Origin of the sequence: Sporosarcina sp. FSL K6-2383 (genome assembly GCF_038618305.1) — a bacterium.
Taxonomy (GTDB): Bacteria; Bacillota; Bacilli; order Bacillales_A; family Planococcaceae; genus Sporosarcina.
Genome location: NZ_CP152017.1, coordinates 2,383,351 through 2,441,021, shown reverse-complemented (window position 1 = coordinate 2,441,021; position 57,671 = coordinate 2,383,351). Strand labels below are relative to the sequence as shown.

57 protein-coding genes and 1 riboswitch (2 of these 58 only partly in view) are annotated in these 57,671 nt (G+C 40.1%); of the genes, 48 read left to right on the top strand and 9 right to left on the bottom strand.

What is annotated here, in order from left to right; translation table 11 throughout:
• Window positions 1–1,123, top strand: partial view of a penicillin-binding protein 2 gene (locus MKZ10_RS12060; protein ID WP_342505195.1) — the 3' portion only. The gene continues 1,040 nt to the left of window position 1, outside the view; only the last 1,123 of its 2,163 coding nucleotides appear in the window; the start codon falls outside the window, past its left edge; it ends in the stop codon at window positions 1,121–1,123.
• Between the two features lie 34 nt (window positions 1,124–1,157).
• On the opposite strand, the gene MKZ10_RS12055 is transcribed toward MKZ10_RS12060, so the two are convergent.
• Together MKZ10_RS12055 and MKZ10_RS12050 are read right to left on the bottom strand one after the other, a co-directional pair.
• The gene (locus MKZ10_RS12055) at window positions 1,158–1,604 is read right to left on the bottom strand and encodes a hypothetical protein (protein WP_342505194.1); all 447 of its coding nucleotides are present in this window, start codon (window positions 1,602–1,604) and stop codon (window positions 1,158–1,160) included.
• Complete coding sequence (locus MKZ10_RS12050) at window positions 1,601–1,975, bottom strand: hypothetical protein (RefSeq protein WP_342505193.1); 375 nt, start codon at window positions 1,973–1,975, stop codon at window positions 1,601–1,603. Before MKZ10_RS12050 ends, MKZ10_RS12055 begins: the two co-directional genes overlap by 4 nt.
• 169 nt (window positions 1,976–2,144) lie before the next feature.
• Between MKZ10_RS12050 and rpmG the strand changes: the two genes are divergently transcribed.
• The 5 genes from rpmG (at window position 2,145) to MKZ10_RS12025 (ending at window position 6,384) form a co-directional block, all read left to right on the top strand.
• Window positions 2,145–2,294 carry a 50S ribosomal protein L33 gene (gene rpmG, locus MKZ10_RS12045; RefSeq protein WP_067403526.1) on the top strand — a complete coding sequence of 50 codons (150 nt, stop codon included), beginning with the start codon at window positions 2,145–2,147 and terminating at the stop codon, window positions 2,292–2,294.
• Window positions 2,295–2,403: 109 nt separating this feature from the next.
• Complete coding sequence (locus tag MKZ10_RS12040; protein ID WP_342505192.1) at window positions 2,404–2,979, top strand: 5-formyltetrahydrofolate cyclo-ligase; 576 nt, start codon at window positions 2,404–2,406, stop codon at window positions 2,977–2,979.
• A gap of 2 nt (window positions 2,980–2,981) precedes the next feature.
• On the top strand, window positions 2,982–3,176 hold the full coding sequence (locus MKZ10_RS12035) for a YqgQ family protein (RefSeq protein WP_342505191.1): 195 nt from the start codon (window positions 2,982–2,984) through the stop codon (window positions 3,174–3,176).
• A 128-nt stretch (window positions 3,177–3,304) separates the two neighbouring features.
• The gene (locus tag MKZ10_RS12030) at window positions 3,305–5,209 is read left to right on the top strand and encodes an LTA synthase family protein (RefSeq protein WP_342505190.1); all 1,905 of its coding nucleotides are present in this window, start codon (window positions 3,305–3,307) and stop codon (window positions 5,207–5,209) included.
• 74 nt (window positions 5,210–5,283) lie between these two features.
• On the top strand, window positions 5,284–6,384 hold the full coding sequence (locus MKZ10_RS12025; protein WP_342505189.1) for a hypothetical protein: 1,101 nt from the start codon (window positions 5,284–5,286) through the stop codon (window positions 6,382–6,384).
• A gap of 46 nt (window positions 6,385–6,430) precedes the next feature.
• Here MKZ10_RS12025 and MKZ10_RS12020 read toward each other — a convergent pair whose 3' ends face one another.
• On the bottom strand, window positions 6,431–6,607 hold the full coding sequence (locus MKZ10_RS12020; RefSeq protein ID WP_342505188.1) for a DUF2759 domain-containing protein: 177 nt from the start codon (window positions 6,605–6,607) through the stop codon (window positions 6,431–6,433).
• A 207-nt stretch (window positions 6,608–6,814) separates the two neighbouring features.
• On the opposite strand from MKZ10_RS12020, the gene MKZ10_RS12015 reads away from it, so the two are divergent.
• Window positions 6,815–7,453: an MBL fold metallo-hydrolase gene (locus tag MKZ10_RS12015; RefSeq protein WP_342505187.1), complete on the top strand. Its 639-nt coding sequence runs from the start codon at window positions 6,815–6,817 to the stop codon at window positions 7,451–7,453.
• A 107-nt stretch (window positions 7,454–7,560) separates the two neighbouring features.
• On the opposite strand, the gene MKZ10_RS12010 is transcribed toward MKZ10_RS12015, so the two are convergent.
• Complete coding sequence (locus tag MKZ10_RS12010; RefSeq protein ID WP_203246917.1) at window positions 7,561–7,800, bottom strand: DUF2626 family protein; 240 nt, start codon at window positions 7,798–7,800, stop codon at window positions 7,561–7,563.
• A gap of 300 nt (window positions 7,801–8,100) precedes the next feature.
• Between MKZ10_RS12010 and comGA the strand changes: the two genes are divergently transcribed.
• From comGA to hemG, 13 genes are all read left to right on the top strand, one after another.
• Window positions 8,101–9,108 carry a competence type IV pilus ATPase ComGA gene (gene comGA / locus MKZ10_RS12005; protein ID WP_342505186.1) on the top strand — a complete coding sequence of 336 codons (1,008 nt, stop codon included), beginning with the start codon at window positions 8,101–8,103 and terminating at the stop codon, window positions 9,106–9,108.
• Window positions 9,101–10,156 carry a competence type IV pilus assembly protein ComGB gene (comGB, locus tag MKZ10_RS12000; protein WP_342505185.1) on the top strand — a complete coding sequence of 352 codons (1,056 nt, stop codon included), beginning with the start codon at window positions 9,101–9,103 and terminating at the stop codon, window positions 10,154–10,156. The genes comGA and comGB overlap by 8 nt, the downstream gene beginning before the upstream one ends.
• 13 nt (window positions 10,157–10,169) lie before the next feature.
• Window positions 10,170–10,496, top strand: coding sequence for a competence type IV pilus major pilin ComGC (gene comGC, locus MKZ10_RS11995; protein ID WP_342505184.1), 327 nt, complete (start codon window positions 10,170–10,172; stop codon window positions 10,494–10,496).
• On the top strand, window positions 10,477–10,941 hold the full coding sequence (locus MKZ10_RS11990; protein ID WP_342505183.1) for a type II secretion system protein: 465 nt from the start codon (window positions 10,477–10,479) through the stop codon (window positions 10,939–10,941). The genes comGC and MKZ10_RS11990 overlap by 20 nt, the downstream gene beginning before the upstream one ends.
• Window positions 10,934–11,233, top strand: coding sequence for a hypothetical protein (locus MKZ10_RS11985; protein ID WP_342505182.1), 300 nt, complete (start codon window positions 10,934–10,936; stop codon window positions 11,231–11,233). The genes MKZ10_RS11990 and MKZ10_RS11985 overlap by 8 nt, the downstream gene beginning before the upstream one ends.
• Window positions 11,230–11,664 (top strand): competence type IV pilus minor pilin ComGF, encoded by a 435-nt coding sequence (gene comGF, locus MKZ10_RS11980; protein ID WP_342505181.1) that lies wholly within the window; start codon window positions 11,230–11,232, stop codon window positions 11,662–11,664. Before MKZ10_RS11985 ends, comGF begins: the two co-directional genes overlap by 4 nt.
• Window positions 11,648–11,827, top strand: a complete 180-nt coding sequence (locus MKZ10_RS11975) for a hypothetical protein (RefSeq protein WP_342505180.1) — start codon at window positions 11,648–11,650, stop codon at window positions 11,825–11,827. The genes comGF and MKZ10_RS11975 overlap by 17 nt, the downstream gene beginning before the upstream one ends.
• A gap of 30 nt (window positions 11,828–11,857) precedes the next feature.
• Entirely contained in the window at window positions 11,858–12,373 is a 516-nt protein-coding gene (locus MKZ10_RS11970; protein ID WP_342505179.1) for a shikimate kinase, read from the top strand.
• Window positions 12,374–12,613: 240 nt separating this feature from the next.
• A riboswitch (glycine riboswitch) is annotated at window positions 12,614–12,705 on the top strand.
• A 210-nt stretch (window positions 12,706–12,915) separates the two neighbouring features.
• Complete coding sequence (gene gcvT, locus MKZ10_RS11965) at window positions 12,916–14,013, top strand: glycine cleavage system aminomethyltransferase GcvT (protein WP_342505178.1); 1,098 nt, start codon at window positions 12,916–12,918, stop codon at window positions 14,011–14,013.
• Window positions 14,014–14,038: 25 nt separating this feature from the next.
• Entirely contained in the window at window positions 14,039–15,385 is a 1,347-nt protein-coding gene (gene gcvPA, locus MKZ10_RS11960) for an aminomethyl-transferring glycine dehydrogenase subunit GcvPA (RefSeq protein WP_342505177.1), read from the top strand.
• Window positions 15,378–16,835, top strand: coding sequence for an aminomethyl-transferring glycine dehydrogenase subunit GcvPB (gene gcvPB, locus MKZ10_RS11955; protein ID WP_342505176.1), 1,458 nt, complete (start codon window positions 15,378–15,380; stop codon window positions 16,833–16,835). Before gcvPA ends, gcvPB begins: the two co-directional genes overlap by 8 nt.
• A gap of 174 nt (window positions 16,836–17,009) precedes the next feature.
• A complete protein-coding gene (locus MKZ10_RS11950) occupies window positions 17,010–18,089 on the top strand; it encodes a TIGR04053 family radical SAM/SPASM domain-containing protein (protein WP_342505175.1) in 1,080 nt (359 codons plus the stop codon).
• 29 nt (window positions 18,090–18,118) lie between these two features.
• On the top strand, window positions 18,119–19,546 hold the full coding sequence (gene hemG / locus MKZ10_RS11945) for a protoporphyrinogen oxidase (RefSeq protein WP_342505174.1): 1,428 nt from the start codon (window positions 18,119–18,121) through the stop codon (window positions 19,544–19,546).
• A gap of 56 nt (window positions 19,547–19,602) precedes the next feature.
• Here the strand turns inward: hemG and MKZ10_RS11940 are convergent, their stop codons facing one another.
• The gene (locus tag MKZ10_RS11940; RefSeq protein WP_342510181.1) at window positions 19,603–19,932 is read right to left on the bottom strand and encodes a rhodanese-like domain-containing protein; all 330 of its coding nucleotides are present in this window, start codon (window positions 19,930–19,932) and stop codon (window positions 19,603–19,605) included.
• Window positions 19,933–20,081: 149 nt separating this feature from the next.
• Between MKZ10_RS11940 and MKZ10_RS11935 the strand changes: the two genes are divergently transcribed.
• Together MKZ10_RS11935 and MKZ10_RS11930 are read left to right on the top strand one after the other, a co-directional pair.
• Window positions 20,082–20,918, top strand: a complete 837-nt coding sequence (locus MKZ10_RS11935) for a biotin/lipoate A/B protein ligase family protein (protein ID WP_342505173.1) — start codon at window positions 20,082–20,084, stop codon at window positions 20,916–20,918.
• Window positions 20,919–21,098: 180 nt separating this feature from the next.
• Window positions 21,099–23,660 (top strand): vitamin B12-dependent ribonucleotide reductase, encoded by a 2,562-nt coding sequence (locus MKZ10_RS11930; protein WP_342505172.1) that lies wholly within the window; start codon window positions 21,099–21,101, stop codon window positions 23,658–23,660.
• 45 nt (window positions 23,661–23,705) lie between these two features.
• Here the strand turns inward: MKZ10_RS11930 and MKZ10_RS11925 are convergent, their stop codons facing one another.
• On the bottom strand, window positions 23,706–24,689 hold the full coding sequence (locus MKZ10_RS11925) for a DUF1385 domain-containing protein (RefSeq protein ID WP_342510179.1): 984 nt from the start codon (window positions 24,687–24,689) through the stop codon (window positions 23,706–23,708).
• Between the two features lie 131 nt (window positions 24,690–24,820).
• On the opposite strand from MKZ10_RS11925, the gene MKZ10_RS11920 reads away from it, so the two are divergent.
• The 7 genes from MKZ10_RS11920 (at window position 24,821) to MKZ10_RS11890 (ending at window position 30,563) form a co-directional block, all read left to right on the top strand.
• Window positions 24,821–25,249: a hypothetical protein gene (locus MKZ10_RS11920; RefSeq protein WP_342505171.1), complete on the top strand. Its 429-nt coding sequence runs from the start codon at window positions 24,821–24,823 to the stop codon at window positions 25,247–25,249.
• A gap of 61 nt (window positions 25,250–25,310) precedes the next feature.
• The gene (aroQ, locus tag MKZ10_RS11915) at window positions 25,311–25,751 is read left to right on the top strand and encodes a type II 3-dehydroquinate dehydratase (RefSeq protein ID WP_342505170.1); all 441 of its coding nucleotides are present in this window, start codon (window positions 25,311–25,313) and stop codon (window positions 25,749–25,751) included.
• A 1-nt stretch (window position 25,752) separates the two neighbouring features.
• Window positions 25,753–26,814 (top strand): Xaa-Pro peptidase family protein, encoded by a 1,062-nt coding sequence (locus MKZ10_RS11910; protein ID WP_342505169.1) that lies wholly within the window; start codon window positions 25,753–25,755, stop codon window positions 26,812–26,814.
• A gap of 23 nt (window positions 26,815–26,837) precedes the next feature.
• Complete coding sequence (gene efp, locus MKZ10_RS11905; RefSeq protein WP_342505168.1) at window positions 26,838–27,395, top strand: elongation factor P; 558 nt, start codon at window positions 26,838–26,840, stop codon at window positions 27,393–27,395.
• 275 nt (window positions 27,396–27,670) lie between these two features.
• Window positions 27,671–28,387: a FadR/GntR family transcriptional regulator gene (locus MKZ10_RS11900; RefSeq protein WP_342505167.1), complete on the top strand. Its 717-nt coding sequence runs from the start codon at window positions 27,671–27,673 to the stop codon at window positions 28,385–28,387.
• Between the two features lie 13 nt (window positions 28,388–28,400).
• Window positions 28,401–29,612 carry a CoA transferase gene (locus MKZ10_RS11895; RefSeq protein ID WP_342505166.1) on the top strand — a complete coding sequence of 404 codons (1,212 nt, stop codon included), beginning with the start codon at window positions 28,401–28,403 and terminating at the stop codon, window positions 29,610–29,612.
• Window positions 29,613–30,563, top strand: a complete 951-nt coding sequence (locus tag MKZ10_RS11890; protein WP_342505165.1) for a hydroxymethylglutaryl-CoA lyase — start codon at window positions 29,613–29,615, stop codon at window positions 30,561–30,563. It begins immediately after the preceding gene.
• 39 nt (window positions 30,564–30,602) lie between these two features.
• On the opposite strand, the gene MKZ10_RS11885 is transcribed toward MKZ10_RS11890, so the two are convergent.
• Window positions 30,603–31,103 carry a shikimate kinase gene (locus MKZ10_RS11885; RefSeq protein ID WP_342510177.1) on the bottom strand — a complete coding sequence of 167 codons (501 nt, stop codon included), beginning with the start codon at window positions 31,101–31,103 and terminating at the stop codon, window positions 30,603–30,605.
• Window positions 31,104–31,625: 522 nt separating this feature from the next.
• Between MKZ10_RS11885 and MKZ10_RS11880 the strand changes: the two genes are divergently transcribed.
• The 11 genes from MKZ10_RS11880 (at window position 31,626) to MKZ10_RS11830 (ending at window position 46,899) form a co-directional block, all read left to right on the top strand.
• Window positions 31,626–33,068: an aldehyde dehydrogenase family protein gene (locus tag MKZ10_RS11880; RefSeq protein ID WP_342505164.1), complete on the top strand. Its 1,443-nt coding sequence runs from the start codon at window positions 31,626–31,628 to the stop codon at window positions 33,066–33,068.
• A gap of 81 nt (window positions 33,069–33,149) precedes the next feature.
• Window positions 33,150–34,910: a thiamine pyrophosphate-binding protein gene (locus MKZ10_RS11875; RefSeq protein ID WP_342505163.1), complete on the top strand. Its 1,761-nt coding sequence runs from the start codon at window positions 33,150–33,152 to the stop codon at window positions 34,908–34,910.
• A 35-nt stretch (window positions 34,911–34,945) separates the two neighbouring features.
• Window positions 34,946–35,797 carry a sugar phosphate isomerase/epimerase gene (locus MKZ10_RS11870; RefSeq protein WP_342505162.1) on the top strand — a complete coding sequence of 284 codons (852 nt, stop codon included), beginning with the start codon at window positions 34,946–34,948 and terminating at the stop codon, window positions 35,795–35,797.
• Between the two features lie 749 nt (window positions 35,798–36,546).
• Window positions 36,547–37,044 carry a TRAP transporter small permease gene (locus MKZ10_RS11865; RefSeq protein ID WP_342505161.1) on the top strand — a complete coding sequence of 166 codons (498 nt, stop codon included), beginning with the start codon at window positions 36,547–36,549 and terminating at the stop codon, window positions 37,042–37,044.
• A complete protein-coding gene (locus MKZ10_RS11860) occupies window positions 37,044–38,321 on the top strand; it encodes a TRAP transporter large permease (protein WP_342505160.1) in 1,278 nt (425 codons plus the stop codon). Before MKZ10_RS11865 ends, MKZ10_RS11860 begins: the two co-directional genes overlap by 1 nt.
• A 94-nt stretch (window positions 38,322–38,415) precedes the next feature.
• A complete protein-coding gene (locus MKZ10_RS11855; RefSeq protein ID WP_342505159.1) occupies window positions 38,416–39,492 on the top strand; it encodes a TRAP transporter substrate-binding protein in 1,077 nt (358 codons plus the stop codon).
• A gap of 298 nt (window positions 39,493–39,790) precedes the next feature.
• Window positions 39,791–40,792, top strand: a complete 1,002-nt coding sequence (locus tag MKZ10_RS11850) for an alcohol dehydrogenase catalytic domain-containing protein (protein WP_342505158.1) — start codon at window positions 39,791–39,793, stop codon at window positions 40,790–40,792.
• 83 nt (window positions 40,793–40,875) lie between these two features.
• Window positions 40,876–42,057 carry a Gfo/Idh/MocA family oxidoreductase gene (locus MKZ10_RS11845; protein ID WP_342505157.1) on the top strand — a complete coding sequence of 394 codons (1,182 nt, stop codon included), beginning with the start codon at window positions 40,876–40,878 and terminating at the stop codon, window positions 42,055–42,057.
• Window positions 42,058–42,268: 211 nt separating this feature from the next.
• Window positions 42,269–43,699 carry an aldehyde dehydrogenase family protein gene (locus MKZ10_RS11840; protein WP_342505156.1) on the top strand — a complete coding sequence of 477 codons (1,431 nt, stop codon included), beginning with the start codon at window positions 42,269–42,271 and terminating at the stop codon, window positions 43,697–43,699.
• Window positions 43,700–44,140: 441 nt separating this feature from the next.
• Window positions 44,141–45,136: an alcohol dehydrogenase catalytic domain-containing protein gene (locus tag MKZ10_RS11835; protein WP_342505155.1), complete on the top strand. Its 996-nt coding sequence runs from the start codon at window positions 44,141–44,143 to the stop codon at window positions 45,134–45,136.
• Between the two features lie 2 nt (window positions 45,137–45,138).
• A complete protein-coding gene (locus tag MKZ10_RS11830) occupies window positions 45,139–46,899 on the top strand; it encodes a thiamine pyrophosphate-binding protein (protein ID WP_342505154.1) in 1,761 nt (586 codons plus the stop codon).
• Between the two features lie 71 nt (window positions 46,900–46,970).
• Here the strand turns inward: MKZ10_RS11830 and MKZ10_RS11825 are convergent, their stop codons facing one another.
• A complete protein-coding gene (locus MKZ10_RS11825) occupies window positions 46,971–48,317 on the bottom strand; it encodes a hypothetical protein (protein ID WP_342505153.1) in 1,347 nt (448 codons plus the stop codon).
• Between the two features lie 173 nt (window positions 48,318–48,490).
• On the bottom strand, window positions 48,491–49,507 hold the full coding sequence (locus tag MKZ10_RS11820; protein WP_342510175.1) for a substrate-binding domain-containing protein: 1,017 nt from the start codon (window positions 49,505–49,507) through the stop codon (window positions 48,491–48,493).
• A gap of 415 nt (window positions 49,508–49,922) precedes the next feature.
• Between MKZ10_RS11820 and MKZ10_RS11815 the strand changes: the two genes are divergently transcribed.
• From MKZ10_RS11815 to MKZ10_RS11780, 8 genes are all read left to right on the top strand, one after another.
• Window positions 49,923–50,870 (top strand): hydroxymethylglutaryl-CoA lyase, encoded by a 948-nt coding sequence (locus tag MKZ10_RS11815; RefSeq protein ID WP_342505152.1) that lies wholly within the window; start codon window positions 49,923–49,925, stop codon window positions 50,868–50,870.
• 42 nt (window positions 50,871–50,912) lie between these two features.
• Complete coding sequence (locus tag MKZ10_RS11810; RefSeq protein ID WP_342505151.1) at window positions 50,913–51,842, top strand: aldo/keto reductase; 930 nt, start codon at window positions 50,913–50,915, stop codon at window positions 51,840–51,842.
• A gap of 314 nt (window positions 51,843–52,156) precedes the next feature.
• Complete coding sequence (gene aroQ, locus MKZ10_RS11805; RefSeq protein ID WP_342505150.1) at window positions 52,157–52,594, top strand: type II 3-dehydroquinate dehydratase; 438 nt, start codon at window positions 52,157–52,159, stop codon at window positions 52,592–52,594.
• Window positions 52,595–52,991: 397 nt separating this feature from the next.
• Window positions 52,992–53,753, top strand: coding sequence for an IclR family transcriptional regulator (locus MKZ10_RS11800; protein WP_342505149.1), 762 nt, complete (start codon window positions 52,992–52,994; stop codon window positions 53,751–53,753).
• Window positions 53,754–53,822: 69 nt separating this feature from the next.
• Window positions 53,823–54,749, top strand: coding sequence for a LysR family transcriptional regulator (locus MKZ10_RS11795; RefSeq protein WP_342505148.1), 927 nt, complete (start codon window positions 53,823–53,825; stop codon window positions 54,747–54,749).
• A gap of 305 nt (window positions 54,750–55,054) precedes the next feature.
• A complete protein-coding gene (locus MKZ10_RS11790) occupies window positions 55,055–56,647 on the top strand; it encodes an acyl CoA:acetate/3-ketoacid CoA transferase (protein WP_342505147.1) in 1,593 nt (530 codons plus the stop codon).
• Between the two features lie 50 nt (window positions 56,648–56,697).
• Entirely contained in the window at window positions 56,698–57,132 is a 435-nt protein-coding gene (locus MKZ10_RS11785; RefSeq protein WP_342505146.1) for a MaoC family dehydratase, read from the top strand.
• A 159-nt stretch (window positions 57,133–57,291) separates the two neighbouring features.
• Window positions 57,292–57,671: the 5' end (the start) of a ketopantoate reductase family protein gene (locus tag MKZ10_RS11780; RefSeq protein ID WP_342505145.1), read on the top strand. The gene runs 562 nt beyond the window's last position; 380 of the gene's 942 nt are visible here — the first part of the coding sequence; the start codon lies at window positions 57,292–57,294; the stop codon falls past the right edge of the window.

The following is a 57,671-nucleotide window of genomic DNA, read 5'->3' as shown; positions in this document are numbered from 1 at the left end:
TGGTCCAAATGCACAGGAACTAGACAGGGCATTCTTTGTGATGATGAATCCGAATAATGGTGAAATCCTATCTCTTGTTGGTAAACAAGTTGTTAAAAATAAGGATACAGGTAAACTCGAAATATTGGATTATACGTATGGAACGTTTACTTCAGCCTATGAAGCCGGATCGACCGTGAAGATGGCGACCTTGCTCACTGGCTATCAAGAAGGTGCGGCTCAAGTTGGAGAAGTTAAAATTGATGAACCGCTTAAAATTGGGGGGATTTACAAGAGATCACTTTTCAATCGATTCGGTAGAGTACGAGTAAGTGATATTGAGGCAATCGGTAAATCTTCCAATGTTTATATGTTTAGAATAGCAATCGCCATGGGAAAAGGAAATTACAGATTCGGAGAGGCTATGAGAATTGATAAAACGGCATTCGATAGATTCCGTCAATCATTCTCGTCATTTGGATTAGGAACAAAAACGGGCATTGATTTACCAGGTGAGATAGCTGGTTATCCTGGAAGGGATACGCTGACTGGATTGTTGCTAGACTTTTCCATTGGCCAGTATGATACGTATACACCTCTCCAGCTTGCGCAATATGTTTCGACGATTGCGAATGGTGGGTATCGCATCGCGCCTAAAGTATTAAAAGAAATTCGTGAGCCTTCCGAAGATGGTGAAATTTTCGGACCGTTAATTCAAGAAACAGGAGTTACGATTTTAAATCGTATTGCAAATACAGATGCGGAGATTGAACAAGTGAAGCGCGGCATGCAATATGTATATGGTCCATCGGGGACAGCAAGAAATATGTTTGTCGACAAGGACTATGACGGAGCTGGGAAAACTGGGACTGCTGAGACATTTAGTGGTGGTCATGCAACCATCAGTCTAGGTCATGTCGGTTTTGCTCCTTTTGAAAATCCGGAAATTGCCTACGCATGGGTCATTCCGCATGTATCCATAGATCCGAGTAAACCCCAATCTGGTGCACAGAATGATATCGCTAAACAAGCAGTAGACAAATATTTTGAGTTGAAGGCAAAAAGAGCTAAAGAAAATGAAGCTACCGTTACGCAACTCATTAAACAGGCAGCTAACGAAGAGGTTGAGAAGGTTGAAAAATAAAAATAGGGAAGCCACTCCATGTGGCTCCCTATTTTTATTTGACTTTAGTAATTTTCTTGGAGATTGTTTGGAAATCCATTGAGGAATTTAGTAGATACTCGCCAATCTGAATCTTGCCAGTTAGTTCTCTATCTGTAAGATAATCATCGAATGCTTTGGCATCCTGGATAATACCTAAACCTTCGAGTGAAGTAGCGACAACAGTAGATGTTGAACCACCTTCAATTATTAAAATCGATTCGACCACGTCTTCAATGACTTCAGGTTCAGCTTTTACATCAGACTTCTCAGCAGAAGATTTTGTCTGGGCAATGGCTAGCTCTTCTTTCGTTTTAGCTAGCTCACTTTTCAACTTGTTTACTTCTTCTTGAAATTGCAGCACATCCGGGTTGGAAACTTCTGGATTATCCGTAGTGAAGTATAAAATCCCTCCGGCTAAAATACAGCTAGCTCCCAGCGTGCGCAGTATATCTCGCATCATGTCGTCACACCTTTCGAATGTAAAACAGTGATGACCTCCTCATTGGATAAGGAAGAGCGCTTGGCGATTTCGTTGACGGAATAGCCTTGCGAATGAAGGGATAGGATTTGACTAATAATGATATTATGAATGGGCTTAGCTTTTGGCTGTGGAGCCATTTTTCGCTTGTTTACGGAAGTCATTGGTTGGGTGCCAATCATTAATTCTTCCTCCACAATACGTATTCTTTTTTTCAAACCGTTCGTTTCTTCATGAAGGCTGATTGAAACCTTCTCCAATTCATCTGCATGCTTGTTAGAATAATTTCCGATGAAAAAGGAAGCAATGATGCTTATAAGTCCGATTATGAGTAGGATCATTGAAATGTCCATTTCTCCACTCCTTTGTTGAATCAATTTGATTTCATTTTACCATAGACAAGTCATTTAGGAAATTTCAATCTTTCTACTAGACAAATACAGGTTATGTGATACACTTGATAAGTCGTATAAATCATGCTCATAATAAATTTTATATTCCTGATGAGTGGGAGGGACAATAATGCGCGTAAATATTACACTTGCTTGCACAGAATGCGGTGAGCGCAACTATATTTCAAAGAAAAACAAGCGTAACAATCCGGAACGTCTTGAAATGAAAAAATACTGCTCACGTGAAAAGAAACAAACTTTGCACCGTGAAACGAAATAATCGCTCAGGCCAAAACCTTCACCGGTTTTGGTTTTTTCATTGCCGTAGTCAGGACAGAAAAGCAGGTGCCGACACTTTTTTTAGTTTCAGAACCGAAAGGGGAATACTAATGACTAAAAAAGTAATAAGGAATCAAATGCTAGCGCTTATGAATAGTATGGACCGTGATGAACATAAAAGGTTATCGTTAAAAATTGTCAACCAGCTTATTCAAACAGCTGAATTCCATCATGCGAAGACGATTGGACTGACGCTCTCCCAGTTCCCTGAGGTGGATACAAGACCGCTTATTGAGGCGGCATGGCAAGCAGGCAAGAGAGTTACCGTGCCAAAATGCATAAAAGAAACCCGTGATATGAATTTTCGTCTTATCACTTCCTATACTCAACTAGAAACAGTTTATATGAACCTTTTAGAGCCGATTGTCGCTGAAACTGCAACGATTGAAAAGGAAACGATTGACTTACAAATAGTACCGGGAGTGGTATTTTCCAACGAAGGCTATCGAATTGGTTTTGGTGGTGGTTATTATGATCGCTATTTAACTGATTATAAAGGGCATAAGTTATCCCTAGCATTCGACTGTCAAATCAATGGAACAGTTCCTGTAGAAAGTCATGACATTCCGATCCATAAAATTTTTACACCAACGAGGGAAATAATTTGTCAAGAAAATGAGGTTTGAACATGAAAGATTTTTTTGGAGTCCTTCAATTGTTGAAACGTTTTGGAATATATATTTATACCGGTAATCGAAGTGACGATATCGCAATGGTGAAATCAGAAGTGAAGGATTTGTATGATAACGGACTTCTCATGCAGGAGGATTATTTACAAGCAATGCTTATCCTGCGTGAAGAGGCAGTTAAGCTGTGCAAATAGACCTGCATTTATAGTTCTTTTTTACTTTTTTACTGCCATATTGAAACTTATTGTCAATCAGACCGTCTATTATATAGTGCACTTAAAAAAGTAAATTGTAGTAATTATTTTTGAAAGGGAGAGATGGAATGAAGAATATAGTATGGCCCAAACATTCCGTACTCATCATCGCAATTATCGCAACTTGGCTTACAACGTATTTCGGCTATTTAACCAGCTTCAATATGAAAATTGATAACCTGATGCAGGAATTCATTCTTTTTTTGAATCCGCTTAGTTTCCTTTTATTTGTTTATGGCCTTGCGCTATTCATGAAGAGTACGAAAAGACGCAATATCTACTTACTATCAGTAAGTGCAATCACCTCAGTAATTATGTTTAGTAATGCAGTATTTTATAGGTTTTTTAATGATTTCATTACATTACCGGTATTATTTCAAACGAGTAACTTTGGAGATTTGTCCTCCTCGGTAACTGCTAACTTACATTTGACGGATATCTTCTTCTTTACAGATGTTCTCATTATCTATTTTGCGATTCGCTTTATTCCAGAAGGGCAACGAAGTGAACAACGTGGAAAGATTGCTAGAAAACTTTATTTTGTTGTAACAGCTACCGTGATGATGGTCAATTTAGGGCTTGCGGAAATGGAAAGACCGCAATTGTTAACACGCAGCTTTGACAGAGAACTGCTTGTGAAAAATATCGGAACATATAACTATCATATTTATGATTTATTTATCCAATCAAAATCGCATGCACAGCGTGCGCTCGCAGACGGCAGTGAATTAGTGGAAGCAGGAAACTATATTAATGCTAATTATGCTGCTCCTAATCCGGAAATGTACGGACTTGCAAAAGGACGTAATATTATTGCTGTCTCGCTTGAATCCTTGCAGTCTTTTGTTATTAATGAAGAGATGGATGGGCATGTCATTACACCATTCCTAAATGAGTTGACAAAGGATCCTGACACATTTTATTTCTCTGACTTTTACCACCAAACAGGACTTGGAAAAACATCAGATTCAGAATTTATTCTTGAAAACTCATTGTATCCTAGGAATGGTAGTGCGGTATTTTTCACACATAGTGGAAATAAGTATCAATCCATGGCGGAGCAGCTTGGAGAAGAAGGTTATTTCACAAATGTGATGCATGCTAATAACCGAAGTTTCTGGAACCGTGACATTATGTATGGTGCCCTTGGAATCGATAAGTATTATGACCTTGAAAGTTATGAAGTCGGTGAAGGGGAAGCGGTTAACTGGGGAATGAAAGATATTCCGTTTTTCAATCAATCCGTTGAGTTGATGAAAGATATGCCGCAGCCATTTTATTCAAGGTTGATTACATTAACGAATCACCACCCATTTGATTTAGATGAAGAAGATAAGCTAATTCCAGAATACACGTCAAACTCGAACACACTAAATAAATACTTCCAGGCAGTCAGGTATATGGACGAGGCGATCAAAGTTCTTTTTGAAGACTTGAAAGCAAGCGGACTCTATGACAACTCAATCATTGTTATGTATGGAGATCATTATGGTATTTCGGAGAACCATAACAAAGCAATGGGAATGTATTTAGATAAAGAAATTACTCCTTATGATAATGCGAAATTGCAACGAGTTCCTTTGTACATCCACATTCCTGGTTATGGTGAAGGGAAAACAATTGAAGAAGTGGCGGGGCAAGTAGACTTGAGACCGACGATACTTCACTTAATGGGGATTGATACAAAAGAAGATATGCAGTTAGGTTCGGATATTTTTTCTCCAGATCATGAACCGTTTGCCATTTTCCGTGACGGACGTTTTATAACGGATAAAGTTGTTTTTGCGCAAGATGTTTGCTATGACACTGCAACTGGTGAAGAACTGGACCATGAGGCATGTGACGCATTTATCGAACGAGCATCTACAGAGTTAAACTACTCAGATATGATTATTAATGGGGATTTACTCAGATTTAAGGAACAACAAGACCTTGAGAAATCCCCAATGAAAATAGGTCGACAGGCCGAATAAAGAGGTTCTGCACGGGACTTTCCGTGCAGCCTTTTTTAACTTAATAAAATTTAATAAAGGATGGAGGTGGCATCATGAAAATGAGATTGATCACTTCCTGCCTTACAGTCCTGCTTCTGACAGGCTGTGTAGCAAAAGTGGTAGATGACAATGGAGAAGAAAATCCGATAGACAATGAGCCGGTTGAACAAATAGATGAAGCTGAAGATGCGCTACAGAAAGTATTGACTGCGGATCTAGCAAAGTTCCATTTTGTTGCAGATTGGCTGACAGATACAGAAATTGTCTATGTAGAAAAAAATGAAGGTTTTTATAAAGTGAATAGTTTTGATTTAACGACAGGTAAAATAACTACATTGTATGAAGAGCAATCTATTGTCGTAGATGTCCTCATCCACCCCTCAAAAAAATTTTTATTACTACATACTAGCGATAATTCAACCTCTGCAACGATTAAGATTTTATCGACAGATGGTATTATACAGAATGAGGTTGAAGTTACCTCTACAGAATTGGAAATCGAGTGGAATGATTTGGATTCCTCACTTCTCCTTCTTACTGCGTTTTATGAAGATTGGACTTTCGATCTTTTTCTATATGAAGGTGCAGAATCCCGTTTAAGTCTACTTCCGATTGATGATCCATTTCCTAAATGGTTTGGGAAAGAACAAATTATCATTGGTTATGTTGAAGACCATGCGTTAGATGGAAGTGAACTTTCTCTCTTTAACCCGACAACTGAAGAGTGGACAGATTTAGCTACGCAGGGCATTATTTATTTTGATACATACGAACAATCGTTATTGACTGTAAAGATGAATGAAGCAGGAGATACGCAATATACGCTATCAAAGTTGGATGGGACTGTGCAGTCAGAATGGACATTGCCTACTGTTAGTAATTATTCCGAATGGGTTATTCCCGAAGTGAATTGGTCGTCAAGCGATACAATTTTTTCGCGCGCGCCTGAAATAGGGGGGCAATTGGACGAGTTAAGTTCTCCATTTCGTCTAATTCGAGTAAAGGAAGGCCAGCAGCAGGTGGTAAGTGCTGATGTCGGCACGGGCTTTCTACGCTGCTCACCTTCTGGAGCAACATGTATCACCGATTCTTCGGCAACAACGATTACCGATGTTGAAACGGGGGAACAAAGAATTTGGCTAGATTTAAACTAATAAAAAACAACATCCCTTATACAAAAGGATGTTGTTTTTTATTAGTTTATAGTGTTGGTGGATAACCTTGGAAAACGATTGTTGCAATTGTAAAGCCTCCAAAAACGACTGCAGCTCCAAGATTGAAAACAATACTTAGAACATTGCGCTCTTTGAACGCTTGGACTGTTCCAACGACCGCTAGAATTGCGATAAGTCCGAAAATAACCATCAATAAGTTCATTGGGAAGACACTCCTTTCATAAAAAAACCTCTGTTCATGCTACTCACAGCTAGTAAGGATACAGAAGTCAACATTACACTGAAACAATAGTAAACAATATTCCTCTTCTATTGTACTGTTTATCATGAATTTTGTCGAGGCAAATTAGTGACGATTGTTTGAAATCGTATTTCAAGTTGCGTAGTATATTTGATGGAGGTGAGAACGATGTTGAAGATTAATACATATCCGCTCGGACCCATTCAGACAAATTGCTATATTATTCAGGATGAAGCGAGAAATTGCTTAATTATCGATCCAGGTGAGGAAAGCGGGCGTATTATTCGTAAAGTTGTGAGTCAAGAATTGATGCCCGTTGCCATTTTATTAACGCACGCACATTTTGATCATATTGGTGCTGTTGACAGCATACGAGATCGCTTCAACATACCGGTTTATATTCATGAGGAAGAGAGTGAATGGTTGTCGGACCCTAAATTGAATGGCTCCGCCAAATACCCTAGCATTCCTGATGTATGCAATCGACAGGCAGATCATCTTATTTCTCAGGAAGGGATAATGGAGGTCGGTCCGTTTACATTTGAGGTTCGACATACTCCAGGTCATTCGCCGGGAAGCGTGTCCTTTATTTTTGAGGATGCTCGATTTGCTGTTGTAGGTGATACATTGTTCAAACAGAGTGTGGGTAGAACAGATCTACCAGGTGCTAACACAGGGGTTTTACTCGATTCAATCCATACGAAGTTACTGACACTCGACGATGAATTTATCATCTATCCTGGACATGATTCATCGACGACGCCGGGGGATGAAAAAGATTCTAATCCTTATTTGAAAGGCTTTTAACTTGATTCAGTAAATATTTTTGTACTGGAAGCAATTACGCGGAGGCATAATTGATAGTTGAAAACAAAAAAACAGCCCTATTAATGGCTGTTTTTTTGTATGTACGATTAGTGCATACCTTGTACGTGGATGAATGTTGTATAGTAGCTGAATCCAACCATGAAAACAGTTAGGTAAGCTCCGAAAATATACATATACATACGTTCTGAAAGGTTCAAAAACCCAAGTAGTAAGAAGAAAACAGTGCTCGCAACAAAAATAAGTGAGGCAGGTAGCATGTCTCCGATGAAGAACATAACTGCGAAAATACCTGTCCACCAGCCCATTAACTTAAACATATTATCCATGTGTACGTCCCTCCTTAATAAAACATTACAATAAGCTCCCATTCATTATAAAGGATAAGGTAAGTAGAAGTAAACTCAAATCGTTATTTCATTGTGACAAAGAAGTGTATAAGATGAAAACTATTTTGAAATCTGAAATTTAAGGTATAAAACAGTATCAAATTTCAGATATGGGCCCTTTCGAGCGTGACACAATTCGACTTTTGGAAAAAGTATTCCATATATTAACCATACATCGTATACTGTGTCGTAAGGTGGAAAGTGGTCTTCCATCTTTAAACTTGAAAAGAGGGGTGTTCCATGAATAGAAATGATAACGTTGTTGAACAGAAGAGTTTTCAACTTCTAGAAACGGCCATTCAATATGATGCAAGTGATATCCATCTTGTACCGATGCGAGATGGATATGACGTATTATTTAAAAAGAATGCCAGGCTTGATCGATCCGGCTCATTACCCCTACAGTTGGCGAGTCGCATGATTTCATTTTTCAAATTCCTTTCCTCACTTGATATAAGCGATAAACGCAAACCCCAAAGCGGCTCTTTTCATAAGCGTATGCAAGAAGAGAATTTTTCTTTCCGCGTGTCCACGATTCCATCTATCCAAATGAAAGAAAGTGTAGTCATCCGTCTGCAAAGACATGATCGGATTACATCACTCGATGATCTATGCATCGAACAGGAATGGTCGGAAAGCTTGCGACGGGCGGTGACCAAGCAGCAAGGGCTCGTCTTACTAACCGGACCGACTGGGTGTGGTAAAACCACCACCATTTACTCACTAACAGCTTACTGTGTAAACCAACTAGAGCGCCATGTTATTACATTAGAAGATCCTGTTGAAAACAATCATGCTCATTTACTACAAATTCAGGTAAATGAACAATCGGGGATGACGTATTCTGCAGGTCTGAGGGCAATTTTACGCCATTCACCGGATGTTATTATGATTGGAGAAATTCGTGATAGTGAAACAGCAAAAATAGCTGTTCAGGCAGCTCTGACGGGACATTTGGTGCTCACTTCTGTTCATTCCAAAGATCCCGCGGGTTGTTTTTACAGGATGATGGATTTTGGTGTTTCCGCAGAAGAATTAAGGCAAACAATTATTTGTATTTCAGCTCAACGGCTAATTCAAAGAACTTCGGGACAGATGGGTGCAGTATTCGAAATTATACAAGGTGATCATCTCGACCGCATGACTGATTCTATTATTAAGGGAGATAGAGTAGTTGTCCCAGAAAATCTTCAGGTGGAATCACTTATTCATAAATATGGTTCTGCAACAGTGATGCGGAATGGTTGAGTTTGCAAAGAAGTCAGTGTTCCAGAAAAAGAATACGTTGCAAAATCAACCAGCATTCCTCGATAGGCTTGCTGTCCTGCTACTAGAAGGTTACACATTTTATGATGGCATCGTTCTGCTATTGCCCCATCATATGAAAAAGTATGAATCGACACTGGCTGTTATTCATGAAGATTTAAAGGAAGGGCTTGAAGTGACATCTATTTTAAGACGGTTGGGGTTTTCATCGAATGCACTTCTGCCTGTAGCTATTGCTGAATTGGATGGACGGTTAGCGCTAGCAATGAAAGGGATGGCGCTTCGTTTAAGAAGAAAAGAAGAAAAACAGAAGAAGTTAAAAAATCTTTTAGCTTACCCGATGATTCTATTTCTGTTTATTGGTACACTACTCATTGCTTTTCGGCGTTTCTTTCTACCAAACATAGAGATGCTAGCTTTTACTAGGCCGAGTGAGTCAAAGGGATTTATTTCTCTATTGCCATCAATTGTCACAAAAATACCAGACGCTATCGTCTTGTTTGCGATGTTCATAGCATTGCTGACGTTAATAGCCGTCCATGTATACAAAAAATTTGAACCGAAAACTAAAATTCGGACGATGATGTCATTTCCAATTGTAGGTACTCTTTTTTCTATGATTAAAACACGTGATTTTGCAAGTGAGCTAGGTAGTTTGCTGGAGTCTGGCCTTTCGATGCAGGACGCTTTGGATGTTTTAGTGGAGCAGCAATTGGACAAGGTACTCAGTGAAATTGCTGGTAATGTGAGGAGGTTAGTTGTTTTTGGAGAGCCATTTGATGTAGCAACTCAGTTGACTCAAGGACTGACAAGACAATTAGCTGCATTTGCGAAGCACGGAGCGGATAGTGGTTATTTATCGAAAGAACTATTAATTTACAGTGAGCATTTAGGGGAGGAAATCGATAATAAGTTAGCAAAGGCGTTAACAATGCTACAGCCAGCTCTATTCTGCATTATAGCAATTTGCATTTTAGCTGCATATTTAGCTTTGTTACTTCCTGTTTACGGAATGATGGATAAATTATGAAAGGGGAAGTGTGATGAAAAAGTATATGGGAGATTCAGGATTCACATTAATCGAAATGATGATCGTACTGTTAATTATTTCTGTGCTTATCCTCATTGCAATTCCGAATGTTACCAAGCATTCGAAGTCAATCGATGAAAAAGGATGTGCGGCTTATGTGAAAATGGTTGAAGGTCAAGTGGAGGCGTTTAAAATGGATGAAAAAAAGATGCCGACAAGTCTTGCGGAGTTGACAGAAAAAGAATATTTACCTGAAAACCCACAATGTCCTAATGGTAGCCAGCTTTCAATTAGCTTGGAAGGAAAAGTGGAAGTAGTAGATGAAATCCCGAATCCATGAGCCAATGTTGAAGGGGCATAAGGAAGGTGGATTTACGTTTCTGGAGATGATTTTAGTTTTATCCATCGTGTCCCTTATAACGTTTGTTATTTTGCCTATTGGTGACAAGTGGATACGAAATGCATCAGAGGAAGACGCTCTTCAAGCATTTGTTGCAGCCATTCATAATTTACAAGCCTATTCCATGGCAAATAACGTTGCGACAAGATTAGATTTTAAAAATTCGGGGACGATGTACATTACACTAGTTCCAGGGAAAAGTGAATTTGCAAGAATGACTTTTCCGGTGGGGATGAAGTTGTCGGATTCGAGTCGCATGAAAGAAGTGTCATTCCATGCGAATGGAAATATTATGAATTCTGGCACGCTCGTACTCGAAACAAGCTCAGGTCTTACCGAAATTCGATTTCAATTTCAACGCGGGAGGATGATTATTTATGAATGAGGGAGGTTATTCATGGTCTGAGGCGATACTAACATTGACAATCGTAATGGTCATATTTGGGACGTTACTTCCTTTAGCGACAACAATGACCTCAAAGCTCCAAATGAAAAAAGCCCAGATGCATGCGGCAGAAACAGCTTTTCAAGGAGCTATTTACTTTAAGTCTCACGGTTTGATGGCGGGTTTACGTCAAGTGGATGGAATGGATTACAATTGGTCCATAGAAGAACAAGTTGTTTGCGTATCTTATAAAGCGGCCGAACAGTCGATTAGAAAATGTGTGTATCCATGAAGAAAATGGATGAGCATGGCTATACATTACTAGAAAGTATTTTTCAACTACTAATTATGGCACTCTTCATCCATCTGTTTTTATTGTTTTTCTTCTGGAAGGAGCCCATTGAACGACAGTATGTAGATTATTCTAAGATGCAATGGGAGTTGTTTTCAGCAGAATTGCAACAGCTTCTTACTGAGGTCAGTGAAATTCAATTACTGAACGGCGGAAAAGTCATACACTTTCGAAATCATCATGGCTCAGTTGACATTGAACAAAGTGGCACTGTCATTCGGAAAAGAGTAACGGGAGACGGTCATATTCCACTCTTGACAGGTGTTCGTTCTGTGGTATTTAGCCTTGACGCTACGACGTTAACTATACTTGTGACAACGATAGATGGCGCAGTTAAAGTGAGGGGGTTTGCAGTTGGCTTCCATCCATAATGAGCGTGGTGTGATACTTGCTGCAGCGATTGTTTTATTATTTTTCGTTAGTACCTTTCTTTTCACCCTCGTTTCATGGCATGATAGTATTCAAAGGAACTATGATTCACTAGAAATGTTTTATGAAAATGAAACGAAGAAGATAATGAATCGGGACGAATAGAGCTATTTGTCCCGTAAAATGGGTGATAAAATGAAGAAAGTATATTTGATTGGTTATATGGGATGCGGGAAAAGTGCGATTGGCAAACGACTGAGCTTTGCGACAAAGATCCCTTATTATGATATGGACTGCGAAATCGTAAAAAAAATGGGCATGACCATACCAGAAATTTTTGAAAAGTATGGGGAAGAGTATTTTCGAGAGGTGGAAACGGAATTCCTTCGCACATTCCGTGATGAGTTTTGTATTATTGCGACGGGGGGAGGCGCGCCGATGCGCAAGGAAAATCGTGAAATTATGCGACGGACAGGCATTGTCTTTTTCCTCAATGCACCATTTCGCGATATTTGGCGAAGGATTGCTACAGCCAAGAAACGTCCGATCGTCCAGCGATCGACACGTGTTGACCTTGAACAGCTATACAATGAAAGAAAACCTCAATATTTACAAGGTGGACATTTTAAAGTAGAAACTGAAAATCGGTCGTTGCGTGATATTGTGGATTACATTTCATTTCAAATACGTAGACTCAAGGGTGATTTGTAGAACAGTAAAGAAATCATTCAATGATTTCCTATTGTCGTATGCTAGTAGGGGAAATATTTATTCGACAAATCCAAACACGAATATTTTCCTTTTTTAAAGCGATAACGTTCGTGAATTTGACTATCTAATAAAAACTATTGCGCTTTCAAATATCAAATGTTAAGATATAAGGCGAAAGGGCATTGTTGTCCGAATCTTATTCGTATTCACATTAACATTCATACCAACTGAATAACGCGAATGATTGTATGGGGAGAGCACGCACTGGCGTCGCCGAAGGAGCAAATAACAGCAGTTATGAATCTCTCAGGTAACAAGACTCATGCATGACGCATCTCTGGAGAGTGTCGGCATTGTTCGACCACCAACGAGGAAAGCCGTAAGGTCAAACTTTCAGGTACAAGGACAGAGGTTCTCTTTTAAGGGGACCTCTGTCTTTTTTTTATAATGTCAGAAAGATAAGTTCATTGATGACCTTATAAGAGCAATCACGATTTTGCTGTCGCCTAGTTTTTTAATCATTTTCCAAGGAGGAATCAGTTATGACAAATGCACTAAAACGTACTGCTTTATTCGATAGCTATGCACAGTACGGCGGGAAAACAATTGATTTTGGTGGTTGGGAGTTACCGGTTCAATTTTCAAGCATTAAAGCAGAACATGAAGCAGTACGGACAAAAGCGGGCCTGTTTGACGTTTCGCATATGGGTGAAGTGTTTGTCAGTGGAGCAGGAGCTCTTGCTTACCTACAAAAATTAGTAACGAATGATGTATCGAAATTAGTCGATGGTCAAGCGCAATATACGGCGATGTGTTATGAGGATGGCGGAACGATCGATGATCTTCTCATTTACAAACGTGGAGACAACGATTACCTACTTGTTGTGAATGCATCGAATATTGACAAAGACGTTGCCTGGATGAACAGCCATGCAACAGCGGATGTTGTCATAGAAGACAAATCAGCTGACTATGGCCTTCTTGCTTTACAAGGACCTGTAGCACAAGAAGTCCTACAAAAATTAACAGATGAGCCATTGGCGGATATTAAGTTTTTCCGTTTTAAAGAAAATGTCAACGTTGCTGGCCATTCTGTCCTTGTTTCACGCACGGGATATACTGGTGAAAATGGCTTTGAAATTTACGGTTCATCAGAGGCTATCGTTGCACTGTGGCCTGCAATTCTTACAGCTGGTGAAGCGGAAGGTGTGATTCCAGCAGGTCTGGGTGCACGTGATACACTGCGTTTTGAAGCAGGCTTGCCACTTTACGGTCAAGAGCTATCAAAAGATATTTCACCACTTGAAACGGGCCTTGGCTTCGTTGTGAAATTAAATAAAGAAGAGGATTTTCTCGGCAAAGCAGCACTTACTGCGCAAAAAGAAAATGGTGTACCACGTAAATTGATTGGTCTTGAAATGATTGACAAAGGTATTCCGCGTACAGGTTACAAAGTATTCTTAAGCGACGTCGAAATTGGCGAAGTGACGACGGGTACACAATCACCGACACTTAAAAAGAATATTGGCTTTGCTTTACTGAAAAGTGAGCATACAGCTGAAGGTACAGAGGTGGAAGTTGAAATTCGCAATAAGCGATTGAAAGCAGTCATTATTGCAACACCATTTTATAAACGATAACAAAATGAAAAGGGGCTAACTAGACATGAAGCATCGTTACCTTCCAATGACGGAAACCGATCGTGCTGAAATGCTGCAAACAATCGGTATTTCTTCAGTAGATGAACTATTTGCAGATATTCCTGAAAAAGTTCGTTTTAAAGGCGAATATAATATTAAAAAAGCAAAATCCGAGACTGCATTAACAAAAGAATTGGCACAAGTTGCTGCAAAAAATGCGGATGCGCGTACATATGCATCATTCCTTGGTGCGGGCGTCTATGATCACTTCAAGCCGATCATCGTTGACCATGTCATTTCACGTTCTGAGTTTTACACAGCTTACACGCCATATCAACCGGAAATTTCACAAGGAGAGCTGCAAGCTATTTTCGAATTCCAGACAATGATCTGCGAGTTAACGGGTATGGATCTTGCCAACTCTTCTATGTATGATGGCGGAACGGCACTTGCAGAAGCAGGAAATCTAGCGGCAGGTCACACTCGTCGAAAAAAACTTCTTGTTTCTGAAACTGTACATCCAGAATCACGCGATGTTGTGCTATCTTATGCATCAGGACAGTCAATTGATGTTGTGACGATTCCGCAAAAAGACGGCGTAACAGATATGGCAAAACTAGAAGAATTGATGGATGAAGATACAGCTGCTGTTCTTGTACAATATCCAAACTTCTTCGGTCAGATTGAAGATATTCAAAAAATTGGTGACATAACGCATGATAAGGGTGGATTATTTGTTGTATCCTCTAACCCGCTAGCACTTGGTGTACTGACACCTCCAGGTAAGTTGGGTGCTGATATTACAGTTGGTGATGCACAACCATTTGGGATTCCAGAAGCTTTCGGTGGACCACACTGTGGTTATTTCGCTGTGACGAAAAAATTGATGCGTAAAGTTCCAGGACGTCTTGTGGGAGAAACAACGGACGACGAAGGACGACGTGGTTATGTATTGACATTGCAAGCACGTGAGCAGCATATTCGTCGTGATAAAGCGACATCTAATATCTGTTCAAACCAAGCGTTGAATGCACTTGCTGCATCTGTTGCGATGACGGCACTTGGTAAAATGGGTGCGCAGGAAATTGCCTATCAAAATATCGTGAAAACACGCTATGCTAAGGATGCATTTGAAAAAGCTGGCTTTGAAGTATTATTTGGCGGTGCTCATTTTAATGAAATCGTCGTTAATTGCAAAAAATCGGTCAAAGAAGTCAATGCACACCTCTTCACAAAAGGCATTCTTGGTGGTTATGACCTTGGTTTAACATATCCGGCATTTGCGAATCACGCATTGGTTGCTGTGACGGAACAACGTACAAAAGAAGAAATCGATGCACTTGTGCAGGAAATGGAGGCCCTTCATGCATAAAGATAATCAGCCGTTAATTTTTGAATTAACGAAAGAAGGACGAATTGGCTACAGTCTTCCAGAATTAGATGTGCCTGAATTGGATCTGTCAGATTTATTGCCAGCAGGATTTATTCGCGAAGAAGCAGCAGAGCTTCCAGAAGTGTCTGAGCTTGATATAATGCGCCATTACACAGCGTTGTCTAACCGTAACCATGGTGTAGATACAGGATTTTACCCACTAGGATCTTGTACGATGAAATACAATCCGAAAATCAATGAATTTGTTGCACGTTTCCCTGGATTTGCTAACATTCATCCATTGCAAGATGAGTCGACTGTACAAGGTGCAATGGAAATTATGTATGATTTGCAAGAGCATCTTGTTGAAATCACAGGAATGGATGAAGTCACACTTCAGCCAGCTGCTGGAGCACATGGCGAATGGACAGCATTGATGATGATTCGTGCGTTCCATGAAGCAAACGGAGACTTCCACCGCACAAAAGTACTTGTTCCAGACTCTGCTCACGGAACAAACCCAGCATCCGCAACGGTTGCAGGCTTTGAAACGGTTACAGTGAAGTCGAATGAACATGGACTTGTTGACTTGGAAGACTTGAAGCGTGTTGTTGGATCAGATACTGCGGCATTGATGCTGACAAACCCGAATACGCTTGGACTTTTTGAGGAAGATATTCTTGAAATGGCTGAAATCGTTCACGCTGTTGGTGGGAAATTGTACTATGATGGAGCGAACTTGAATGCGGTTATGTCTAAGGCGCGTCCTGGTGACATGGGCTTTGATGCGGTTCACTTAAATTTACACAAAACATTTACAGGTCCTCACGGTGGTGGTGGTCCTGGTTCAGGTCCAGTTGGTGTTAAGGCGGACTTGGCTCCTTTCTTGCCAAAACCAGTGCTTGTGAAAAAAGCCGATGTATACACATTCGATTACAATATTCCACAAACGATTGGCCGTGTGAAGCCGTTCTATGGTAACTTTGGCATTTATCTGCGTGCGTATACTTATATCCGTTCAATGGGACCGGACGGCTTGAAAGCTGTTACGGAATATGCGGTATTGAATGCCAACTATATGATGCGTCGGCTTGAGCCTTACTTCGACCTACCATATAACCGCCATTGTAAGCATGAATTTGTGCTTTCAGGTCGTCGCCAGAAGAAATTAGGCGTTCGTACACTTGATATGGCAAAACGACTACTTGACTTTGGCTATCATCCGCCAACAATCTACTTCCCGCTAAATGTTGAGGAAGGCATGATGATTGAGCCGACAGAAACAGAATCGAAAGAAACGCTCGATGCATTTTGTGATGCACTTATCCAAATTGCCAAAGAAGTTGAAGAAAACCCTGAAATCGTTCAAAATGCACCACATACGACGGTCATTAATCGTTTAGATGAAACGAAGGCAGCTCGTCAGCCGGTATTACGTTATACAAAATAATAATCTTATTATGAAAAAGCATAGCCTTGCGCTGTGCTTTTTTGTCGTGTTTGTGACGAAACGTACACATCCCATTAAATTCTTGTGATAAATATCACAAGGGACGTTCTAGCTTAGTACTATGCTAATGATGTAGTTTCAATCAAGATATATCATACTAAAGGAGCGTTTAAGATGATATCTATCAAAGAAGAGGTTAATTACGATGTAAACCCGTTTATTGTTATATGGGAAGTGACACGAGCCTGTGCTTTAAAGTGTTTGCACTGTAGGGCGGAAGCGCAATATAAGGCTGATCCTCGTCAATTATCATTTGAAGAAGGAAAAAAACTAATTGATGAGATTGCAGCCATGAATAATCCACTATTTGTTTTTACGGGTGGCGACCCATTGATGCGTCCTGATTTATTTGATCTTGCAAAATATGCGATTGAAGAGAGAAATCTTCCTGTTTCTATGACGCCAAGTGCAACGCCGAAAGTAACGAAGGAAGCCATTCAGAAGGCAAAAGATGTTGGTTTATCGAGATGGGCATTTAGTTTGGATGGCTCTTGCGCAGAAATTCATGACCATTTCCGTGGAACGAAAGGATCTTATGATCGAACGATGAAAGGGATTGAGTTCTTAAAGGAACTAAATATCCCGATTCAAGTGAATACAACCATATCGAAATATAATCTCCATGATCTTGAAGCGATTGCTGAGAAGGTGAAAGAGATGGGGACAGTACTATGGAGTACATTCTTCCTAGTGCCAACAGGACGCGGTATGGAGAAGGATATGGTGAGTCCGGAAGAGCACGAAGAAGTGATGAAATGGTTATATCAAATTCAACAAAAAATGCCTTATGGTGTGAAGACGACGGAAGCGCCTCATTATAGACGTGTGTTTCATCAAGAAAAAGAGAGGCTGGGGGAAAGTGGTATTGCAAAGCGCTCTGACTTATTAGGTCGTGCACCAAAATTTGTTAATGATGGAGACGGTTTTGTCTTTATTAGTCATACGGGAGATGTCTATCCAAGTGGTTTTTTACCGGTCGTTTGCGGTAATGTTCGTGAACAATCACTTTCCGATATTTATCAAAATTCACCAGTTATGAAACAGTTACGAGATAAGTCGTTATTGAAAGGTAAATGTGGTGTTTGTGAGTTTAAGCATATGTGCGGTGGTTCGCGTGCGAGAGCCTATGCAATGACGGGTGATTACTTGGAAAGCGATCCATCTTGCTCATATATTCCAAAAGCACTTCGCTAAAATGCTTGATGTTGAAAGGTGGATGCTAAGTGGAGAATACGAAAAGGAAGATTATTATTGTGGGTGGTGGCATTACAGGGCTAAGCGCTGCTTTTTATACGAAAAAATGGTTTGATGAACGAAAAATTCCTGTTGAGCTAACTTTAATTGAAAAAAGTCAGACGTTTGGTGGTAAAATACGGACATTGCATCGTGAAGAGTTCATTATTGAACAAGGTCCGGAGTCTTTTTTAGCACGTAAAATGCCTATTATGACACTGATTAAGGAATTAGGAATCGAAGATGAACTGACGGCGACGAATCCCCAAGCCAAGACAAATTATATAGTACATAAAGGTAAATTGCATAAGATGCCGCCTGGACTTATGCTAGGTATTCCGACAGAATTAACGCCGTTTATGAAAACGAAGCTCATATCGCCTGCAGGGAAAATTCGAGCTGCTATGGATCTATGCTTGCCTAAAAAGAAAGGGATGGAAGATGAAGCATTAGGTCATTTCATCCAACGTCGTTTGGGTAAGGAAGTGCTAGAACATATCACAGAGCCGTTATTGGGTGGGATTTACGCAGGAGACACACATTCGTTAAGCTTACAAGCAACTTTTCCGCATTTTGCAGCAATGGAGCAAACGCATCGAAGTTTGATTATAGGGATGTTGGCAAATAAACAAAAACCAGCACCTAGTATGAAAGGTTTGCCTGAAATTGCGCAGAAAAGTATGTTTCTAACGTTCCGTAATGGGATGATTTCGTTGGTTGATCGACTGTTAGCAGAATTGGAGTCGATTCAACTGATTGCTGGGAAAGGTGTGCAAACGATTATTCAAGATAGACAGGGCTATAAAGTTTGCTTGGATGACGAGCAACAGTTACAGGCAGATGGGCTTATTATGGCTTTACCTACTCATCAAACGGCGAAGTTATTACCAATTAGTTCTTCGTTACAGTGGTTAGAGAAAATTAACTATGTGTCTGTTGCGAATATCGTACTCGCTTTTGATGCTGAAGATTTCACATTTCCATTAAACGGTTCTGGTTTTCTGATCCCCCGCAAAGAAGGGCGCATGTTAACAGCTTGCACATGGAGTTCTTCTAAATGGCTTCATACAGCACCGGAAGGCAAAGTATTACTGCGCTGTTACATTGGGCGTGGAGGTGCGGAGGAGTGGGTTCACCTATCTGACGAGCAACTCGTAGTAGCTGCGTTAAAAGATTTGGAAGAGATTATGGGTATCCAAGCTCAGCCATTATTTCATGAAATTACTCGGCTAGAACACTCGATGCCACAGTATCCAGTAAAGCATGTCGAGGAGTTGAAAAAGGTAAGGGCAGATCTTGCCGTCCATAGTCCTGGCGTTTACCTCTGCGGGGCTGGCTACGAGGGTGTTGGAGTCCCGGATTGTATTCGGCAAGGGAGAGAGGCTGCTGAGCAGTTGGCGGCATATTTAGAGCAGTAGAAGCTATAAATATTTAAATAACAATAAGGAGAAGCCGTGGCGGCCTCTCCTTATTGTTATTTACTTTTTACTTTACCCGTCCATAAGCGGAAGCCACCTTGAAGATGGAATAAATGCTTGTAATCTTTTTTCTTTAAAAATAATGCAGCCCGTGCGCTTTTACCACCGTTTTGGTCGTATAGGTAGACAGGCTTGTCCGAGCGGATTTCTTTGAAACGTTGACGGAACTGAGAGTATGGGATATTACGAGCACCCAAAATATGGCCAGCGTCAAAATCTTTCGTCTCGCGTACATCAATGAGCTGTGCCTTTCGGTAGCCCTCGATAAACTGATCTTGTGTTAAATTGGTAACGGCTTTTCGAAGACGTAGCATCGTTATGACCATGTATCCAATCAATAGAACTGTAGCAACTCCTAAAATAATTAAATTCACAACAACTTTCCCCTTTCTCTCTACTTTTCTATTATAAAGATTAGGTGGCACTAGTTCAATGGGAATGATAAAATGAAATTCGTTGTGGAGGGAGAATTCGGATGAAAAAAACGATTTGGCACTTCATTAATTCGGGGAAATGTAGCGCTTCGTTCAATATGGCGCTGGACGAGGCATTGTTGGAATGGCATAGCAAAGGGGAAATCGGTCCGGTGTTGCGGTTTTACGAATGGCAACCGGCAACATTATCGATTGGATATTTTCAAAGTGTTGACAAAGAAATTGAGATGGATGAAGTACGTAAACACGGTCTCGGCTTCGTGAGGCGTCCGACTGGGGGACGAGGCGTTCTGCATGAGCATGAACTTACATATAGCGTGATTGTCTCTGAGAGTTATCCTGATATGCCGGAAACGGTGACGGAGGCTTATCGGGTTATTTCAGGCGGTGTGCTGGAAGGTTTTCGGAATTTAGGTCTTGATGCACAATTTTCAGTTCCGCAAACGATTCAGCAAACTGATGATTTAAAAAATCCGAAAAGCGCGGTGTGCTTTGATGCGCCGAGCTGGTATGAGCTAGTTGTTGAAGGAAAGAAAGTGGCAGGCAGTGCACAGACGAGGCAAAAAGGTGTTATTTTGCAGCATGGTGCGATACTTTTGAGTCTTGATGAAAATAAACTCGTGTCACTATTTAAATTTAGGTCGGAAGAACAGCGCGAACGAATGCGTGCCAGTTTGCCAGAAAAGGCGGTTGCAATTGATCGTCTGATGAAACGAACGGTGTCTGTAGAGGAATGTGTGGAGGCATTTGCACAAGGATTTGAAGCTGCGCTTGATATGCAACTGGAGCCATTACAATTAAGCGAGCGACAGCTTGAATTTGTACACGATATCGAACGAAAAAAATATGCTAATGATGACTGGACTTTTAAAAAGTGAGCCTATAACTTTCGGGCTATTTTTTGTAATAAAACTTAGTAGAATGGCGTAGATAAAGAGATTGTCGGAAAATGTAAAAACATCGATATTGAAGAGTGATTCAAGATGTAGTAGATTAATAGAGAAGATTAACACAACATGTTGTATTAATTAGTGAAATTTGAAAAGGAGGGTGCTTAAATGGTTATTGTTTCAAAGCATCAAGAGCCAATTTTAGATAAGGTGCAACTGAATGCAGATATTGCGAAATTTCCGCAAGTGCATACCATTACCCCAGATATGAAAATTGAACATAGCGGGGTATCTAGACTCGTTATGATTGACCGGTATTCATTCAAGGATACTGCGAAAAAAACGCTTAAAATTGGTGATTTTGTCGTTCTGACGGTGAAGGAGGATCCGAAGTTCCCGGCGCGTGGACTTGGATTTATTACCGCAATTGATGCGAAGAGTGGTAAGGCAGATATTTGGATTGAAAAAGAATTCCGGTCTGCAATTGATAATCCGGAAGAACAGGAAGAGGGCATCGTGACTCGACCAATCGATGTGATTGAAAAGCCGCTTGAAGTTTTTTATGAGCAAATTGCAAAGCGGAACGCGACGGGGCTTGCTTCCGTTGAAACGACAGAGGACAAGCGTAAGGAGTCGTTTGATCGCTTTTATGACCAGCTGTCTAATTTGAATTTTATCCCAGCTGGGCGTGTGCTCTACGGGGCTGGATCGGATACGGAAGTGACATTTTTCAACTGTTATGTGATGCCGTTTGTGGCAGACTCACGCGAAGGAATTTCTGATCATCGTAAACAGGTGATGGAGATTATGAGTCGAGGCGGCGGAGTTGGGACAAATGGTTCTACATTGCGCCCACGCAACACGTTGGCGCGCGGCGTAAACGGCAAGTCGTCTGGATCGGTATCATGGCTGGACGATATTGCGAAATTGACACATCTTGTCGAACAAGGTGGAAGTCGACGCGGGGCCCAGATGATCATGCTTGCGGATTGGCACCCTGACATTTATGAATTTATCATCTCGAAAATGCAGAATCCGCGGATTCTCCGTTACCTTCTGGAACATACAGAAGACGAGCTGATTAAAAAACTCGCAAGTGAAAAATTGAAATTTAAACCGCTAACTGTACAAGAGGAAGCGATGTATCAAGGTCTATTAAATTACCGAACAATCCCAGGAATGGGCGGCTTCAACGAAGCAATCATGCGCGATGCTGAATCGAAACTACGCGATGGTGGGACGTATTCCGTACATAACTTAGAATTCCTCACAGGTGCAAATATTTCGGTCACTCTGACGGATGATTTTATGGAAGCTGTTGAACAGGATGCAGATTACGAGCTACGGTTCCCAGCAGTTGAGAAGTATTCGCCAGAAGAAATGGCAGCTTACAATGAAGAGTGGCATAAAGTTGGGGATGTTCGTGAATGGGAGCGTCAAGGATTCGCTGTACGCGTCTACCGAACGATCAAAGCACGTGCGCTATGGGATTTGATTAATATTTGTGCAACATATTCTGCAGAACCAGGTATTTTCTTCATTGACAATGCCAACAACGAAACAAATGCAAAAGCATATGGCCAGCAAGTCGTAGCAACAAACCCGTGTGGTGAACAACCCCTTGCACCATATAGTGTGTGCAATTTAGCTGCTGTAAACCTTGCTGAATTTGCAAATAAAGAAACGAAAACAGTTAACTATGAAAAATTGAAGGAAACAGTACGAGTTGGCGTTCGTATGCAGGACAATGTTATCGATGCCACGCCTTATTTCCTTGAAGACAATAAAGTACAAGCCCTCGGAGAACGTCGTGTAGGACTCGGTGTGATGGGTCTTGCTGATTTACTGATTTATTGTGAGAAAGAATACGGTTCAGTAGAAGGTAACGAACTCGTTGATAATGTATTCGAAGCAATTGCCACAACGGCTTACCGTGAGTCGGTTGAGCTTGCAAAAGAAAAAGGGAGCTTCCCATTCCTCGTCGGTAAATCAGATGAAGAAACAGTAGCTCTTCGCAATGCATTCATCAACACAGGCTTCATGAAGAAAATGCCTGAGGATATTCGCCAATCTATTTTGAAATACGGTATACGAAATTCTCATTTATTAACAGTTGCACCTACAGGGTCCACTGGAACTATGGTTGGCGTCAGTACTGGATTAGAACCATACTTTTCCTTTACCTATTATCGTAGCGGACGCCTTGGGAAATTTATTGAGGTTAAAGCAGGTATTGTAGAGGAATATTTACAACGTAATCCTGAAGTAGATCCGGACAACTTGCCGGAATGGTTCATCTCTTCGATGAGTCTTGCACCAGAGGCACATGCGGATGTGCAGTGTATCATTCAACGCTGGATAGATAGTTCCATCTCCAAGACAGTTAACGCGCCACGTGGTTATACAGTCGAGCAGGTTGAGAGTGTCTATGAGCGTCTGTATAAAGGCGGAGCGAAGGGTGGTACTGTCTATGTAGATGGTAGCCGCGACTCGCAGGTGTTAACGCTAAAGGCCGAAGAAAATGACATGGAATCGAATTATGTAGAAGAAGTTGTTGAACAGCCGAAAGTTGTGTTAGTCAACACGATTCAAGATTTGCGATCCACTAATGTCACAATTGGCTCCGAAGTTGGCGATACATGCCCAGTGTGTCGTCAAGGAACCGTCGAGGAAATGGGCGGCTGTAACACATGTACAAACTGTAACGCACAATTGAAATGCGGTTTATAAGTAAATGAAAAACGGAAGGTGCCAATTAAGGCGCCTTCCGTTTTATTAATTTACAGCAACTGTTTCATCAATCGTAGGAGTCGTATCTGCCTTAGCAGCTACTTCCAACACTTCAACCCCGAATTCTTCAACTTCTAATAATTTCTCGAAAGAGGCAATCGCCACTTCGACCTGTTGATTATCGGGCTCTTTTGTCGTCAATAGTTGTAACCATAACCCTGGGTAGCCTAAATATTTCAACACAGGAATATTTCGTAGCGAATTTGTTACCTGCAAAACTTCAAAAGAAATACCAAGTACGACTGGGATAAGCAAAATCCTGTTGACGATGCGTAGCCAGAACGGATCAGCTGGTACAAGGAAGTAAATAAACATCCCGACAATGACCGTAAAGAGCATAAAACTACTACCGCAGCGGAAATGCAACCTGGATTGCGCTTGAACATTTTCTACTGTCAGCGGTAAATTATTCTCGTAAGCATTGATGACCTTATGTTCTGCACCGTGGTATTGAAAGACACGTTTAATGAGCGGTGTTAGTGAAATTAGTGAAATATATGTCAGCAATAAAATAAGCTTGAACAGACTTTCCAGTAAGATTTGTGCAGGTTTTCCGGGCGCTATAAATTGCAAAGCTTGCGCCAAGAAAACGGGTACAAGTGTGAAAACGAATTTACCGAACAGAAATGACAATACGCCAACTGCGGCCACACCTAGTACCATCGCCAATTTGGACGTTTCTTCAGGTTGTTCGACTTCTTCTCCAGGCATGACATCATAACGTTCACTGGAAAATGTCAAATGACGCGAGCCAATCCCTGCCGATTCAATTAAAGCAACAATGCCTCTAACGAATGGAATTTTCTTTAATTTCATACGCGTTGTATTCTTTTCTTTCGGTAGATGATAGTAATCAATTGAATCATCCTTGCGTCTAATGGCCGTTACAGTATGATCCTTACTAGCGAACATAACCCCTTCAACGAGTGCTTGACCCCCATAAGTAGGAGCTTGTTGTTCTTTTCCCATAGTCATTCCCACACTTTCTTTTGTCTCAGCTATAATCTATTTTACCATTATACTAAAAAACAGCTGTACACTCCACAATTGATGTTTAAAAAATAGTGAACCGTCCGACACTTTAGACAGGAGGGATGTCTATGTTGAATAAAACTTTACTATGGACGGCGTTTTTTAGTGCTATATTCACTGCGTTATCACTTAAGTTTTTACATCTTTTTAACTTCATTAGCTGGTCGCCTATCGGGTGGGTAGAAAAAGGGATGCTGTTCGAATCGGCTCCTATCGTCATCCAATGGGGACTCCTTTTTATAGTACTGATAGTCACTTTCGCCATTCTCTATTTCGCCGTGTCATTTACAACGTCTATTCCGCCATCTATCTCGGCGCTAGCCATTGCAATTATCGCTGTTTTCGCGATTGAATGGACAATCACCTCCCCTAAAACTCCATTCGATGCTATTAAATCTGTCTCGATACCATTTCTCTCAATCATCGCCATTGTTCTGCGATTTCTCACGGGAACAGCAGTATTTATGAAGAAACTTTCAGGGGAAAGTATGAAATGAGTTGCTAGACAACCGCGATATGATAAAATAGGAAAGAAAAAGATGAGGGGAATGGTACGGGGTGAAATTGCTAATTCTGAACGGACCTAATTTAAACAGGCTTGGGAAAAGGGAACCGGATATTTATGGAGAGGAAACATTGGAGGATGTCGAGCGTAAATTAGAAGCCGCTGCAACTGAGCATGGGGTGGAGCTAGCATTTTTTCAATCGAATGTCGAAGGAGCTTTAATCGACAAGATCCATGAAGCTGAAGAGGTCGGTCTTGATGGAATCGTCTTCAATCCGGGAGCATTTACGCATTATAGCATTGCTTTACGTGATGCGATCGCTTCAATTCAAGTACCTGTTATCGAAATCCATATTTCGAACATACATAGCCGAGAACCGTTCAGACAGACGTCAGTCATTGCGCCGGTCTGCGTCGGCCAACTGTCCGGATTCGGCACGGACGGATACGCACTCGCCATCCAAGCCTTTCTCCTCCGAGGAAAAGGGGTATGACATGATGAAACTAGTAAAATTACGTGAGTTACTAAAAGAACAAGAGATTGATGCGCTACTTGTTACGAATGAATTCAATCGTCGTTACATGACAGGTTTTACAGGGACTGCTGGACTGACGCTCATTTCTTCTGACGATGCTGTGTTCATCACGGATTTCCGTTATACGGAGCAAGCAGAAAAAGAAATCGAAGGTTTCCGAATTGTTCAACATACGAAAACGATTATCGAAGAAGTTGCTGCACAAGCTGAAAATATGGGGTTGCAAACAATTGGTTTTGAAAAAGATGATTTGACATATGGGTTGTATGAGTTATACAATGCACAAGTTAAAGCAACGTTAAAACCCGTCTCAGGTCTTGTGGAGAAACTACGTATGGTGAAAACGGAAGCTGAATTGGTGATTTTGAGGCAGGCTGCTAAAATTGCAGACGAAGCGTTCACGCATATTTGCACATTCATCAAACCCGGCGTTACAGAACTTGAGGTTTCGAATGAGTTAGAATTTGCGATGCGTAAACAAGGAGCAACGTCTTCATCGTTCTCTATCATCGTAGCATCTGGCTTACGCGGTGCGCTTCCACATGGCGTGGCAACAGACAAAGTAATTGAATCGGGCGATTTAGTAACGCTCGACTTCGGCGCCTTGTATGAAGGTTATATTTCTGATATTACACGAACGGTTGCTGTCGGAGAACCTTCGGATAAACTAAAAGAAATTTACGAAGTGACACGTGCGGCACAAGAATTAGCAGTAGAAAAGATTAAACCTGGCATGACAGGCATCGAAGCGGATGCAATTGCACGCGATTACATCACATCAAAAGGCTATGGCGAAGCCTTCGGTCATTCAACAGGACATGGTATTGGTTTAGAGGTACATGAAGGACCTGGATTGTCCTTCCGTTCAGAAACTGTACTTGTACCCAATATGGCTGTTACCGTTGAGCCGGGTATCTATTTGCCAGGCATCGGTGGCGTACGTATCGAAGACGATATCATTATGACGGAAGACGGCAATGTACGTCTAACGCATTCAACGAAAGAACTACTTATCCTATAATTCTAGTAAATGGAGGAATCATCATGATTTCAGTAAACGATTTTAAAACAGGCTTAACAATAGAAGTAGACGGGGACATTTGGCGTGTAATGGATTTCCAACACGTTAAGCCAGGGAAAGGTGCGGCATTCGTTCGTTCGAAACTACGTAATTTACGTACCGGCAACGTCAATGAAAAAACGTTCCGTGCAGGAGAAAAAGTAGCAAAAGCACAAATTGATAACAAACGTATGCAATACTTGTATGCGAACGGTGACGATCATGTCTTCATGGACAACGAATCTTATGAACAAATTGAATTGCCTGCAAAACAAATTGAAGAAGAGCTGAAATTCCTAAAAGAAAACATGGAGGTCCATGTTATTCAATATAAAGAAGAAATTCTTGGTGTTGAATTACCTGTAACGGTTGTCTTGGAAGTTGCAGCAACAGAGCCAGGCATTAAAGGCGATACGTCGAGTGGCGGTTCGAAACCAGCTACACTTGAAACGGGACTCATTGTTCAAGTGCCATTTTTCGTCAATGTTGGTGACAAACTCATCATCAACACCGAAGAATCAGAATACGTTTCACGCGCATAATGTAAAATAAATCCTTAAAACACCTTCGAACCAGTACGCTTGAATAAGTACTGAAATCGAAGGTGTTTTTATATAAGCAAAAAATGTACATTCTAAGGAAGCGTTTATGAACATCGACAGTATGTCTAGGCCATAAAAATATTGTGGCACTATGGTGATTGAATCATTTCACCCTAAAAGACAAGTGCTATTAAATTGACTATTTAATAAACAAAGAATATACTTAGTTAAAAGTGGGCTAACCAGTAGACCGCTTGAAGGGTGGTGAAGGAATCATGAAGCCGAAAATGTTTGTTGAACTTCAACATACACGAGTGTATGAGAAAATCGTTGAACAGATTAGAAAGCTGATCGAGGATGGAACGCTTGAACCAAATGATCGCCTGCCAAGTGAACGGGAGTTGGCACAAACACTTGGTTGTAGTAGAACGTCACTTCGCGAAGCATGCCGAGTACTTGAGTCAGAAGGGCTTATCGTTTCGAAAGCAGGCGGCGGTAGATTTATTCAACAAGTAGATCAGCGCCTTACATTGAAATACCACGTTAACCCAGTCGATTTGATTGAAAAAACGGCAGTTATTCATTTTTTAGAAGCACGGGAAGCACTAGAACCCCAAATTGTTGAAATAGCATGTGAAAGAGCAACACAAGAAGATATTGCTAAAATGGAGAACTCACTTCAAAGGATGAAGGAAAAATTAAAGTATCCCGATGAGAAAGTGGATGCAGATAGTAATTTTCATCTGGCACTTGCAGAGGCGACGCATAATTTTGTGTTCGTCTCCTTAATGGAAATGAATTTAAATTTATATCGTCAAGTACGAAAGCAGACATTGAAGTCAACTGATCGTTATATAGAGTCGCTTCAAGAACATAAAGATATTTTAGAGGCGATTAAATTAGGAGATAAAGAAAGTGCGGTTCAAGCAATGCAGACTCATTTGCATCATTTACGGGATAACGTACTAGGTTTGATTAATAAAGAAGAGTAATGGAGGAATCAGGATGAATAAAGGAAACTTTGGACCACTGACGGGTGTAGATATTCTAGATATATCAACGATGATTGCGGCTCCATATGGCGCAACATTACTCGCTGATCTTGGTGCAAACGTAACGAAAATAGAACTTCCTAATAAAGGTGATACACTTCGTACAGTCGGTCCGTGGAAAGATGGTGAATCACTCAGATGGCCTGGTTTAGCACGTAATAAGAAGTCAATTACACTTGATATTCGTTCTGAGGAAGGAAAAGAGATTTTTAAAAAGCTTATCGCCAGGACGGACATCCTAATTGAGAACTTTCGACCTGGCACACTTGAAAAGTGGGGACTGGGTTATGAATTATTGAAAAAAGAAAATCCGCAATTAATTATGGTGCGCATTTCCGGATACGGGCAGACAGGACCCTACAGTTCAAAAGCCGGGTTTGGTACACCGGGCACAGCGTTTAGCGGACATACCTATTTACAAGGATATCCAGACCGTCCGCCCGTAAGCCCATCTTATTCACTACTTGATTATATTACGGGTGTATATACAGCATTTGCGGCTGTAAGCGCCTTGTACCATCGCGATACAACTGAAGGAGAACCAGAAGGGCAAATGGTTGAAATGGGGTTGTATGAATCACTCTTCCGTATGTTGGAATTCTTAATTGCGGAATATGATCAAACGGGAAAGGTGAGAGGGAGAAGTCCAGGTCTTGCTGGGCATTCAAGTCCAGCTGGCACCTATGAAACAAAAGATAGCAAATTCGTTGTACTTGTCTGCAGCACAGATCCGACATTTGATCGCCTTGCGGAAGCAATGGAAAGAACAGATATGCTGAAAGATGACCGGTATTATACAAATGTGGAACGTTTAAAAAATGATGACGAGGTACAAGAGATTGTTTCTAGCTGGATCAAGCAATTTACATTAAAAGAGTTGCAGCATAAATTGGATGCATTTGGTGTGCCGGTCAGCCCGATTTTAAGTATAGAAGATATTTTTGAAGATGATCATTACAAGGCAAGGGGAAATATTGTCGAAGTTGAACATCCACGACTTGGAACTATAAAAGTGCCAGGTGTCGTGCCGAAATTTTCGGGAACCCCAGGATCTATTCGACATCGTGCACCTGAACTTGGAGAACATAATGATGAGATCTTTGAAAAGCAATTAGGATTATCCAAAGAAGAATTAGCTTCGCTAAAAGAGAAGGGAGTTATTTAAATGACAACATTAGTATTACCATCAAAAGTGACTATCTGTGAAGTAGCGCCGCGTGATGGCTTCCAGGCGGAAAACAAATGGATTCCAACAGAGGAAAAAATAAGAATCGTCCGTTCACTTGCTAATACAGGGGTACGGTCAATGGAAATTACCTCTTTTGTTCATCCAAGAGCAATCCCACAATTAAAAGATGCAGCAGAAGTTGTACGAGGAGCAGAAGATTTAACGAATATAAAATTCCGTGCACTTGTTCCAAATGTCAAAGGTGCGGAGCGGGCGATCGATGCGGGCATTACAAAATTAAAGCTCATGCTTTCCGCAACGGATTCTCATAGCCTTTCGAACGCCAATAGTCTTGTTGAAGATGCACAAAATGGTTTTACTCCAATTATTGAACTAGCAGAGAAAAACAATGTAAAAGTAGGCGGCTCAATTTCAGTTGCATGGGGCTGTCCATATGAAGGGAAAGTACCGTTAGAGCGCATTATATCTATAGTGGATCGATACACTAAAATGGGTATAGAGGAAGTATCGCTCGCAGATACAACAGGTATGGCAAATCCGAAGCAGGTTTATGAATACCTCGGCGTATTAAAAAATGAGTTTCCGAAAATGGAATTTTCAATGCACTTACACAATACGAGAGGAATGGCGCTTGCCAATGCTTTTGCAGCACTTCAACAAGGCATTGTACTCTTCGATAGCTCTATCGCAGGTCTCGGCGGCTGTCCGTACGCACCGGGGGCGAGTGGAAATGTAGCGACAGAAGATCTCGTGCATGCGTTTGAAGAAATGGGTATTGATACGGGAATGAATCTTGACAGTCTAATTGCAACGGCCAAAGAAGTGAAAAATTACTTTGGACATGATGGTGGTAGCTATATGCTTCAGGCAGGACCAAGTTCAGCCTTGAGCCCCAGGGTAAAGGCTCAGGAAAAATTGGAATCATAAAAAAAGCCGTACTGGATTTTTCTCAGTACGGCCTTTGCGTTAGTGTGGTTCGTAAAGATCCCAAGCAAGTTTTAAAGATTCAACAATATGATTGGCGACTTCTTCGGGTGATTGATCATCCACTGATAATGTTGAATTATTAAGTGAGTAAGCTTCTTGTCGCTCATGAAATAGTTCTTCGATTTCATCAATATTACGGCTTTGCAAGATAGGGCGGTTGTTAATCAAAATATCAAGTCGTTCTTTCCATTCATTCCATGACACATCGAGGTAAAAGACAGTACAGTTTGTAAGACAAGCTTCTCGCACTTCTGGCTGCATAAAAGCGCCACCACCAATAGAAATAATCTTTAACTTTTGCTTGCAAAAAGACTGAATCATCTTCTTTTCATAATCACGGAATACATCTTCACCATGTATCTTAAAAATATCTGTCGCTGTCATCCCAAACTCTTTTTCGATTTCTTTATCAATGTCTATAAAGCTGCGGTATAATTTTTTCGCAACGAGTTCACCAATCGTTGTTTTTCCAACGCCCATAAAGCCGATTAACACAATACTTTGTTGCCTTACCCGCACTTTTCCAAGTCTCAAATTAAACACTCTTTCTAAATATCGATAGTAAACTAAAGTATAGTACAGTGTCAGAATTTTGTAAACATCCTTTAATGGACTAAAAAATGATGAAACTGATGCTGTGTAAGGAACTACAAACCTAAAATCTGATATGGTGATCTATATTTAAATTATAATTGGGAGCAACTTATTCCTTGAGCAATGTGGTATGTGGATGTACAGGAGGAATATTCCGTGTATTCAATCTAAAGTGTTATTGCATTATTTGAAAGAGTCGTGTAATATGTTGATAACGCTTTCACTAGGAGAGCATTATTTTATTCTTTGATTTTACTAGATCGATCCAATAGATTCATCTAATTAGTGGAGTATACAATTAGATGAATCTACTAGTTAACTAGTTAGATCGATCTAATAGATATTGTATTAGATCGATCTAACAAATTAGCGATACTTTCAAAAAAAACAATTAGGAAGGTGAAAACCATGACAGAGCAAGGAGTACTTAAACAAGCAAGACCATATGTTAATGGAGAGTGGCTAGTAGACGGGCGTGAAAAATTACAGGTGAAAAGTCCATTTACTGGAGAGGTGATTGGTGAACAGTATTTAGCTACGATGGAAGACGTAGAAAAAGCTCTTCAATCTGCTTTTGAATCAAAAAAAGAAATTGGAGCAATTCCGGCTTACAAACGTGCAAATATTTTAAAGAGGGCAGCTGAACTTCTTCATGAGCAAAGAGAATCGTTTGCGAAACTTATTTCATTGGAACTTGGGAAGCCACTAAAAAACACGTTAGATGAAGTAGCACGATCTGTTGAAACATTACAGTTGTCAGGGGAAGAAGCAAAACGGCTGACAGGAGAGAGTATCCCAGGTGATGCATCAGAACGGGGCACAAATGCAATTGCGATGACATTTCGTGTTCCAGTAGGGGTGATCGCTGCAATTACACCGTTTAATTCACCGCTGAATCTTGTTTGCCATAAAATAGGTCCTGCATTTGCGGCAGGTAATGCAGTTGTCTTAAAACCAGCACCTCAGACATCGCTTATTGCAACTGCTTTATTAAAACTTCTTCTTGAAGCAGGGTTTCCTGAAATTGCAGTAAATATGGTCCTTGGTGGTGTTGAGGTTGGTCAAGAAATTGTGAAAGACGACCGTGTAAACGTCATTTCATTTACTGGTGGAACCGTGGCGAGCCGGAATATTTGTAAACTTGCAGGCATGAAAAAAGTATTGCTTGAACTTGGCGGCAATGCAGCAACAATCGTTCATGAAGATGCGGATCTAGCACGCGCAGCTCTAATGTGTGCACGAACAGGATTTAGTAATTCAGGTCAGAGTTGTATTTCGGTTCAAAGAATTTACGTTCATCAAGCTGTAGTTTTAAAATTTAAAGAACTATTAAAGGATGAAGTGGCAAAATTGATAGTTGGTGATCCACTTTCCCCGGAGACCGACGTCGGAACACTCGTAGATGAAAAAGCAGCAGGGAGGATCATTGATTGGATCGACCAATCTGTTAAAGCGGGCGCAGAACTCGTATTTGGTGGAAAACAAAATGGTGCAAATGTGCAGCCAACGATTTTATTTAATCCACCTAAAACAACAAATGTCGTATGCCAAGAAGTATTTGGACCGATTGTAAGCATCTTGCCTTATGAAGATATTGATGAAGCGATTGCTGAAGCAAATGATTCAGAATTTGGTCTTCAGGCAGGTATTTTTACAAATCGACTCGATCTAGCTTATAAAGCAGCTCATGCACTCGAAGTTGGTGGTGTTGTCATTAACGGAACTTCGAACTATCGTCTTGATCACTGGCCGTATGGTGGAGTGAAAAACAGTGGAATTGGTCGTGAAGGTCCACGCTTTGCAATTGAAGATATGACTGAGACAAAAATGATTGTACTGCAGCTTTCATAATGAGGATGAATGTACTCTGAAAGCCGGATAATCAGGCAATTATACGAAAAATATTTGCAAATTTAAGGAGGATGCTTAACCATGCAAGAATTAATTTCGCGTCAATTAGTAAAATACCTTGAAAATCGTGGGGTTGAACATATTTTCGGTCTTTGTGGTCATACGAATATCGCTGTTCTTTCCGAGTTGGAGAAAAGTTCTATTAAATTTGTCAACGTTCGCCATGAACAAGTCGCAGCGCATGCGGCTGATGGCTATGCTCGTGCTAAAAAACAAACGGCTGTTGTCCTAAGTCACGTTGGCCCGGGGTTGACGAATGCGGCGACGGGTGTTGCTAACGCGGCACTGGACTGTACACCGATGGTCGTTATCGCAGGAGATATTCCGAGTCATTACTACGGAAAACATCCGCACCAAGAAATAAACTTGCATGCGGATGCGACACAATATGAAATTTATCGTCCATTTGTCAAACGTGCTTGGCGTGTAGATAGCGACCACCTATTCCCAGAAATTTTGGAGAAGGCGTTTCAGCTGGCTGAAAGTGGAACGCCAGGTCCTGTTCTTGTTTCTGTCCCGATGGATATCTTCTCCAAGGAGATTGACACGGCCTTGTTTGACAGACAAAAACACCATACAAAAACACTTCAAAAGCCATCGATTGATGAGGTAACGGCTGAAAAAATAATACGTACACTGTTGGATGCAAAAAATCCAGTTATCTATGCAGGCGGTGGGGTGTTAATCGCAGATGCGGCGAAAGAACTTGCTGAATTCGTCAATCATTTTGATTTTCCAGTTGCGCATTCGTTGATGGGCAAAGGGGCAGTTGCGGATGATAATCCACTTGTCTTAGGGATGACGGGCTTCTGGGGAACTGAATTTATCAATCAAAAAACACGTGAAGCCGACTATATTTTGGGGCTTGGCACGCGTTTTGCAGAAGCAGACAGCAGCTCCTGGGAAAATGAATTTACATTTGATTTCCCAACGACGAAATTGATTCAGATTGATATTGAAGCCAGTGAAATTGGTCGCAACTATCCGGTTGAAATCGGTGCGGTCGCTGATTTAAAGCAAGCGCTTACTGTTTTGAATCGGGTAGCGAAGAGAATCGCTCCAGAAGGTCGTCAGAATGAAGAATTGAAGCAAGAAATTGCCACAAACAAAAAAGAATTTAAAGCAAGCAACAAACCATTTGTAGAGGACAACTGCTTCCCAATGCAGCCGCAGCGTATTCTCGCTGATGTGCGCGATGTCTTGCCACGCGATGCCTTCATTACAACGGATGTAGGCTGGAACAAAAATGGTGTCGGTCAACAATTCGATATTTTAGAACCGGGGACGATTTTAACACCGGGTGGATTCGCAACGATGGGCTTTGGCGCACCTGCTGCCCTTGGCGTGAAAATCGCACAGCCAGATCGCGTAGTTGTTTCCCTTGTAGGGGATGGGGGCTTTGGTCAAAATCCCGCACTGCTTGCGACAGCGGCTGAAGAAAATATTCCGGTGATCTGGGTAGTTATGAATAACTCCGCGTACGGAACGATTGCGGGTCTGCAAAAAGCGCATTACGATACAACGCTGGGTACATTGTTCATGAAAGACGGCGAGTCGTACTCACCTGACTTCGCAGCGATTGCGCGCGCATACGGTATCGAGGGCATTAAAATCAAAAAAGCAGAGGAATTCAAGCCAGCGCTTGAACAGGCAATCGCCGCAAACAAACCGGTTGTGATCGACGTTGCCATGTTAAATAATCCAGTACCGACCGCAGGTCATTGGAATATCATGGACATTTATTCACCTGGGGAAAAAGTGCATCATGTGTCTACAAACTAAAATCTGAAAAATACTGTCTGGATGGAGGAATACGTATGACAAACTTATTTTCATTGGCCCAGCTTACAGTACTCGAATGTGCGCCGCCTGAAATGACTTATCTTGCAGCACGAGCAGGTTATGATTTCGTCAGTTTTCGACCCATTTATATGGGTCTACCAGGTGAGCCTAACTACGCATTAGCTGAAAATAAGAGTATGATGGATCGCACAAAAACTGCGTTGGCAGAGACAGGAATAAAGTTGCTTGACATTGAGCTCGCACGTATCTATGATGGCGTCGACCCGAAAAATTACGTTCCTGCCATGGAAGTTGCAGCGGAGCTCGGTGGACGTCATGTGCTTAGTAGTATTTGGACGGATGACCGAAATTTTGCGATTGAGCGTTTTGCTGAACTGTGTGAGCTTGCTAAGCCATTCGGACTAACTGTTGAACTGGAGTATGTTCCGATTGCCAGTGTCAATAAGCTTAAAGATACGATCGATGTGTTGCACACGGCTAATCAGAAAAATGCCGGTCTTATGCTTGATATTCATCATTTCCATCGTGCGGGGGATAAGGTTGAAGATTTGGATGCAGTTCCGCGTGAATGGTTTCGCTATCTTCATCTTTGTGATGCTCCTGCAGAAATCCCGTTAGATAAAGTAGAAATGACACGGATTCTTCGTGAAGATCGTTCTTATGTTGGCGAGGGTGGCATCGATGTGGCAAGTATCGTAAACCGAATTCCACAGATCCCATATTCAATTGAACTACCGAATATTAGGCGTGTTCAAGAATTGGGCTATGAAGAATTTGCTAAACGCTGTTTGCAATCGGCTAAAGATTATCTTGATCTCCACCCACGTATGGATCAAGATGCGTCCGATGTGTGTGAGTCGATCTAATCAAACTAGTATTAAGGGGCTGTTCAATTCGCTGCCTAACGGGCGTGTGGGACAGTTTCTTAATTCGTTAAGATGCTAGAAATCAATAAAGAGACGGGATAACCTTCTATCTAATCATAAATACATAAAAAACGAATGAGTAGGGAAATTAATAGTGTTAAAGAGTATTTATTTGAAAAGTTTAAAAATTTTTCAAATAAATACTGACAATTGCGAAATTATATGCTATCCTAATAATTAAGTTCCGTTATAGGTTATCGGTATTCCGTCTAGTGGAACTACATTGATATTTGCAACCGCATACATTTGTATAATCTGGACTACGAACCAAAAAGTATAGAGAGAAGTTGAACAGCTATAAGCAAGAAATCTTTGAAATATAGATTGATAATTTCAAAAAGTGAAAGTACACTTGTATTTAGATCGATCTAGTATTATCAGATTACTTTAAAAGCGATTATTAGTAACTGTTTCCAAGGGGGCTATGGAAAATACTATCTTGGACTAGTTGATAAATAATATAGAAAGAGTAGGAAAATGTTATTGTTATTGTTGCAAGTGATATCCAAAAGAGTAATTGTGAAATTGATGAATTAAATTTAGGTGGTTTTTCAGGTAGTTTTAATCGAACTTAAGAAATAATTAAAAATGAGGGGGGTTTGCACGATAAAAAATCTGTTTGTTCATATAAATTTATAAATAGAAGATGTTAATGATATTTCTCAATACAACATGTTAGGAGTGTTAATTTGAAAACATTTATACTTATTATGGATAAGATAAATCTAGTGTTAAAATTTCTTCTTGGAACTTTTTTAGCTGTAGCTCTGATTATTCTTACTTGGCAAATAATTGCTCGAGCTGTCTTTAATAGCCCACTCAGTTGGTCGTCTGAACTATTAAGATATTTATTGGTTTGGATGACGTTTGTTGGGGCTGGTTTAGCGATTAGGTATCAAAAGTTAATTCGTCTTGAATTCTTATTTACATTGTTCAAATTCCCTCCGAAAATCGAAAAGGGAATCAGAGGATTTGCGGCTATTTTGTCAATAGTGTTCTGCGTCATTATTTTGATGTACAGTATACAAATATTAGAAATTGTACATATGCAAAAATCAGCGGCCATGCATTTACCGATGTCTATCCCATATTTAGCGATTCCGTTTGGTAGTTTAATTATGCTGTTTAATACCTTGGTTGCTTGGTTCGAAGGAGAATGGGATACAGAAGGAGGGGAACAAATCTAATGGGTCCGATTATATTATTTGCCTCATTTATGTTGTTTTTAATCCTCAGTGTTCCCGTTGCAATATCTGTCGGATTATCGTCTGCAATTATGATTTTTCAAGATGGAATGCCGCCTACTGTCATTATTCAGCGGTTGTTTACAACGATGGATTCTTTTACATTATTAGCGGTTCCCTTTTTCATCCTTGCTGGAGGGTTGATGGAAAAAGGCGGTATGTCAAAACGTTTAGTCGATTTTGCGTACTCACTCGTTGCATCAATGACAGGTGGTCTAGGAATGGTTTCTATTTTAGCTTGTATGTTTTTTGCTTCAATCTCAGGCTCAGGTGTTGCAACCGTAGCGGCTATTGGTGCAATTATGATACCAGCGATGGTTGCCAAAGGGTATGATAAAGGTTTTGCATCGTCGACTGTCGCTGCGGCTGGCGAGTTAGGGGTTGTTATTCCTCCAAGTATACCGCTTATTTTATACGGTGTTGCTGCTGGCGTGTCGATTCAAGATCTGTTTTTTGCAGGAATTATTCCCGGTTTTATGATCGGGGTTACTTTTATGATCCTTGTCTATTTCGTATCTAAAGTGAAAAAATACTCAGGTGAAAAAAGGTATTCTTGGAAAGAAAAATTTATTTCGTTTAAAGATGCTATATTGGCATTGATTATGCCTGTCATCATATTGGGCGGGATTTATAGTGGATATTTTACCCCAACCGAATCAGCAGTTGTAGCTTGTGTGTACGCATTAATTGTGGGTTTGTTTGTTTACAAGGAGCTGAAGTGGAAAGACCTTCCACAGATTTTTTATAACTGTGCTTTAACGAGTTCGGTTGTATTAATAATTATTGCGAATGCGGGGCTATTTGGCTGGATTCTTACTAGTGACGGAGTTCCTCAAGCTGTAGCTACTTGGTTTGGTGGAGTTTCTAGTAATCCTATCATTTTCTTACTCATCATCAACCTATTGCTGTTCATCGTTGGAATGTTTTTTGACTCTGGAGCGGCAATCCTTATTCTTGCTCCAATTTTAGTTCCTGTTGCGATTTCTTATGGTATCGATCCAGTTCACTTTGGGATTGTGATGATTGTTAACTTAGCTATGGGAATGATCACACCACCATTTGGAGTTAATCTATTTATGGTAAGTCAAGTTGCCAATATTAGCATGGAAAAACTACTGAAATACACCGTACTTTTTGTGCTTGTGATGATTGCTAATGTCTTAATTTTGAGTTATATCCCTTCGATATCGACTTGGTTACCTCAGGTCTTTACGAAGTAATACAGAGGTCTATTAACTTGTTGAACTAGATTTTTGAGAGAGATGTTCTCTGAAGAATCTTTCAAAATATAAAAAATTTAAGGGGTGTCAAGGAATGAAGAAAATTATTTATGGTGTTCTGTTGTTATTGGTTCTTGCTCTAGCTGCGTGTGCGGGAGAATCGACCTCAAATGAGGATGCAAAGCCTGAAGAAACAAAGTCTACAGACAGCAGTAAAAGTGCAGAAAAAGAAACGGAAAAACCGACAGAAAAATCAGTAATAATGAAAATTGGATCTACAGACAAAGAGCATGTTGCTATGGGTAAAGCGATGTACAAGTTTAAAGAAATTGTAGAAGCAGAAACAAATGGATCTATCACTGTTGAGGTTTTTCCAGACAGTCAATTAGGTGGGGAACGAGATATTATTGAAGGTGTACAACTAGGTACGATCCAAGGTGGACCGATTGGAGCGGCAGTAATGTCAAACTTCTCTCCTCGATTCAATCTGTGGTCTTTACCATTTACATTCCCGACTAGAGAAGATTCCCATAGAATACTAGATGGTCCTTTAGGTCAAGAAGTATTAGCCGATCTGGATGATATCGGCATGATAGGTTTAAACTTCTGGGAGAGTGGTATTCGAAATTTAACGAATAACGATGGTGAGATTAAATCACCAGATGACCTCGCAAACTTGAAAATTAGGACATTGGAAAATCAAATTCAGCTAGATGTATGGACAGAACTTGGTGCAATTCCTACACCGATCGCATTTCCAGAACTATTTACTTCATTACAACAAGGTATTGTTGATGGACAAGAAAATCCATTTAGTGTAATCGCAGAAGCAAATATGTACGAAGTTCAAAAGTATGTAACAGAAACTCAACATTTAATTGGTGTAAATCCATTTATTGTGAATAAGAAATGGTTTGAAGATCTGACAGAAGACCAACAAGCTGCAATCAGAAAAGCGACCGATGAAGCACAGGCGTTCCAAAGAGAAGAAAAGGCGATAGAAGATGCTAAATATAAAGATCTTCTCATTGAAAAAGGTATGACGATCACTACATTATCTCCGGAAGAAAGACAAGTATGGGCAGATAAAATAATACCTGTCTATGATAAACATAAGAAAGAGATTGGTGAAGACTTAGTCAACAGGTTATTAGAAGAAGCGAAGAAATAACATTTCTTCTTACAAATATTGGATTCAAATAAAGCTACTTTATTTGAATCCATTTTTGTTATATGTATTTTCTGATTACATAGGTCGATCGTTTAATTTTCTTTCTGCTATCAACAATTTATTCTTCGGAAAAATGAAAAAAGTAGAGTTTTTCAAGCCAAACATTGTATTGTATCTTGAGAAACACGATCGTACCGTATTCAAGAGTAGATCGCTAACATGAATGTGTTTGAGCCGAACTATGATTCTAAAAAGGGATGACAACACCAAATAAAACTAATTTTGTGGAGGGTCATGAATGTTAGAGTTGGTTGTGAAAAAGCCATTGGAGATTGAAATAAGAAACGTTGAATTGGTCCAAATTTCACACAATGATGAAGTAAAGATCCAGGTAAACTATGGTGGTATTTGTGGATCTGATCTTAGTTTTTTGAAAGGAAAGTTTGCACATGCTGTTTATCCATTGCGACCGGGACATGAATTGGTCGGCACGATTATTGAAAGTGGCGAGAGTTCCAAATACAAAATAGGAACCCGAGTGGTCGTTTTACCGAATACATTCTGTGATGAGTGTGAAATGTGCAAGCAAGGGCGTACAAATATTTGTCGAAATAAGAAATCCTTAGGTATCAATATGGATGGCGGATTTGCAGAGGAATTTGTAATATCATCCAAGTTTGTCCTGCCAATTCCCGACGATTTGGCTGATGAAAAAGCAGTTTTAATTGAACCGTTTGCAGTTGTTGTAAGTGCATTTAAAAAGGTTGAGATCACAAAAGGTACATCAGTTGCAATAATTGGTGGCGGTACGATAGGTATGTTAGCAGCTTCATTAGCTTATCGTTTAGGAGCACAAGTTACTGTGATTGACATCAATCCTAAGAAGCATGAAATAGTCAGGAGAATTGGAGAGATTAGGGCAGTCTATCCCGAAGAGTTAACAAATGAAACATTTGATATAGTCGTTGAAGCAGCGGGGGTAAAAGCTTCTGTTGAACAAGGTATCCAATTGATGAAACCTGGCGGTGCAATGGTTGTAATTGGTCTTGCACCAGAAGCCAATATACCATTCATACAAGTAGTTCGAAACGATCAAACTATTTTCGGGTCAATTATTTATAGCTTCCCAGATGATTATCTACAAACAATTGCCTATTTGAGGGATCCCGATTTGAACGTAGAACCAATTGTATCCATGGTTTTGCCTTTTATAGAATACAAACAAGCATATGAAAATGCCTTGACTGGTAACTTTGGAAAAATTATCTTAAAATTCGAAAATACTCAACGTAAATACTAATAATAGACACCATTTATATCGATTCATGGCATATATACAATAAAGATTTGATATCGAATGTTTGTTAGAACAGGAGGCAAATCATGAAAACTGTTACGGTAGCTTTGGTAGGTGCGGGTTATGCGGCTCATTTACACGGTAGAGGATATTCAAAGGTACATGGTGTCAATATAAGATTAAAAACAATCGTCGATTTGGATATGGTTAGAGCAGAAGAAATTGCAAAGGCATACGGATTTGAGCAAATAACTGCTGATTTTAATGAAGTGTTAAGTGACCAGGAAATTGATGTGATAGATATCGTGACACCCCCTCATCTACATCTGAAATTTGCACTAGAAGCATTAAAAGCTGGAAAACATGTCATTTGTGAAAAACCATTAACGGGTTATTTTGGTGAGGAAGATGATGAAAAACCAATTGGCCATAATGTTTCTAAGGCTAAAATGTATGAATCAGTTTTAAGGGAAATTGAAGAGGCAAAAAAAATTATTGCTTCGAACAAAAAAATGTTTATGTATGCAGAAAACTATATTTATTCGCCAAATATTTTAAAGGCTGCTGAAATCATCCGAAGCAAAAAGAGCAAACTGTTGTTTATGAAGGGTGAAGAAAGTATTAGAGGCTCTAGTTCAGCGGTAGCAGGTATATGGGAAAAAACAGGTGGTGGTGCACTCATTCGATTAGGATGCCATCCGATTTCCGGAGTACTATGGCTAAAGCAAGTAGAGGCGGATGCTAGAAATGAAGAAATTTCAGTGGTCAGTGTCTCGGCGGATACGGGGAACATCATTACGTCATTAACAGATTACGACAAAAGGCATCTAACGGGTAAACCAATCGATGTAGAAGATTTCGCGAATGTGACGATCACTTTTTCGGATGGAACAAAAGCTGTTGTCATGTCAAGTGATCATGTGTTAGGAGGGACCAAAAATTATATAGAGATCTATGCGAATGACGGTGTATTGATGTGCAATATTACACCTACAGATAATTTACAAACTTATTTTTTGGATCAAGAAGGTCTAGAGGATGTTTACATATCTGAGATGCTGGAAGAAAAGACGGGATGGAATAATGTCTTTGTTGCTGAGGAGATTTTGCGGGGGTACACCTATGAACTGCAAGATTTTATGGAATGTATTGTTGAGGATAGACAACCACTATCAGGTATTGATTTAGCCTATGAAACAATCAAAGTAGTATACGCGGCATATTTTTCGGCAAGTGAAGGCAGAAGAATTCATTTCGAAGAGAACTAAATCATTTATAATTCCAAAGTGGCCCCTAACAAGCATTGTTTGAGTATGGAATGAAAAGTAATCTTATTATTGAAATCGAGTAAAAGTATTGTAAATTATCAGTACTTATTATAAGATTATGATAGTTAGTTCCACTGTGTGCAATCGAGTTCCGTTTTACGGTAGTGCTCACATCACTAATGTAGATGTTAATTATGAGGAGGTAATAACATTGTCGAGTAGTCTTACAAAACCGAAAGCTCTTACAGAAGAACAGGAGCAAGAACTAGATGTAGCATTTGAAAAGGCTAGAAAAGCGTTAGCTATTATTGAAACATATGACCAAGAGAAGGTGGATCGACTGTGTCAAGCTGTTGCATGGGCAGTATCGAATAAAAAGACTTTTACACGTCTGACGGATATGGGTATAAAGGAAAGTGGGCTTGGCGACCCTGAGAGTCGTATGAACAAACGCTTTAAAATTCGTGGGATCCTACGAGATGCTTTGCGTCAAAAGAGTATCGGTATTATTGAAGAGAATCTTGAGAAGGGTATTGCTAAATACGCAAAACCAGTGGGAATTATCTCTTCCATCGTTCCAACGACTAATCCAGATTTAACTCCTGCCGGAACAGCGATCTACGCAATTAAAGCTAGAGATGTAGTTATTTTTTCACCACATCCACGTGCAAAAAATACTTCTTTCGAGACAGTACAGCTAATGCGAGATGCGCTTGAAAGAGAAGGAGCACCCGCTGATATTTTACAATGCCTAACGAATGTAAATATTCCGATGACAAAAGCCCTTATGGAACGTGCTGATCTTGCACTTGCTACTGGTGGTAAAGACCTAGTTAAGAGCGCATATAGCTCTGGAACACCTGCCTATGGCGTAGGAGCGGGTAACTCCACAATGATCATCGATGAAACTGCTGATGTAGCACAAGCGGCCCGAAATTCGATGTTGAGTAAAACATCGGACTTTGGTTCAGGTTGTTCAGCGGATGGAAATTTAATTATAAGCGATCAAATTTTTGATAAAATGCTTGAGGCACTGATTAAAGAAGGTGGATATTTAGCCAATGATCAAGAAAAAGCTAAACTGCGCGACGTGATCTGGGACGAAGAAGGAAAACGCTTACCAACGACTGTAGCAATCGCGCCGCAGCAGTTAGCTGAAATTGCTGGCTTTAACATCCCTGGCGATCGTAAGTTTATTATTGTCAAAGGCGATGGCATTGGTAAAGAACATCCCTACTCAGGTGAGAAGCTGACAACCTTAATGGCAGTCTATAAATATGAGGGAGAATTTGAAAACGCCCTTGATATGATGCGAGCTGTTTACGAAGTAGGTGGAAAAGGTCATTCTTGCGGTATCTTTTCATTCGACGATGATCACATTCACCGTCTTGCTTTAGCGGCGCCTGTTAGCAGAATTATGGTTCGTCAACCTCAGTCCAAGGCTAATGCTGGTGCTTTTGACAATGGAATGCCAATGACATCTAGTCTAGGTTGCGGTACATGGGGTGGAAATATCGTGTCTGAGAACGTAAATCTTAAACATTATATGAATACGACTTGGGTTTCACGTCAAATTGCTGAGGATCGACCAGCTGATGAAGAGTTATTTGGAGAATTTTATGATTCTGAATTAGAAAATTAATAATTGAAGACATTTATTCTAGCACAGATTTTTTGATATATTTTTAGACCGGTAAAAAATCGGACAGAGATTTTAAAAGTAAATAGCTTAAAAGCGAACGAAGTGTCGGAAGTTCTCTATTCAAAAAAGCCGGGCATGATTTTCGCCTGGTTTTCTTATAATTACAAATGATAAAACCAGAACTATTGCATTCTTCAAATAATTAGTGAGGGAATCTTGCGTATAATGGTGTTTTATCGTACGATTACGGTAGCGCTTTCAAAATTGAATTGGATCGATCTAATAAAAATATCTTAAAAAATGGTTGAATTATAGGTAGTATGTTTGTAAAGGGAATAATAATGTTTATGTAAAGACTCTTCGGAATGATCGTAATCGATCGGCGAAGTAATTGAGTGAATAGCAAAAATACAAAACAAAGAAGATGGGTAGGTGAAGAGGATGTTGGGATTAGTTATAAATAAGCCGGGGGAATTGGAATTGAAAGAGTTTCCCTCAACATTTTTATTAAAAGATGATGAAGTGAAAATAAAATTAATTTATGGTGGAATTTGTGGATCAGATCTAAGTGTATATAAAGGAAAGTTAGCACATGCTACTTACCCGATTTTCCCCGGTCATGAATTAATTGGTACGATTCTTGAAGTAGGAAAAGAAGTAAACTATGAAATTGGAAAAAGGGTTGTTATCATGCCTAATTCATTTTGTGGTGAATGCGAATTTTGCCGAAAAGGTAGAACAAATCTTTGCGAACATAAGCAATCATTGGGTGTTAATATGAATGGCGGTTTCTCCGAAGAATTTATAATTTCGGGAAAATACATTATCCCTATTCCGGAGGAACTTTCAAATGAACGAGCCGTATTGATCGAACCTTTTGCAGTAATTGTTCACGCATTAGAAAAAGTGGAAATTACAAAAGATACATCTGTAGCAATCATTGGTTGTGGAACAGAAGGCATGCTTGCCATGACGTTAGTAAATTATTTTGGAGCAAATATAACTGGTATCGATATACATCAAGAAAAGCTTGGAAAAGTGACAAGCTGTTATCCCCACACCCAAGCAAAGTTACCACAGGATGTAACAGGAGAACTGTTTGATGTCGTTATCGAAGCGGCTGGCGTCAGGTCTTCCTTTGAACAGGGTATCGAATTAGTAAAGCCGGGTGGGGCAATGATCTCAATTGGTATTACGCAAGAAGCTACAATACCGGTCATTCAAGTGGTCCGAAAAGAAATTACATTACTTGGTTCGATTATTTATAATTTACCGGGCGATTTCCTAAAGAGTATCGAATACTTATTGAAAGAGGATTTCTATGTAGATCATATCATTTCTAAAATCTATCATTTTACGGATTATGCAAAAGCTTATGAGGATGCCATTTCAGGTAATTATGGAAAAATTCTGTTGAATTTTAAGGAGGATGCTTAACCATGCAAGAATTAATTTCGCGTCAATTAGTAAAATACCTTGAAAATCGTGGGGTTGAACATATTTTCGGTCTTTGTGGTCATACGAATATCGCTGTTCTTTCCGAGTTGGAGAAAAGTTCTATTAAATTTGTCAACGTTCGCCATGAACAAGTCGCAGCGCATGCGGCTGATGGCTATGCTCGTGCTAAAAAACAAACGGCTGTTGTCCTAAGTCACGTTGGCCCGGGGTTGACGAATGCGGCGACGGGTGTTGCTAACGCGGCACTGGACTGTACACCGATGGTCGTTATCGCAGGAGATATTCCGAGTCATTACTACGGAAAACATCCGCACCAAGAAATAAACTTGCATGCGGATGCGACACAATATGAAATTTATCGTCCATTTGTCAAACGTGCTTGGCGTGTAGATAGCGACCACCTATTCCCAGAAATTTTGGAGAAGGCGTTTCAACTGGCTGAAAGTGGAACGCCAGGTCCTGTTCTTGTTTCTGTCCCGATGGATATCTTCTCCAAGGAGATTGACACGGCCTTGTTTGACAGACAAAAACACCATACAAAAACACTTCAAAAGCCATCGATTGATGAGGTAACGGCTGAAAAAATAATACGTACACTGTTGGATGCAAAAAATCCAGTTATCTATGCAGGCGGTGGGGTATTAATCGCAGATGCGGCGAAAGAACTTGCTGAATTCGTCAATCATTTTGATTTTCCAGTTGCGCATTCGTTGATGGGCAAAGGGGCAGTTGCGGATGATAATCCACTTGTCTTAGGGATGACGGGCTTCTGGGGAACTGAATTTATCAATCAAAAAACACGTGAAGCCGACTATATTTTGGGGCTTGGCACGCGTTTTGCAGAAGCAGACAGCAGCTCCTGGGAAAATGAATTTACATTTGATTTCCCAACGACGAAATTGATTCAGATTGATATTGAAGCCAGTGAAATTGGTCGCAACTATCCGGTTGAAATCGGTGCGGTCGCTGATTTAAAGCAAGCGCTTACTGTTTTGAATCGGGTAGCGAAGAGAATCGCTCCAGAAGGTCGTCAGAATGAAGAATTGAAGCAAGAAATTGCCACAAACAAAAAAGAATTTAAAGCAAGCAACAAACCATTTGTAGAGGACAACTGCTTCCCAATGCAGCCGCAGCGTATTCTCGCTGATGTGCGCGATGTCTTGCCACGCGATGCCTTCATTACAACGGATGTAGGCTGGAACAAAAATGGTGTCGGTCAACAATTCGATATTTTAGAGCCGGGGACGATTTTAACACCGGGTGGATTCGCAACGATGGGCTTTGGCGCACCTGCTGCCCTTGGTGTGAAAATTGCACAGCCAGATCGCGTAGTTGTTTCTCTTGTAGGGGATGGGGGCTTTGGTCAAAATCCCGCACTGCTTGCGACAGCGGCTGAAGAAAATATTCCGGTGATCTGGGTAGTTATGAATAACTCCGCGTACGGAACGATTGCGGGTCTGCAAAAAGCGCATTACGATACAACGCTGGGTACATTGTTCATGAAAGACGGCGAGTCGTACTCACCTGACTTCGCAGCGATTGCGCGCGCATACGGTATCGAGGGCATTAAAATCAAAAAAGCAGAGGAATTCAAGCCAGCGCTTGAACAGGCAATCGCCGCAAACAAACCGGTTGTGATCGATGTTGCCATGTTAAATAATCCAGTACCGACCGCAGGTCATTGGAATATCATGGACATTTATTCACCTGGGGAAAAAGTGCATCATGTAAGTGTAAATTAATAGTTAGGACTTCCTTATTGAAAGTGAAAAGCCGCCAATTTATTGTTAACAATAAATTGGCGGCTTTTTGATCAAAATAAAGTGATTAAATAGGCGACAGTAATGGCTAGAAGCATATAAAAAATAGCAAATGGTATATTCCATAATCCTAATCTATAAGGATTGACTTTAATGATATCAGCTAAAATTGATAAGGATAAGTTATATGGACTATACATAATTGTAGACATGCTGCATGCAATTAAGACAAGTGTTAACGAGATACTAGATACGGCAGGTAGTACGGGATGGAGTAGCTCCGCAAGTAAGGTAATTGAAACTAACGGATGGAATCCAATGAGTGCGGTAACAAAGAAAAAACATGCTATCATTAAATAGAACAACAATGTTTTTTCTGAAATTGCAATAAAGGCTGTTTGTAAAAAGTCTAGATGCCCTGAAAAGGATAACATCGCAACAAAGAAGCCCGCGCTTAAAAACATAAAAAAGTAATTAGATAAACCATTTGTCCGTTCTTTCCAATGCGGCAGAGTCACTTGTAAATATCTTTTCGGTCTACCGATTACACAGGCCCAGACTAGAGAAATGGGCAATGCCAACAGAATGATCGAAAACAAATAGCCTTTATTTAGTACCTGTTCTAGCGACGTGACCGATACAATAAAGATGATAAGTAAAATAATCATTTCCCGAACTTTTTTTCGAGCTTTAAATGATGATACTTGTTTTGTATTTGCGTTAACTTCCAACTCTTGTTTATATTTTTTAGATGCGAGAAGTAAATCTACAAGAACGGCTATTACGATGACTAATAGTAATATTGGTAAAATATACAGATAATTTGTATGAGTCATATCTAATGAGATACTTACCATAACCTCCATAGGGCTCCACATGAGACAGAATGCGTAGCTTCGTAATAGGCTTTGTGCTTTAAACTGGTCAATCGTTCGTTTAGGCAATTGCTTTAATGAGTTATCCAACGTATTGCTTATTAAGGGAATCGTGGCGATATTTAAAAATAATCCAAGAAGATGGGTGACAAAAAAACTACGTATATATAGTTTTTTAAGATTTGTTACACTTTGTTCCAAAAATAGACTTAAACTTTTATCATAACGACCGACGCGAATTAACGAATTGATAAAAGGAAGAAACAAAAATAAGGAAAGCATACCAAGCATAGTTTCAAAATTTAAAAACAGTTCACGCCAGGGTAACTTGCTTTGGTAAAATAAAAATACACCGATAAATAAAAAACAAAGGCCAGAGATTAAATATAGACCTCTGGCGTAAAAAACGGAAAGGATTAATGCAAGTGAAGCACATACACCAACCGAAAGAGAAAGTAGTGATGAATCAGTGAATCTAGAAATAATATAAAGGATAATCAGGGATGAGTAAATAAATACACGCATAGAAGAATACTATCCTCTCTTAGATAATTCAAATTAAGTTATTGAGCTATGCTCGAAGTAGAACAAATAGAAAGATGAGTATCCAATAAATATACTGATGAAAAGTTAAGAAAGGAATTGTCTTGGTCCTTAGCAATGAAATTTCGCAATAACTGTGGCTGTCATCTATTATGTTAAAAGTCACGCACGATTAGTTCTGGCTCGATAAGAATTCTTTCGGCTTTTAACCCACTGTTTGTTAGCCGTTTTTGAAGGAGCCTTGCAGCTTCTGCCCCTGTTAATCTGGCAAAGGAAGAAACGGTTGTTAAAGGAGGGTGTACAATTTCAGATTCAGGAACATTATCGAAACCTACTACTTCGATGTCCTCTCCAGGAGTTAAGCCTACTTGCCTTAAACCTAAAATAACTCCGAAGGCGACTAAATCACTAAAGCAAAAGATTGCAGTTGGCAGATTATCTCCCGAGCGCTTTATGAGTTCCTGAACAGCCTCCGCCCCTGCGTTTTTTGTGATGGGACCTGGAAGTACAAGTAAGTCGTCTACAATCAAACCATATTTACTATGAATCGCATGATACCCTTCCATTCTTTCTGTCCAAGTAAGGGATTCAGCCCGTCCACCTATAAAGGCAATTCGTTTATGTCCTTTGTCAATTAAATGAGTAACTGCCATTTCCGCGCCTAAAATATAATCGAAACCGACATAGTCGAAGTCGTTTTCTGGAAGTTCTCGAACGGCCAGTACTACGGGAATATCAAGTTTTTGTAGACGTTCAACTGTATCTTGTCCACTACCGGAAACAGGGACTAAGATTATTCCACCTACTCTATGTTCAAGCATTGTAGAGATGAGTTGTTCTTGTTTGGAAACCAAATCAAAAGTGGTTCCTAATAAACCAGTATATCCACCCATCTCCAGTTCTTCATTAATGCCTATCAGTAAGTCAGAGAAAAATGTGTTCGCAATATCTGTGATGATGATTCCTATGGTCGTTGAATGCTGTGAACGTAAATTTGCAGCAATACGATCATACACATAGCCCAATTCTTTCATGGAAGCAAGGACTTTTTCACGTGTAGCATTAGAAATTGCAGGACTATTGCGTACAATGAGTGAAGCTGTAGACCGTGAAACACCCGCGTGTTCCGCAACCTGTAGTAATGTAACTCGATTCTTTTTTGAGGGTTCTATTTTGATCACCTTCTAACAATTAATTTCCCCGTAAAATGGGTTTTGAAATTTCGGAAGTAGCTACTTTCGTGAATCGTAAAAAGCATTGTACTTTGTAGACACTTAAAAGTTTATCACTTTTTACTAGATCGATCTATTAAGAAAAATGATTATAATTATCAGAATAGCACATGTATACAGTTAAGTCTATCTCCGTGCTATTTGCACATATGTATTTCTTATTATAATAAGTAGACTTAGCTGAAGATAGGGAATCTTTTGATCTTGACTATACTCATTTTATTTCGTATGCTATTGTAAAAGTGGGCTAGCCAGTAGTCCGTCGTTAGGTAAAGCTTAAAAATTATTGAGAGAAATTTATACAAATTAGATCTTTAATCGTAGAAATGACTGAATTGAAAGAGAGGTTATTTAAATGACAGATTTATTGTTGCCTTCGAAAGTAATCATTTGTGAAGTGGGTCCGAGAGATGGGTTCCAAGCTGAAACAGTGTGGATTCCGACTGAACAGAAGATTCGTATCATAAAGGAGCTTGCGAAGACTGGTGTTCAATCAATGGAAATTACGTCTTTTGTTCACCCAAGAGCTATTCCACAGTTGAAAGATGCTGAAGAAGTTGTAAGAAATACGCAAGACTTAACAGGTATAAAGTTTCGCGCATTAGTACCAAATATTAGGGGTGCGGAACGAGCTATTGATGTAGGTATTACGAAGTTAAAACTCATGTTGTCTGCAACTGACTCTCACAGCATTTCAAATGCAAATAGGACAACTGAGGACGCATTGAACAAATTAGAACCGATCATTGATTTGGCAGAAAAAAGAGGCGTAGGTGTTGGTGGATCCATTGCAGTTGCTTTTGGTTGTCCATTTGAAGGGAAAGTTCCATTTAGTCGGATCGCTGAAATCGTTCAACGCTATAGTGAAATGGGAATTACTGAAGTATCGTTAGCTGATTCAAGTGGGAGGGCAAATCCCAATCAAGTTTATAGCATGCTTGGTGAGTTAAAAGACCGCTATTCGAAAATGACTTTCTCCATGCATTTGCATAATACCCGCGGGATGGCTTTGGCAAATGTTGTGGCTGCCTTGCAGCAAGGAATTACCCTCTTCGATAGTTCGATTGCTGGACTAGGAGGCTGCCCGTATGCACCAGGAGCTACGGGTAACATTGCCACGGAAGATCTTGTTCATGCCCTCTATGAAATGGGTATCGAGACGGGAATAGACGTTGATTCGGTTATAAATGTTGCAAAAGACGTGAAACAAAAACTTGGCCATGATGGAGGGAGTTATATGCTTCAAGCAGGACCGAATTCACAACTGCATATAAAAACAGAATCACAGGAGAAGTTAGGATAATTGAAAAAGTTGCGAAAAAAATGTTGTAAGGAGGACATAAGGATGCGAAAAACTCAAATTGGTAAAACAGGACTTCATGTAAATTCGATTGGGCTTGGGACAAATACTGTTGGTGGACATAATCTTTATCCGGATCTCGATGAAGATGCAGGAAAAGAGCTAATCAGAAAGGCGTTAAAAAGTGGCATCAATTTTTTAGATACGGCTTATATTTATGGACCCGAGCGCTCTGAACAATTAGTTGGGGAAGTGATCAAAGAAACGGGCATGCGAAATGAACTTATCTTAGCGACAAAGGGTGCCCATAAAATCACGGATACTGGAACTGTGTTTGACAATTCACCTGCATTTTTGCGACAATCGGTTGAAGGAAGTTTAAAGCGATTACAGACGGATTACATCGATTTATTCTATATTCATTTTCCCGATGAAAACACACCAAAAGATGAAGCGGTCGGTGCTTTGAAACGATTGAAGGAAGAGGGGAAAATCAGAGCGATTGGTGTATCTAATTTCTCCATCGGGCAATTAAAAGAAGCTAATAAAGATGGAAATGTGGATGTTTATCAAGGCGAGTACAACTTATTAAAAAGGGATGCCGAGAAGGAATTATTACCCTATGCAAAAGAACAGCACATTTCCTTTGTTCCCTTTTACCCATTAGCATCGGGCTTGTTAACTGGAAAATATCAAAGGGACATGGTCTTTAATGACTTTCGTGCAAGATTGCCACATATAAAGGGAGATGCATTTGTACAAAATCTAGAAAAGGTCGAACAATTACGTACGATTGTAAAGGAAAAGAAGGTGGACATGGCTCAAGTTGTTCTCGCGTGGTTGTTAACACGTGACTGTATTGATGTTATTATTCCTGGTGCAAAACAAGCGGATCAAATAGCGAATAACTTGAAAACATTGGACGTTCAGTTAACGGAAAAAGAGATCATTGAAATTGATCGGATTTTCTGTTGAAAAAAGTCGCCTGGCCGCTTACGTCCCCCTTCGTATCAGTAAAGAGATAAGTTGAACGAAAATCAATAAGTATATAACTTTCTGAATTCTTTTCGTTTAATGGTATTGTAAAAGTAATAAAAGTAAGTTAGAATTATCTACAAATTCCATTACGGGGTAATTAATTCTGCAAAATGGAACTTATCGATCTAGATGTGCCTAGCAAACTAGTAAGTTGTCTACTATTATTGGGTGGGTTGTATGTAATACTAACTTTTATTGATAAAGAACTAGCAATTCGATTAGTCAAATAAACGATGTGAGGAGAAGATAATATGAAAAAAATTCTAATGTTACATGGAATAAATCACAATATGTTCGGAAAAAGGGACCCCGAACAATATGGCACGGTTACGCTTGAAGAAATTAACGGGGGGCTGGATGCACTTGCCAAAAAGCTGGGCGTTGAGGTGGAGAGCTTCCAGACAAATCATGAAGGAGAAATGTGTGAAAGGATTCATCAGGCCTATCTCGAGAATAAGGATGCTGTTATTATTAATGCAGGTGCATGGACCCACTATAGTTATGGCTTGAGGGATGCTCTTGCAATTCTCGAGGTTCCAATTATTGAAATTCATATGTCTAATATTCATGCAAGAGAAGAGTTCAGGCACCATTCGGTTTTTGCGGAAATTGCTAAAGGCCAAATTTCTGGATTTGGGGTCGAAAGCTACCACCTTGGCTTGAGAGCAGCTGTAGCCGCCACTGAGTAAGTTGAGTAGAGGGACGTTTTTATGAAAAGCAAATTTCATTAACACATAAACAAAATTACTGAGTAGCTTTGTTTATTATGCTGCGATATACTTAATACGTGGGACTTGACGAAAGACTCGTAAAAGTTGTATTAAAATGAAGGGCGTTAATGACTTCAAGTAAAGTATTCATGGTAAATAGATTTTTTTATTTAATCAAGGCTATAGAGGCACCACTCCTACCTATTTGGTATGTTGTAGCAATTACAATTACCCGAATTATGGAGAGGTGCTTTGTTTTTTATCCATTGAAAATCTTTGCGGATATGGACTATGATGTATAAAATCCATTCAAATAGAAACTCTTTCGTTAAGCGAAATCACTATTTTATAAATTGTTAGTAGGGGGCATGTGCGTATGAGTTCAACAGAGCAGGACAAGGGTATTCGTTCTTTGCAAAGAGCTGTAGATATCTTACAATGTTTCACCATGGAAGAAGGGGAACTTTCACTCACTGAGATTTCAAAAAAAGTAAATCTTGCAAAATCAACAGTAATACGATTGCTATATACGCTAGAGATGAATAATTTTGTCGAGCGAGACCTTGTTACATTTAAATATAAACTAGGAAAACAACTGTACTTTATTGGTAATATTGCTGGACAATCGATTGAAATTCGATCAGCCGCAAAAGCAACAATGGAAAAACTTCGTGATCAAACAAAAGAAACAGTTAACCTTTATGTCTTGGATAAAGAAAGTAGGGTATGTATTCAACAATTTGAAAGTTTGCAATCCATCAGGCATATAGTGAAAATTGGAGAAAAACTCCCACTTACATTAGGCGCAACTGGAAAAGTGTTACTAGCGTATCAATCTGATGATGTTATAGATAAAGTTATAAATAGTGAGAATCCTAAAAAAAATAAATCGGATTTAATGAGGGAACTTAATCTCATTGTTGATGAGTGTTTCGCCCAGAGCATTGATGAAAGAGAAGTTGGATCATCGGCTATTGCGACACCAATATTTGATGTGAATGGCGATGTGATCGCCGCTTTATCATTGTCAGGACCCACTTCACGATTTAAAAAAGATGTGATTGAAGAATTAAGGGATTATTTAATGGATGCCGGTGTCGAAATTTCTGTTAATCTTGGATTTCAGAGTGATAGATAGAGAAAAATACAATTAAACCACAGTTGTTGCTTGGAGGTACTAAATTGTTGATTATGGGGGGGATTATTGGTGGACTTTCAACAGCTACATAACTTCCAGGTATTGGCGAAGATTAAAAATGTCACTAAAGCTGCAAAAGAGCTATCTCTTACACAATCAGCACTCAGCAAGTCGATTGCCCGATTAGAGGAAGATATAGGGGTTCCGTTGTTTGAACGGAATTCTCGCGGAGTGATTTTAAATCCATTCGGGATTGTTTTCCTGGAGTATGCAAATCGAGCCATACAGGAAATGATTAGTGCTAAGGCGAAGATTGGCGAAATGGTTGATCCATCACAAGGAATTATATCGTTTGGATTCATTCCATCATTGCGCCCGAGTTTTGTCCCCAATTTAATTCGCTTATTTTTAAATGAGACCCCAAGCGTTCGATTTCAATTGTCTCAAGGGGCGACTAGGAAAGTTATTCAACAATTAGAATCTGTGGAAGTCGATCTTGTATTTTGCTCGCCACAGGATGGTGTTGAAAACATCAGTACTTTTCCAATAATTAACGAAGAACTATTTTTGGTTGTTCCAAAAGGACACAGGTTAGCCAATCAAACGCAAGTTGATTTATGTGAAGTGGCCGATGAGCCATTTGTGCACTATCAATCAGATTTGCCTTTGCGTCACGTAATTGATGCGTTTTGCCAGGAAGCAGGATTCCTTCCCAAAGTGGCAATCGAAGGTTCAGAAGATGAGATCATTGGTGGACTTGTCGCAGCGAATTGTGGGGTTGCACTAATTCCATCTACCCCCGGTCTTGATATGACAAAAATTTCAATGATTCGTATTCGGGAACCGCAATGTAGAAGAGTTATTGAAATGGTATGGCGAACAAATGGATATATGTCGCCCGCAGTCGAACAGTTTAAGACTTTTGTAATGGAAAACATCCTATTAATAGAACTCACAAATGAATCGACGATGCCCTCGGAAGATTTAGAATTTTGAAAATAAATACTATCTTTATGGTATCAAACAATGAAAATCTAGGGAAGACATTGTCCCTGGATTTTTTGTTGTTCCATCAATTAAGTAATGGAATAAATGCTTTCATATATCCATTCGAGAGAAATTTGAATTGGGACGGTCATAAAGTTCCTATTTGTAGCTACAGACGATGGGTAGTCCGTTTGTTCATGGATCCAAGTATTTATATTCATTTTTCTTTCGCAAAAAACCAGGCTATACTTTAGTTGGTGGGAGTCGGAATATTTAAATTCATATAACTATAAGATGGATTGTGAGGGAATATTATGAAAAAAATAAAACGAAAAAATGCTGTAGAAATAGTAACTGCGGAAGAGGCTGTCAAGATAATCCCTTCAGAAGCTACTGTGGCATTCCTTGGAGCGGGTGGAGGAATAACTGAACCGACCGTTGTTATTGAGGCATTGGCCAAGCGGTTTCGGGAGACGAAGGAGCCAAGGGATTTAACGTTTTATTACTCTACGGGGCTTGGAGATCGTGCTGAGCGCGGGTTGTCTCCCCTTGCACAACCAGGGTTGTGTAAAAGAGCAATAGGCGGACACTGGGATCAATCACCTCGGCTTGCTGAAATGGTAAGTAGAAATGAGATTGAGGGATACAATTTTCCGATGGGTGTCATGAGTCAGTTACTACGGGCTGCCGCGGCAGGACAGCCCGGTATTCTTACCCATGTTGGGCTTGGTACATTTATCGATCCGCGACAAACGGGCGGAAGATTGAATGAACGTACGAAGGAAGAATTAGTACAGTTGATGGAAATAGGCGGTCGTGAATGGTTGTTCTACCCGGTTATTTTACCCGATGTGGCACTTATTCGTGGGACTACAGCAGATACCGATGGATACATTACGATGGAAGACGAGATTACTTATTTGGATGTGTTGCCTATGGCTCAAGCCGTTAAAAATAATGGTGGAATCGTCATTGCGCAAGTACAACGTTTAGCCAAAGCAGGTACGCTCCATCCAAAAGATGTTAAAGTACCCGGTTATCTTGTGGATGCACTAGTGGTAGTCCCCGATCAACCACAGCTCTACTCGGGGACAGTTAATCGTTTCATGTCTGGGGATTTTGTTGCGGAAATGGGCGAAATCGCGATTCCACCTCTCGACGAGCGTAAGGTTATTGCGCGTCGGGCCTTGTTTGAAGTGACACCAGGCGATGTGGGAAATGTGGGCGTTGGGATTTCAGATGGAATTGGAGTAATTGCTCAAGAAGAAGGGGTTGGCGATGAGTTTACGCTGACGGTTGAGACAGGACCGATCGGTGGGGTGACTGCTCAAGGAATCTTTTTTGGTGCTAGCGTAAATAATCGAGCTGTTATCGATATGCCTGCACAGTTTGATTTTTATGATGGCGGTGGACTGGATATATGTTTTCTAAGTTTTGCTGAGGTAGATCAGTCTGGCAATGTGAATGTGTCCCGATTTAACGGGAAAATCGTTGGGACAGGTGGTTTTATCAATATCACATCAAATAGTAAGAAGGTTATCTTCAGTGGCACGCTAACAGCTGGAGGCCTAAAAACAGAAATTGAAAACGGTAGCGTACAAATTGAGCAAGAAGGTCGTTTCAAGAAATTTGTTCCACAAGTGGATGAGATCACTTTTAATGGGAAACAAGCTGTCGAGGAAGGAAAAGAAGTCCTCTATATTACGGAACGTGCAGTATTCCGTCTAACATCACAAGGGCTTGAATTATGTGAAATTGCTTCTGGAATCGATATGGAACGTGATATTTTTGCGCATATGGGCTTCAAACCACTCATTGCTAAAGATCTGAAGGAAATGGATCGGCGGCTGTTTTTGCCTGAACCGATGGGTATTCAACAGGAATGGTTGGAAAAATATCAATATTAAAATTCTAGATACACTTGCAAGAAAATCACAAATTTAAGGAGGAACATAACATGACAAACAAAATGCCGTTTAATGTAGGAGATTCAATTTCTTATACGAAAACAATCAGTGAGTCCGATGTCTATTTGTTCGCAGGAATTACAGGAGATTTTAGTCAAATGCATATGAATGAGGAATTTATGAAGACGACACCATACAAAACAAGAATCGCTCACGGGGTACTGTCGTTTGCATTAGGTTCTACGGCGTCCACACTTATACAGGTTCAAGCCCGATCCGCAATGCCTAGTGTTTCCTATGGTTATGATCGCCTTCGTTTCACGAATCCAGTCTATTTTGGTGACACACTGACAGCAACATACACAATTGTAGAAGTTGATGAGGAAGATTTAAAATCTTATGGAAAAGTAGAAGTTTACAATCAAAAAGATGAACTTTGCGTAGTTGCTCAGCATATTTTGAAATTCTTTCCGATTGAACAATAAAAATGTAATAAGAGTGGGATAACGGATGAAATTTCGTTCATTATTCATGTTCTTTATCGTTTTCGTTAAAAATAGCTCGATGGACTAAAAAAATCCTTACGTTCAATTGAACTATTGAGGTTATAAGGCCCTAAACATGACATGAGGTGAAGTTAAGCGATGAAAATTTGCATATTAGGTGCCGGTGCATTGGGGAGTGCAATTGGTGGGACACTAGCTGAGGCAGGCTCGGAAGTTTATTTAATAAATCGACGGGAAGAATACGTCAATAACATTAACACAAAAGGCTTAGTGCTAAGAAATGGAACGACGGATAGAACGGTAAAGGTACAAGCAAGAACTGATTGCACAGGGATTGGACCGGTAGACTTAATCATTGTTTTGGTTAAATCCTTTCATACAAAAGAAGCAATTGCTAATGCTGGCGAGCTCATTGGCGATCAGACGATCATTATGTCCTTGCAGAATGGTCTTGGTAATGAGGAAGCCCTTGCTGAAGTTGTTGGAAAAGAGCATTTGCTGGGTGGGAAGACGTATGT

Bases quoted from the DNA above. Each gene is read 5' to 3' on its own strand.
- aroQ (WP_342505150.1), top strand. From the start codon at position 52,157: ATGAAAAAAATTCTAATGTTACATGGAATAAATCACAATATGTTCGGA.
- MKZ10_RS11940 (WP_342510181.1), bottom strand. From the start codon at position 19,932: ATGGTCATAACGATGCTACGTCTTCGAAAAGCCGTTACCAATTTAACA.
- MKZ10_RS11825 (WP_342505153.1), bottom strand. From the start codon at position 48,317: ATGCGTGTATTTATTTACTCATCCCTGATTATCCTTTATATTATTTCT.
- MKZ10_RS11895 (WP_342505166.1), top strand. From the start codon at position 28,401: ATGAATAAAGGAAACTTTGGACCACTGACGGGTGTAGATATTCTAGAT.
- MKZ10_RS11855 (WP_342505159.1), top strand. From the start codon at position 38,416: ATGAAGAAAATTATTTATGGTGTTCTGTTGTTATTGGTTCTTGCTCTA.
- MKZ10_RS11900 (WP_342505167.1), top strand. From the start codon at position 27,671: ATGAAGCCGAAAATGTTTGTTGAACTTCAACATACACGAGTGTATGAG.
- gcvPA (WP_342505177.1), top strand. From the start codon at position 14,039: ATGAAGCATCGTTACCTTCCAATGACGGAAACCGATCGTGCTGAAATG.
- MKZ10_RS11890 (WP_342505165.1), top strand. From the start codon at position 29,613: ATGACAACATTAGTATTACCATCAAAAGTGACTATCTGTGAAGTAGCG.
- MKZ10_RS11885 (WP_342510177.1), bottom strand. From the start codon at position 31,103: ATGGGCGTTGGAAAAACAACGATTGGTGAACTCGTTGCGAAAAAATTA.
- MKZ10_RS11790 (WP_342505147.1), top strand. From the start codon at position 55,055: ATGAAAAAAATAAAACGAAAAAATGCTGTAGAAATAGTAACTGCGGAA.
- comGF (WP_342505181.1), top strand. From the start codon at position 11,230: ATGAAGAAAATGGATGAGCATGGCTATACATTACTAGAAAGTATTTTT.
- MKZ10_RS11875 (WP_342505163.1), top strand. From the start codon at position 33,150: ATGCAAGAATTAATTTCGCGTCAATTAGTAAAATACCTTGAAAATCGT.
- MKZ10_RS11880 (WP_342505164.1), top strand. From the start codon at position 31,626: ATGACAGAGCAAGGAGTACTTAAACAAGCAAGACCATATGTTAATGGA.
- MKZ10_RS12035 (WP_342505191.1), top strand. From the start codon at position 2,982: ATGAAAGATTTTTTTGGAGTCCTTCAATTGTTGAAACGTTTTGGAATA.
- rpmG (WP_067403526.1), top strand. From the start codon at position 2,145: ATGCGCGTAAATATTACACTTGCTTGCACAGAATGCGGTGAGCGCAAC.
- MKZ10_RS11950 (WP_342505175.1), top strand. From the start codon at position 17,010: ATGATATCTATCAAAGAAGAGGTTAATTACGATGTAAACCCGTTTATT.
- MKZ10_RS11810 (WP_342505151.1), top strand. From the start codon at position 50,913: ATGCGAAAAACTCAAATTGGTAAAACAGGACTTCATGTAAATTCGATT.
- MKZ10_RS12055 (WP_342505194.1), bottom strand. From the start codon at position 1,604: ATGATGCGAGATATACTGCGCACGCTGGGAGCTAGCTGTATTTTAGCC.
- gcvPB (WP_342505176.1), top strand. From the start codon at position 15,378: ATGCATAAAGATAATCAGCCGTTAATTTTTGAATTAACGAAAGAAGGA.
- MKZ10_RS11935 (WP_342505173.1), top strand. From the start codon at position 20,082: ATGAAAAAAACGATTTGGCACTTCATTAATTCGGGGAAATGTAGCGCT.
- MKZ10_RS12020 (WP_342505188.1), bottom strand. From the start codon at position 6,607: ATGAACTTATTGATGGTTATTTTCGGACTTATCGCAATTCTAGCGGTC.
- MKZ10_RS11830 (WP_342505154.1), top strand. From the start codon at position 45,139: ATGCAAGAATTAATTTCGCGTCAATTAGTAAAATACCTTGAAAATCGT.
- MKZ10_RS11785 (WP_342505146.1), top strand. From the start codon at position 56,698: ATGACAAACAAAATGCCGTTTAATGTAGGAGATTCAATTTCTTATACG.
- MKZ10_RS11815 (WP_342505152.1), top strand. From the start codon at position 49,923: ATGACAGATTTATTGTTGCCTTCGAAAGTAATCATTTGTGAAGTGGGT.
- gcvT (WP_342505178.1), top strand. From the start codon at position 12,916: ATGACAAATGCACTAAAACGTACTGCTTTATTCGATAGCTATGCACAG.
- MKZ10_RS11925 (WP_342510179.1), bottom strand. From the start codon at position 24,689: ATGGGAAAAGAACAACAAGCTCCTACTTATGGGGGTCAAGCACTCGTT.
- MKZ10_RS11990 (WP_342505183.1), top strand. From the start codon at position 10,477: ATGAAATCCCGAATCCATGAGCCAATGTTGAAGGGGCATAAGGAAGGT.
- MKZ10_RS12050 (WP_342505193.1), bottom strand. From the start codon at position 1,975: ATGGACATTTCAATGATCCTACTCATAATCGGACTTATAAGCATCATT.
- MKZ10_RS11845 (WP_342505157.1), top strand. From the start codon at position 40,876: ATGAAAACTGTTACGGTAGCTTTGGTAGGTGCGGGTTATGCGGCTCAT.
- MKZ10_RS12040 (WP_342505192.1), top strand. From the start codon at position 2,404: ATGACTAAAAAAGTAATAAGGAATCAAATGCTAGCGCTTATGAATAGT.
- MKZ10_RS12025 (WP_342505189.1), top strand. From the start codon at position 5,284: ATGAAAATGAGATTGATCACTTCCTGCCTTACAGTCCTGCTTCTGACA.
- MKZ10_RS11870 (WP_342505162.1), top strand. From the start codon at position 34,946: ATGACAAACTTATTTTCATTGGCCCAGCTTACAGTACTCGAATGTGCG.
- MKZ10_RS11800 (WP_342505149.1), top strand. From the start codon at position 52,992: ATGAGTTCAACAGAGCAGGACAAGGGTATTCGTTCTTTGCAAAGAGCT.
- efp (WP_342505168.1), top strand. From the start codon at position 26,838: ATGATTTCAGTAAACGATTTTAAAACAGGCTTAACAATAGAAGTAGAC.
- comGA (WP_342505186.1), top strand. From the start codon at position 8,101: ATGAATAGAAATGATAACGTTGTTGAACAGAAGAGTTTTCAACTTCTA.
- MKZ10_RS11985 (WP_342505182.1), top strand. From the start codon at position 10,934: ATGAATGAGGGAGGTTATTCATGGTCTGAGGCGATACTAACATTGACA.
- MKZ10_RS11930 (WP_342505172.1), top strand. From the start codon at position 21,099: ATGGTTATTGTTTCAAAGCATCAAGAGCCAATTTTAGATAAGGTGCAA.
- MKZ10_RS11970 (WP_342505179.1), top strand. From the start codon at position 11,858: ATGAAGAAAGTATATTTGATTGGTTATATGGGATGCGGGAAAAGTGCG.
- MKZ10_RS11920 (WP_342505171.1), top strand. From the start codon at position 24,821: ATGTTGAATAAAACTTTACTATGGACGGCGTTTTTTAGTGCTATATTC.
- MKZ10_RS12030 (WP_342505190.1), top strand. From the start codon at position 3,305: ATGAAGAATATAGTATGGCCCAAACATTCCGTACTCATCATCGCAATT.
- MKZ10_RS11850 (WP_342505158.1), top strand. From the start codon at position 39,791: ATGTTAGAGTTGGTTGTGAAAAAGCCATTGGAGATTGAAATAAGAAAC.
- comGC (WP_342505184.1), top strand. From the start codon at position 10,170: ATGAAAAAGTATATGGGAGATTCAGGATTCACATTAATCGAAATGATG.
- MKZ10_RS11860 (WP_342505160.1), top strand. From the start codon at position 37,044: ATGGGTCCGATTATATTATTTGCCTCATTTATGTTGTTTTTAATCCTC.
- comGB (WP_342505185.1), top strand. From the start codon at position 9,101: ATGGTTGAGTTTGCAAAGAAGTCAGTGTTCCAGAAAAAGAATACGTTG.
- MKZ10_RS12015 (WP_342505187.1), top strand. From the start codon at position 6,815: ATGTTGAAGATTAATACATATCCGCTCGGACCCATTCAGACAAATTGC.
- MKZ10_RS11910 (WP_342505169.1), top strand. From the start codon at position 25,753: ATGATGAAACTAGTAAAATTACGTGAGTTACTAAAAGAACAAGAGATT.
- MKZ10_RS12010 (WP_203246917.1), bottom strand. From the start codon at position 7,800: ATGGATAATATGTTTAAGTTAATGGGCTGGTGGACAGGTATTTTCGCA.
- MKZ10_RS11835 (WP_342505155.1), top strand. From the start codon at position 44,141: ATGTTGGGATTAGTTATAAATAAGCCGGGGGAATTGGAATTGAAAGAG.